Origin of the sequence: Paraburkholderia phenazinium (genome assembly GCF_900100735.1) — a bacterium.
Taxonomy (GTDB): domain Bacteria; phylum Pseudomonadota; class Gammaproteobacteria; order Burkholderiales; family Burkholderiaceae; genus Paraburkholderia; species Paraburkholderia phenazinia.
The window spans coordinates 1-57,671 of sequence record NZ_FNCJ01000019.1; the positions used below are offsets into that span (position 1 = coordinate 1).

General features: G+C 60.8%; 47 protein-coding genes (1 of these 47 running past the window's edge). 25 read left to right on the forward strand and 22 right to left on the reverse strand.

The window, feature by feature from the left end; all coding sequences use genetic code 11:
• A partial coding sequence (locus BLQ92_RS30885) for a PAS domain-containing sensor histidine kinase (RefSeq protein ID WP_143016704.1) occupies positions 1-1,154 on the forward strand: 1,154 nt, incomplete at its 5' end.
• Positions 1,155-1,328: 174 nt separating this feature from the next.
• Here BLQ92_RS30885 and mreB read toward each other — a convergent pair.
• The gene (gene mreB, locus BLQ92_RS30890) at positions 1,329-2,369 is read right to left on the reverse strand and encodes a rod shape-determining protein (RefSeq protein ID WP_090691212.1); all 1,041 of its coding nucleotides are present in this window, start codon (positions 2,367-2,369) and stop codon (positions 1,329-1,331) included.
• A 640-nt stretch (positions 2,370-3,009) separates the two neighbouring features.
• On the opposite strand from mreB, the gene BLQ92_RS30895 reads away from it, so the two are divergent.
• Both BLQ92_RS30895 and BLQ92_RS30900 read left to right on the forward strand, forming a co-directional pair.
• Positions 3,010-4,443: an APC family permease gene (locus tag BLQ92_RS30895; RefSeq protein WP_090691215.1), complete on the forward strand. Its 1,434-nt coding sequence runs from the start codon at positions 3,010-3,012 to the stop codon at positions 4,441-4,443.
• Positions 4,440-6,260: a bifunctional protein-serine/threonine kinase/phosphatase gene (locus BLQ92_RS30900; RefSeq protein ID WP_090691218.1), complete on the forward strand. Its 1,821-nt coding sequence runs from the start codon at positions 4,440-4,442 to the stop codon at positions 6,258-6,260. Before BLQ92_RS30895 ends, BLQ92_RS30900 begins: the two co-directional genes overlap by 4 nt.
• A 95-nt stretch (positions 6,261-6,355) precedes the next feature.
• Here BLQ92_RS30900 and BLQ92_RS30905 read toward each other — a convergent pair whose 3' ends face one another.
• Complete coding sequence (locus BLQ92_RS30905) at positions 6,356-6,664, reverse strand: hypothetical protein (RefSeq protein ID WP_090691221.1); 309 nt, start codon at positions 6,662-6,664, stop codon at positions 6,356-6,358.
• Positions 6,665-7,027: 363 nt separating this feature from the next.
• Between BLQ92_RS30905 and BLQ92_RS30910 the strand changes: the two genes are divergently transcribed.
• Positions 7,028-7,330, forward strand: a complete 303-nt coding sequence (locus BLQ92_RS30910; RefSeq protein ID WP_090691224.1) for a flagellar transcriptional regulator FlhD — start codon at positions 7,028-7,030, stop codon at positions 7,328-7,330.
• A gap of 260 nt (positions 7,331-7,590) precedes the next feature.
• Here BLQ92_RS30910 and BLQ92_RS30915 read toward each other — a convergent pair whose 3' ends face one another.
• Genes BLQ92_RS30915 through BLQ92_RS40855 form a run of 3 tightly spaced genes read right to left on the reverse strand, consistent with a single transcriptional unit; the run spans position 7,591 to position 9,081 of the window.
• Positions 7,591-8,028 carry an EAL domain-containing protein gene (locus tag BLQ92_RS30915; protein WP_090691227.1) on the reverse strand — a complete coding sequence of 146 codons (438 nt, stop codon included), beginning with the start codon at positions 8,026-8,028 and terminating at the stop codon, positions 7,591-7,593.
• Complete coding sequence (locus BLQ92_RS40850; protein ID WP_244896690.1) at positions 7,983-8,222, reverse strand: hypothetical protein; 240 nt, start codon at positions 8,220-8,222, stop codon at positions 7,983-7,985. The genes BLQ92_RS30915 and BLQ92_RS40850 overlap by 46 nt, the downstream gene beginning before the upstream one ends.
• A gap of 37 nt (positions 8,223-8,259) precedes the next feature.
• Complete coding sequence (locus BLQ92_RS40855) at positions 8,260-9,081, reverse strand: hypothetical protein (RefSeq protein WP_244896691.1); 822 nt, start codon at positions 9,079-9,081, stop codon at positions 8,260-8,262.
• Between the two features lie 491 nt (positions 9,082-9,572).
• Between BLQ92_RS40855 and BLQ92_RS30930 the strand changes: the two genes are divergently transcribed.
• From BLQ92_RS30930 to BLQ92_RS30965, 9 genes are all read left to right on the forward strand, one after another.
• A complete protein-coding gene (locus BLQ92_RS30930; RefSeq protein ID WP_090691237.1) occupies positions 9,573-12,659 on the forward strand; it encodes a ligand-binding sensor domain-containing diguanylate cyclase in 3,087 nt (1,028 codons plus the stop codon).
• 260 nt (positions 12,660-12,919) lie between these two features.
• Positions 12,920-15,283 carry a UDP-forming cellulose synthase catalytic subunit gene (bcsA, locus tag BLQ92_RS30935; RefSeq protein WP_090691239.1) on the forward strand — a complete coding sequence of 788 codons (2,364 nt, stop codon included), beginning with the start codon at positions 12,920-12,922 and terminating at the stop codon, positions 15,281-15,283.
• On the forward strand, positions 15,280-17,577 hold the full coding sequence (locus BLQ92_RS30940) for a cellulose biosynthesis cyclic di-GMP-binding regulatory protein BcsB (protein ID WP_090691242.1): 2,298 nt from the start codon (positions 15,280-15,282) through the stop codon (positions 17,575-17,577). Before bcsA ends, BLQ92_RS30940 begins: the two co-directional genes overlap by 4 nt.
• Before the next feature lie 40 nt (positions 17,578-17,617).
• On the forward strand, positions 17,618-20,359 hold the full coding sequence (locus BLQ92_RS30945) for a cellulose synthase subunit BcsC-related outer membrane protein (protein ID WP_244896692.1): 2,742 nt from the start codon (positions 17,618-17,620) through the stop codon (positions 20,357-20,359).
• Positions 20,360-20,641: 282 nt separating this feature from the next.
• The gene (locus BLQ92_RS30950) at positions 20,642-22,846 is read left to right on the forward strand and encodes a putative bifunctional diguanylate cyclase/phosphodiesterase (protein ID WP_208449357.1); all 2,205 of its coding nucleotides are present in this window, start codon (positions 20,642-20,644) and stop codon (positions 22,844-22,846) included.
• Between the two features lie 197 nt (positions 22,847-23,043).
• The gene (locus BLQ92_RS30955) at positions 23,044-23,340 is read left to right on the forward strand and encodes a hypothetical protein (RefSeq protein WP_090691251.1); all 297 of its coding nucleotides are present in this window, start codon (positions 23,044-23,046) and stop codon (positions 23,338-23,340) included.
• Positions 23,341-23,645: 305 nt separating this feature from the next.
• Positions 23,646-23,942, forward strand: a complete 297-nt coding sequence (locus BLQ92_RS30960) for an H-NS histone family protein (RefSeq protein WP_090691254.1) — start codon at positions 23,646-23,648, stop codon at positions 23,940-23,942.
• A 43-nt stretch (positions 23,943-23,985) separates the two neighbouring features.
• Entirely contained in the window at positions 23,986-24,114 is a 129-nt protein-coding gene (locus BLQ92_RS41185; RefSeq protein WP_279607921.1) for a hypothetical protein, read from the forward strand.
• 21 nt (positions 24,115-24,135) lie between these two features.
• Positions 24,136-24,561, forward strand: coding sequence for a sensor histidine kinase (locus tag BLQ92_RS30965; RefSeq protein WP_176072122.1), 426 nt, complete (start codon positions 24,136-24,138; stop codon positions 24,559-24,561).
• Between the two features lie 32 nt (positions 24,562-24,593).
• Here the strand turns inward: BLQ92_RS30965 and BLQ92_RS30970 are convergent, their stop codons facing one another.
• Positions 24,594-25,886 carry an MFS transporter gene (locus BLQ92_RS30970; RefSeq protein WP_090691260.1) on the reverse strand — a complete coding sequence of 431 codons (1,293 nt, stop codon included), beginning with the start codon at positions 25,884-25,886 and terminating at the stop codon, positions 24,594-24,596.
• Between the two features lie 86 nt (positions 25,887-25,972).
• Positions 25,973-27,163, reverse strand: a complete 1,191-nt coding sequence (locus BLQ92_RS30975) for a M20 aminoacylase family protein (protein WP_090691263.1) — start codon at positions 27,161-27,163, stop codon at positions 25,973-25,975.
• Positions 27,164-27,274: 111 nt separating this feature from the next.
• Here BLQ92_RS30975 and BLQ92_RS30980 point away from each other — a divergent pair, with 111 nt between their 5' ends.
• Positions 27,275-28,228, forward strand: coding sequence for a LysR family transcriptional regulator (locus BLQ92_RS30980; protein ID WP_090691265.1), 954 nt, complete (start codon positions 27,275-27,277; stop codon positions 28,226-28,228).
• A 55-nt stretch (positions 28,229-28,283) separates the two neighbouring features.
• Here BLQ92_RS30980 and hydA read toward each other — a convergent pair whose 3' ends face one another.
• The 5 genes from hydA to BLQ92_RS31005 are packed head-to-tail and all read right to left on the reverse strand — an operon-like array spanning position 28,284 to position 33,547.
• Complete coding sequence (gene hydA, locus BLQ92_RS30985) at positions 28,284-29,711, reverse strand: dihydropyrimidinase (protein ID WP_090691269.1); 1,428 nt, start codon at positions 29,709-29,711, stop codon at positions 28,284-28,286.
• The gene (locus BLQ92_RS30990; protein ID WP_090691272.1) at positions 29,708-30,664 is read right to left on the reverse strand and encodes a dihydrodipicolinate synthase family protein; all 957 of its coding nucleotides are present in this window, start codon (positions 30,662-30,664) and stop codon (positions 29,708-29,710) included. The genes hydA and BLQ92_RS30990 overlap by 4 nt, the downstream gene beginning before the upstream one ends.
• The gene (locus BLQ92_RS30995) at positions 30,661-31,833 is read right to left on the reverse strand and encodes an NAD(P)/FAD-dependent oxidoreductase (RefSeq protein ID WP_090691276.1); all 1,173 of its coding nucleotides are present in this window, start codon (positions 31,831-31,833) and stop codon (positions 30,661-30,663) included. The genes BLQ92_RS30990 and BLQ92_RS30995 overlap by 4 nt, the downstream gene beginning before the upstream one ends.
• Positions 31,830-33,218, reverse strand: a complete 1,389-nt coding sequence (locus tag BLQ92_RS31000) for a (2Fe-2S)-binding protein (RefSeq protein ID WP_143016706.1) — start codon at positions 33,216-33,218, stop codon at positions 31,830-31,832. Before BLQ92_RS31000 ends, BLQ92_RS30995 begins: the two co-directional genes overlap by 4 nt.
• Before the next feature lie 41 nt (positions 33,219-33,259).
• Complete coding sequence (locus BLQ92_RS31005; protein WP_090691280.1) at positions 33,260-33,547, reverse strand: (2Fe-2S)-binding protein; 288 nt, start codon at positions 33,545-33,547, stop codon at positions 33,260-33,262.
• 314 nt (positions 33,548-33,861) lie between these two features.
• Here BLQ92_RS31005 and BLQ92_RS31010 point away from each other — a divergent pair, with 314 nt between their 5' ends.
• The 6 genes from BLQ92_RS31010 to BLQ92_RS31035 all read left to right on the forward strand — a co-directional run bounded on the left by BLQ92_RS31010 (position 33,862) and on the right by BLQ92_RS31035 (position 44,496).
• A complete protein-coding gene (locus BLQ92_RS31010) occupies positions 33,862-34,641 on the forward strand; it encodes a hypothetical protein (RefSeq protein WP_090691283.1) in 780 nt (259 codons plus the stop codon).
• A 146-nt stretch (positions 34,642-34,787) separates the two neighbouring features.
• The gene (locus BLQ92_RS31015) at positions 34,788-35,633 is read left to right on the forward strand and encodes a hypothetical protein (RefSeq protein ID WP_244106230.1); all 846 of its coding nucleotides are present in this window, start codon (positions 34,788-34,790) and stop codon (positions 35,631-35,633) included.
• An 86-nt stretch (positions 35,634-35,719) separates the two neighbouring features.
• Positions 35,720-39,280, forward strand: a complete 3,561-nt coding sequence (locus tag BLQ92_RS31020; RefSeq protein WP_090691291.1) for a calcium-binding protein — start codon at positions 35,720-35,722, stop codon at positions 39,278-39,280.
• A 155-nt stretch (positions 39,281-39,435) separates the two neighbouring features.
• The gene (locus BLQ92_RS31025) at positions 39,436-41,586 is read left to right on the forward strand and encodes a type I secretion system permease/ATPase (RefSeq protein ID WP_090691686.1); all 2,151 of its coding nucleotides are present in this window, start codon (positions 39,436-39,438) and stop codon (positions 41,584-41,586) included.
• A gap of 2 nt (positions 41,587-41,588) precedes the next feature.
• A complete protein-coding gene (locus tag BLQ92_RS31030; RefSeq protein WP_425194927.1) occupies positions 41,589-43,013 on the forward strand; it encodes an HlyD family type I secretion periplasmic adaptor subunit in 1,425 nt (474 codons plus the stop codon).
• Positions 43,014-43,113: 100 nt separating this feature from the next.
• Complete coding sequence (locus BLQ92_RS31035; RefSeq protein WP_244896694.1) at positions 43,114-44,496, forward strand: TolC family protein; 1,383 nt, start codon at positions 43,114-43,116, stop codon at positions 44,494-44,496.
• 131 nt (positions 44,497-44,627) lie between these two features.
• Here the strand turns inward: BLQ92_RS31035 and BLQ92_RS31040 are convergent, their stop codons facing one another.
• Positions 44,628-44,894, reverse strand: coding sequence for a cupin domain-containing protein (locus BLQ92_RS31040; protein WP_090691298.1), 267 nt, complete (start codon positions 44,892-44,894; stop codon positions 44,628-44,630).
• On the opposite strand from BLQ92_RS31040, the gene BLQ92_RS31045 reads away from it, so the two are divergent.
• Positions 44,893-45,396: an amino acid ABC transporter ATP-binding protein gene (locus BLQ92_RS31045; RefSeq protein ID WP_244106232.1), complete on the forward strand. Its 504-nt coding sequence runs from the start codon at positions 44,893-44,895 to the stop codon at positions 45,394-45,396. The genes BLQ92_RS31040 and BLQ92_RS31045 overlap by 2 nt on opposite strands.
• Before the next feature lie 55 nt (positions 45,397-45,451).
• Here the strand turns inward: BLQ92_RS31045 and BLQ92_RS31050 are convergent, their stop codons facing one another.
• Entirely contained in the window at positions 45,452-46,108 is a 657-nt protein-coding gene (locus tag BLQ92_RS31050) for a GntR family transcriptional regulator (protein ID WP_244106233.1), read from the reverse strand.
• A gap of 209 nt (positions 46,109-46,317) precedes the next feature.
• Positions 46,318-47,550, reverse strand: coding sequence for an MFS transporter (locus BLQ92_RS31055; RefSeq protein ID WP_090691302.1), 1,233 nt, complete (start codon positions 47,548-47,550; stop codon positions 46,318-46,320).
• Between the two features lie 277 nt (positions 47,551-47,827).
• On the opposite strand from BLQ92_RS31055, the gene BLQ92_RS31060 reads away from it, so the two are divergent.
• Both BLQ92_RS31060 and cynS read left to right on the forward strand, forming a co-directional pair.
• The gene (locus tag BLQ92_RS31060) at positions 47,828-48,487 is read left to right on the forward strand and encodes a carbonic anhydrase (RefSeq protein ID WP_090691306.1); all 660 of its coding nucleotides are present in this window, start codon (positions 47,828-47,830) and stop codon (positions 48,485-48,487) included.
• Positions 48,488-48,512: 25 nt separating this feature from the next.
• Positions 48,513-48,983, forward strand: coding sequence for a cyanase (gene cynS / locus BLQ92_RS31065; RefSeq protein WP_090691309.1), 471 nt, complete (start codon positions 48,513-48,515; stop codon positions 48,981-48,983).
• A 190-nt stretch (positions 48,984-49,173) separates the two neighbouring features.
• Here cynS and BLQ92_RS31070 read toward each other — a convergent pair whose 3' ends face one another.
• The 3 genes from BLQ92_RS31070 to BLQ92_RS31080 all read right to left on the reverse strand — a co-directional run bounded on the left by BLQ92_RS31070 (position 49,174) and on the right by BLQ92_RS31080 (position 52,920).
• Positions 49,174-50,328 (reverse strand): porin, encoded by a 1,155-nt coding sequence (locus BLQ92_RS31070; RefSeq protein ID WP_090691312.1) that lies wholly within the window; start codon positions 50,326-50,328, stop codon positions 49,174-49,176.
• 449 nt (positions 50,329-50,777) lie between these two features.
• Complete coding sequence (locus tag BLQ92_RS31075) at positions 50,778-51,893, reverse strand: succinylglutamate desuccinylase/aspartoacylase family protein (RefSeq protein WP_090691315.1); 1,116 nt, start codon at positions 51,891-51,893, stop codon at positions 50,778-50,780.
• A 244-nt stretch (positions 51,894-52,137) separates the two neighbouring features.
• A complete protein-coding gene (locus tag BLQ92_RS31080) occupies positions 52,138-52,920 on the reverse strand; it encodes an ABC transporter substrate-binding protein (RefSeq protein WP_090691318.1) in 783 nt (260 codons plus the stop codon).
• 359 nt (positions 52,921-53,279) lie between these two features.
• Here BLQ92_RS31080 and BLQ92_RS31085 point away from each other — a divergent pair, with 359 nt between their 5' ends.
• A complete protein-coding gene (locus BLQ92_RS31085) occupies positions 53,280-53,840 on the forward strand; it encodes a hypothetical protein (RefSeq protein WP_090691321.1) in 561 nt (186 codons plus the stop codon).
• Positions 53,841-53,876: 36 nt separating this feature from the next.
• Positions 53,877-54,464, forward strand: a complete 588-nt coding sequence (locus tag BLQ92_RS31090) for a hypothetical protein (RefSeq protein ID WP_090691324.1) — start codon at positions 53,877-53,879, stop codon at positions 54,462-54,464.
• 97 nt (positions 54,465-54,561) lie between these two features.
• Here BLQ92_RS31090 and BLQ92_RS31095 read toward each other — a convergent pair whose 3' ends face one another.
• The 4 genes in view from BLQ92_RS31095 to BLQ92_RS31110 are tightly spaced (at most 35 nt apart) and all read right to left on the reverse strand, a layout consistent with a single transcriptional unit that may run on beyond the window.
• The gene (locus tag BLQ92_RS31095; protein ID WP_090691327.1) at positions 54,562-55,695 is read right to left on the reverse strand and encodes an alpha-D-ribose 1-methylphosphonate 5-triphosphate diphosphatase; all 1,134 of its coding nucleotides are present in this window, start codon (positions 55,693-55,695) and stop codon (positions 54,562-54,564) included.
• A gap of 35 nt (positions 55,696-55,730) precedes the next feature.
• Positions 55,731-56,498: a phosphonate C-P lyase system protein PhnL gene (gene phnL / locus BLQ92_RS31100; RefSeq protein WP_090691330.1), complete on the reverse strand. Its 768-nt coding sequence runs from the start codon at positions 56,496-56,498 to the stop codon at positions 55,731-55,733.
• A gap of 8 nt (positions 56,499-56,506) precedes the next feature.
• On the reverse strand, positions 56,507-57,277 hold the full coding sequence (gene phnK / locus BLQ92_RS31105; RefSeq protein ID WP_090691694.1) for a phosphonate C-P lyase system protein PhnK: 771 nt from the start codon (positions 57,275-57,277) through the stop codon (positions 56,507-56,509).
• Between the two features lie 8 nt (positions 57,278-57,285).
• Positions 57,286-57,671 carry the final stretch of an alpha-D-ribose 1-methylphosphonate 5-phosphate C-P-lyase PhnJ gene (locus BLQ92_RS31110; RefSeq protein WP_090691335.1) on the reverse strand. It continues 523 nt past the right edge of the window, so 386 of the gene's 909 nt are visible here — the last part of the coding sequence; the start codon falls outside the window, past its right edge — the gene reads right to left on this strand; the stop codon is at positions 57,286-57,288.

A 57,671-nucleotide genomic window follows, 5' to 3' on the forward strand; every position in this document is an offset into this window, starting at 1 on the left:
CAGTCGGTATTGCCCGCGACGTCACCGACCGCAGGAAGGTGGAAGAGGAACTCGCGCGAGCGAATGCAGGCCTGCGCTCCGAGGTCGAGCAGCGTAGGGAGATCGAAGCACGACTGCAGTCCAGCGAGGTGCGCTTTCGAGCGATTGTTGAAGCGAGCCCAGTGCCGCTGTGCATTATCTCGATGCCATACGGCGAGACTTTCTACACGAATGAGCCTTTGCGTGCGCTGTTTGGGCTCGATCCTCGCAACGGCGTAATCAACAACGTCTTCGACCTCTATTTGGACACCGCTGAGCGCGACAGGCTGGTAGAGCATTTGCGACAAGAGGGGAGTTTTCGCAACACTGAGGTCCACTTCCGCAAACCTGACGGCACCACGTTCTGGGCAATGGCGACGGCGCGCGTCGCCAGGTACGACGATGCGCCGGCAATCTACCTCGGCCTGAACGACATCACTGAGCGCAAGCGTATCGAGCAGGAGCTATTCGAATCGCGCGAACAGTTGCGCGAGGTGTCCGCCTATATGGAGGCGATCCGGGAGCAGGAAAGAAAGCGCATTGCCATGGAAATTCACGACGAACTGGGCCAGTTGCTCACCGCACTGAAGATGGATGTGTCATTGCTGAAGATGCGGCTTTCCGGCGATCCGGACGTCGTGAAAAAAACCGACGATATGCGCGAGCTCGTTGAAAAGACTATCTGGATGGTGCGCAATGTGGCGAATCATCTGCGACCCGCGGCGCTGAACTTCGGGATCGTGTCGGCGCTCGAGTGGCTAGTCGAAGATTTCGGCCGGCGCAATAGCATTCCTTGCCAGTTGCGGATCAATGGCCGTGAACCCGTTTTGCCGGATGCGCACGCGACGGCCGTGTTCCGTATCGTGCAGGCGTCGCTGACGAATGTTGCGCGTCATGCCGGCGCGACACGGGCCGATGTGACGCTGACCCACACTGAGACGGCGCTGGACTTGCACGTCAGCGACGACGGCCGCGGGTTCGATCAGGAGGCAGTGCGAAAGAGCCATTCATACGGCGTGCTTGGCATGAGCGAGCGGGCCCGCCTGATCGGCGGTTCGCTGCTCATAGATAGTGCGCCCGGAATGGGTACCTCGGTTTCGATTCACATTCCGCTCGAGAGCGAGTCGCTCTCATGAGTCAGTTTCTCCTTACGCGAAATTCAATACAGAGGTTGCCGCAGTGACGCCGCTGATGCAGGGTTCGTAACGTAGGCGACCAATCGGCTCGCGGTATAGAGCAGACTGGGCTCATGACTTTTAAGCCCAGTCCTGTCAACAGGCAGTCGCGAATCTCTATGACCGGCGCAAGCGTTACGCAAAGAAGTGAGAATCCATGGTCTCGATGGCGATCCCAGTGCCACGAACAACAGACGTCGCCGGTTGATCGGCAACCACGACCGGAAGCCCCGTCTCCTCACGCAGACGCTGATCAAGGCCGTGCAACAACGCGGTCCCGCCGGTCAGCACGAAGCCGCGATCGGCGATATCCGCGGCAAGTTCGGGTGGCGTGCTTTCCAGCACACGCCGCACCAGCGTGACAAGGTGATCGAGCGGTTCAGACAACGCTCCGTACACCTCAAGGCTCGATAGGATCCTGGAACGGGGAATGCCCTCTGAAAGACTACGTCCCGTGATCTCCGTGAACCGTTCATCCGTGTGCGCGATTGCGCATCCAATCTCCAGTTTCACTTTTTGTGCGGTGTACTCACCAATCAGTAAGCCGTGCGTGCGTCGAACGTAGTTAAGAATGGCCTGATCAAACGTGTCGCCTCCCATCCGCGCGGATACTCCGCGCACAACGTTGCCGAGCGCGATCACGGCTATTTCGGCAGTCCCCGCGCCGATCTCGACGATCATGCAACCCCTCGCTTCGGAGATGACCAGTCCTGCGCCAAGGGCTGCGGCCAGCGGTCTTTCGAAAAGCGCAACGTGGGACGCGCCGGCTCCGTGCACTGCTTCCTTAAAGGCACGACGTTCCACCTGATTTGCTCCACGAGGCACGGTAACTGTAATGCGTGGAGCGCCTATCAGGCGGCGACCCTCGCGGGCGAGATGCACAAATTGACGGATCATTTGCTCGCTCGCGGCGAAGTTCGAGATCACGCCTCCCTTGATGGGTTTGATAGCCTCGATGTGCTGCGGCAGCCTGCCAAGCATCTTCCTCGCCTCGTCGCCCACCAACTGCGTGGGGCGAGCGCCGGTATTTCGCGCATCGTGTTGATGAATGCACAGAACGGATGCCTGATTCAGAACTACGCCTGCGCCGCAGATGTGGATCCTTGTGTTTGCGGTTCCTGCGTCGAGCGCGAACTTGGAGGATGACAGGCCTAACAGGCGACCTACTAGCGACATACGCGTTGTGGCATTGAGAGCGATTGATTCGTTCTCGACACCCGCATATCAGTGTTAAGGGATGGTGCTGCAAGCATCTTCGAAATACCCGGGAAAGTTGCGGCGACATTTCACATCTCGACCAAAGACTGTCAACCCTCAGCGATAGACGGATTCACACTGCGCATTAACGGTAGAGACGGGATGCAACTGAAGAGTGAACTTTGTAGGGATTTGCTGAAATTTGAGTAAGGAGATTTATTTCGATTGCACAGGCTTGACTCGATCCGGGCACACGAGTCGCGCGACGAATCAAAAAGGAGCAATTGGAAATTTGATTCGGAAATTTGATCTGTTAGCCTGAAAACGCTTAGGCGGCTAGTAATGTTTATCGCACCATGATGGGGATGTCGATGCACCTGTGGCAGACGAGCATGCCCCAATTGGGATCGTTGCCCCGCCGAATTGGATCAGCGCATTTGGGCTGATTTTTGTCTTTGACTCATGCAATCACCACCTTATTCATCTGCGGCAAGTTCAGCAGGTGCAGCGTGTATCAACGGGTGCGCTGGCAGCGGTTGTGCGGCGTACCGAAGAGGCGGCGGTTTCCTGGTTTCCAGATTGCGTCGTTATGTTCACTTCCTCGACAGGAGAATCCAGCATGAGTTCGGTGCAGCAAGACACACCTATTTCGGCACAATCCGCCAACCTGCGACCGTCGAGTCTCGGCTTCATGGAGACGATTGGCCAGTCGCTCGCGAATATTTCGCCGACCATGACGCCGTCCATCAACGTCGTTTCACTGGTGGCATTGGCGGGTTTTGGTAGCTGGTTAATCTACGGCATCTCGACGATCGCTCTCTTGTTCGTAGGTCTGAATATTGTCGTATTGGCCAGCCGCTTTGCGGCGGCGGGGTCGTTTTTTATTTTCATCTCCCGCTCGCTCGGTCCAGTCGCAGGCGGTTTCGCCGGTTGGGGACTGATTGCAGCCTATACGGGCACCGCGATGGGCGTGCTCGCCGGAGAGGCCATCTTCGTGCAGAACGCGTTCTCGCCGTGGGGCATCAATGTGCCGACCTGGGTGGTCTATGTGGTCAGTGCTGCGCTCGTGTGGTTCCTGGCTGCGCGCGACGTCAAGCTATCCTCGCGTCTGAGCCTTGCCATCGAAGGGGCCTCGATCGTCATCGTTGGCGGCGTACTGTTCTTCGCCTTTCGCCAGCATCCCGAACGTATTGTCGACCATGCACAACTCTCGCTGCAGGGTACGACGACGAAGGGTATGGCTGAAGCCATGGTGATGGGTATCTTCTCGTTTGTCGGCTTCGAGAGCGCCGCTTCGCTTGGCAAGGAGACCAAGGACCCACTGCGCGCCATTCCGCGTGCAGTCATCTGGAGCATGATACTGGCGGGCGTCTTCTTCATGTTTGTGGCCTATGCGATGGTGGTGGCATACGGCGGCAATGTGAACAAGCTCGGCAACGACACGGCTCCGCTGCAAACGCTGCTGACGGGCTTCGGCGTGCCTATGCTGGCGCCGCTGTTCTACCTGATCGCCTCGCTTAGCGCGTTCGCCTGCGTGCTGGCCTCGATCAACGCGTCGAGCCGTCTGCTGTTTTCGATGGGCCGCTATCAGTTCGTGCACCGCTCGATGGGCATGGTTCACACCACGCATCAAACGCCGCACTACGCTGTCGCCTTCTCGTCGATTCTCTCGCTGGTGGTGGTGATCGCATTGCTCGGTACCGGGGCACTGAACACCTTTGGTTATACCAGCACGTTCGCAACCTTCGGCTTCATTGTGGTGTACTTCCTGATCTCGCTGTCCGCACCGATCTACCTGAAAAAGCAGGGGCAGCTCAAACTGGCCAATGTCATCATCGGCATCCTCGGGGCCGTGTCGATGATCGGCGTGTTTGTGGGCAGTGTCTATCCGGTTCCCGAATGGCCCTATAACCTCCTGCCGTATCTCTTCGTCGTCTATATGGCCTTCGGTCTCCTCTGGCTGTTGATGCTGAAGAAGCGTTCGCCCCAGCTTCTCGACAAGATCGAGCACGACCTGGAAGCGAACGAGTCGGAGATTTTCGGCCGCAAATGACGCAAGCCGCTCCCACGCAGGGCATGCCCGATCAGCCGGCGCAGCCGTCGGCTGGTCACGACGAAGCGGTTGGACTCGACGCCCCTGCTGCCGCTGGTTTTGACGCGAGGGTCTCCGGTTGCATACGCTTGCAGCCCGAGCGCGGCGAGTGCCCGGAACTCGAGATCGCTTTCATTTCGGAGGGCGGGCGCCAGCCGGCCAACGAGGACTACGTGGGTGTCATGCTCGGCGAAGTCGGACAGCGTTCGACACGCGGGAGCGTGATCGTCCTCGCCGACGGCATGAGCGGGGGCAGGGGCGGGCGCGTGGCCGCCGAGCTGGCGGTGCGCAGTTTTATCGACGGCTATTATTCGTTGCCCGACACGCTCGCACCCGAGGTGGCCGCATCGCGGGCGCTGGATGCGATTCACCGTTGGCTGTATCAGATCGGCTGCGCGGACCCCGATCTGAACCAGATGGCGGCGTGCTTTGCTGCGCTTATCGTTCGCGGTGGAGAAGCCTGGTTGATTGCTGCGGGAGACGTGCGCCTTTACCTGCAGCGCGATGGACAGCTTTCGCAGCTCGGTGAGGACGACGCGGTGCATGTCGCTTTCGGCGCCTACGTCGATCATGCCGTCGGCCTCCGTGCGACGCTCGCGACGCGCGTTGAGCATTGGGCCTTGAAGCAAGGCGACCGCCTGCTTCTGTGTTCCGATGGGCTATATCGCCGCCTGCCTGGACGTGAGCTGCGGGCAGTCCTGTCGTCCGGGACGAATCCCGCAACAGGGGCGAGCAGACTGGTGCAGCTGGCCCGCGAGCGCGGCTCGCGGGACGACGCTTCAGCCGTTGTGGTCGACGTTTTCAGCATTCCTGCGCTCGACTTTGGCTATCTTGAGCGCGTGATCGGCGAATTGCCGATTCCGGCCATTCCGAGCAGTGGCGACGTGGTCGATGACTACGCGCTGACCTCGGTACTGAGTGACGGCTATTACTCGCGTCTGTTCGTCGGTCACGATCTTGCCGATCCGCACACGCCACTCGTCCTGAAGTTCCCCAAGCCGCGCGTCGAGCAGGACGCCAACGTTCGGCTGTCGATCGTGCGCGAGCGCTGGCTTGCCGGCAAGATCGGCGACAAAGGCATCCTGATGCCGCTTCCGGTCGATGCGGCGCGTCAAACCCGGCTCTACGTTGTCATGCCATTCTGCGACGGCACGACACTCGAGACGCTGATTACGCGAGCGCCGCTCTCGCTTACCCGGTGTCTTGCCATTGCCGAACAACTGGGCCAGGCCATTGATGCGCTGAATCGCCGCAGCATTTTCCACCGCGATATCAAGCCTGAAAACGTCCTTGTCACGAGCGACGGCAGTATCCGGCTGCTGGATCTCGGCTTTGCGTATATGCCGGGTGTGCTTGCGCCAGCTCCGGACACGGCACCCGGGACGCCGTCCTATATGGCCCCTGAGTTGATGAAAGGTGCGCTGGGAGATGCCTGCTCGGAGGTGTTTGCGTTCGGTGTCACGCTATACCGCACCTTTAGCGCCGGTCCGTTGCCCTACGGCTTCAATGGGCGCGTACCGCTGCACCATTACCGGCCCGATCTTCCCGAATGGCTCGACGTCGTACTCGAGAAGGCGCTCCAGACTGATCCGAAACGACGCTACCAGGACGTACTCGAAATATGCGCCGACCTTCGACGCTTCGCGTCGGCTCCTGGTGAGGTAAAGCCACGGCGTCAGCGGCTCATCGAGCGCAACCCCCTGGCGTTCTGGCAGACGGTTTCCTTCGTCCTGCTGGTACTGCTGCTCGCCTCGCTGGCAGGGCGGCATGGTGGATAGGTAAGAGCGCGATCAATGGTTCGATCGGTTACGCGCAGAGACGCAGAGAGTCGCGGATGAACGGACCATGTCAACGTGCCTCGATGGCCGCGTGCTCATTCGAGCCAGGGTAGCGACCGTGGGGAAACAACAAACGTCGTAAGCGCTTCGTCGGGCTGGGTCCACACCAAACCGAACTGCATGGCGTCCGCATTCGGTAGCGTGAAGACGTGCGGTCCTTCGAGGAACTGGCCGTCCCACCCACACGCCCTCGCGGCTTCGGTCGCAGCCTCGTATTCCGCGTCGACGAGCTGGAGCGAAAACTGGCCGCCGTCCGCCTCCACCAGCTCCCGTATGCGGGCGAGCGTGGGCATCCAGTTGAAGGCGCTGGCCGGCCGGGGCATTGTGTACACGCGCCATGTCATCGTGGCTTTCCTCACGTCTGATGTTTGGGGCCGACCTGGAGTCCGCCAAGCGGGGCTGTTCATGTTTGTCGGCAAAAACGCGGGATTCTTGACGGTTGGTTCGACTGCTGAGGACATGGGGGCGTAGTGCAGTACGCGGCTAGGGAGTTCCTTACAAAAAATTCCGCGTCGGCCTAACCCAATTTCTGGGAGTCCTGACGGCGAGGCGCAAACAGCGCGTCTAGTATTGACTGACGGCGACGCTCGTTACGTTCGTTCGCTACGCCGTGCCTTTACAGCAACCATGTTGCATGGGACCAGGGTAAGCGCCAACTCTGGCCGACAGCAAAAACGATCCGGCCGGTATCACGGGAGGTGGTTGAGATGGGACGCGACACGCACCGCTTGATACGCGAGATGAACCTCTCCTATCTTCTGCTGATCCAGCGCCTGCTTATAGAAGACAAAGCCACGGGGATGAGCAGTATCGGTGTGTCGTCGGAGGTGGCCGACCTTCTGGTGGGGCTTTCGCTCAAAGAGATCGCGAGGCTCGCCTCTGTGTCGCAGATACTTAGCTCGTTTCGCTTTCATGATCACACAGTGCTGTCCGCGCTGACGCACAGTCAGGTTGGGAGCGCTGTCACGGCGCGGGCGTCGACGTACGAGCCGGTCGTGCAATCCGCTTGAGCCGAAGCGATTTCTTCCCGGTCTTCTCGGCCCACCAATCTTCTGGCGTGATCAAATCATAAAAAACCGGCCAGGCGGTTTGGTATGGTGGCAACCCTTCGGCATCGAGCTGACCCAGGTATTCGACGAGGGAGATATGGCATGAAAGTACAGCTTCCTTGGGCTTCGCCCGGTAATGCACCGGCAGCCGTAGGCACACCGCAAGGTTGGGCCGAGCGGCACGCTCAGTGATCGTGCCGAGCGTCGTAGTCAAACCATCCTTAGCAGTGAAGGGCGGCTTGCTGCCCGTGCTGCCTGAAGTGATCCAGACAAGCCTGCTCGGACAGCGGCGTGCTATGGAAGTAGCCCTGGAAGATGTCGCAACCCAGCTCGACGAGCGCGCCGCGTTGCGCAGCGGTTTCCACGAATTCAGCCACGACCTTCACGTTCCGCGAGCGGCCCAAGGCCGTAATCGTGCGGATGACATTCGCGGTGATGCTGTTGGTCAGCACCGCGCGCGTGAGAGAGCCGTCCAGCTTGATCGACGACACCGGAAAGCGCTGCATGTACAGCAGGGACGAGTGTCCCATGCCAAAATCATCCATCGAAAGACGCACGCCGGCCGTTGCGAGTTGTCTCAACGTCTCTTCGACAACGCTGTCTTCGGCCAAGGTCACCGCGACAAGCGGCGAAGGGCGCCGTACCGTGCATGATGCCATCGCAACAGCGCCTCCACGCCCGCGACGCGGCCTTCACGATCATGCATGGGCTGGTAGACCAGGCTCAATGCCTGGCAGCCGTGGTTCAAGCCGTCCCGAAGGCCCGAGAGCAGCCCGCGCGCCATGTGACCGACTTCGTCGTGGCGCCGGATCAGAGGCGCGCGTGCCGGTGGATTGCAGAGAATCGTCTGCATGATCACGTGAGCCGCTTCGGCCTCGCGTTTCTTGCGTTCAGCCTCCGCCCTGCGAACGAACGGTAGATACAGCGCCGTGCTCAGGCAGATCTCGCGCAGTTGCAGGAACACGCCCCGCCACGAGTCCGTGAGCATCCACCCGGAGAGTAGCGGCGGAGTCGTCCACATCAGGGCCACGGGGTGAAGCGTCAGCCAGCCGCTCTCCACCGCAGCGAGCGTAAGCAGGCAGAGCACCAGCGGCACGCAGATGAAAGGGATCAGGTAGAGCGAATTCAGCACGATCGGCAGGCCGTACATGAGCAATTCGTTGATGTTGAAAACGGCCGGCACGCATGACCAGGCCTGACGCCATGACAGGCAGAGTGAGCCGGATTCCGAAGTAGAAGCTGGACTCGACGTCATAAGGCACGCGCGCCGGTGCGAACCAGCGTACGCGCATCATCTGCCGCAGCAGCTCGGCCGACGCGATGCCCACCACGATGCCGCGGAGCATGGCGTTGCGCCCAAAGCTATCGCTGGAGACCGGCTGGGCAAACACGAAAAGCATGAAGTTGATGAGCGCCGACAGTGCCGCTGTGACTGGGGACACGTCCATGCCATCGGCTGACATCGAGGGCAGGCGGCGCACGAGGTGAGCGGCAATGAGCGGGGCCAACGCCCGCCCCATGACGCCGTGCGTGGCCAGTACGATCAGGTTCAGGCGCTCGTGCCAGCTCTTTGCCCCGAGCGCGGCCATTGCATGCTGATAGGCATCCCAAGGCAGGGTCTGCAGCAGCACGGCGCCCAGGCCGAAGAAGGTCAGGGGCATCAAGGTCACGAACGCATCCCTGACGACCCCGAGCCAAAGCACCAATCGCATGGCCGGTCGACTGGATCGAAGGCGAGGCCACGCATCCCGACGCTTCATATGTACAAAGTTGCCCATGTTGTCTCTATGGAAGATCCGTGATCCCGTAGGGCCAAAAGACCGAAGGTCAATATACAGATTACAGATCAGCTACATGGGTATGCGGCAATACGCTTCGATGTTTGAGGCGGGAATTGTGTAGGGATTTGCTGAATTTTTCGTGGGGATATTCTCTATATATAAATCTAAGGAAGTCTAACTCATGGCGTGATGAGAGACCCGAACGCCCGCCCGCAGGTCGTGAGCCAGCGGGAATGTCCTTAATAATTTATCGGGAAGACCTCAATGGGTGGCTGTAAATGAACGATCGCATTACTTCATACGTTTATGAGGAAACCTAAAGTAGTTATTCTGCTTGCCGATATTCACTCTGGATAGCTTGGTATGAATGCGACGCACTCGGACGTCGCTGCGAACGAACGACCTACCGGGAACAGAGTGCAATGGCGAAATGGAAGTCCTGGTGGCGGCAGATCCTACGCTGCTTTCTCGTGCCTCTGGTGTTTCTGGCGGTGGCCATGCCGACCGCCGATGCCGCCGATGCCTGGTACGTCGGCGCGACGCCCATTTTTCGCCACGTTGAGCTGCCCGGCGACATCGTGCCCACAGCAATGCTGCAGGATCGGGAAGGCCTGATCTGGATCGCATCGCAGACCGGTCTCGCCAGTTGGGACGGCTATCACTTCCACGGCTACGTTGCCAACCCCGGCGTGCCCGGCAGCTTGCCCTCGTCTTGCGTCAACGCGCTGCATGAGGACCGCGAAGGCCGCCTCTGGGTAGGGACCGATAGCGGCGGCCTGGCGCGGCTCGACAAGGCAACCGGGATCTTCTGGACGCTCGGCGCGGGTCCCCAGGGCTTGAGCAGCCCAAGCGTGTTTGCGCTCGCCGCCGACGGTGCGGACGGCCTGTGGGTAGGCACAGCCGCCGGATTAGACCGGCTGAACTTCGCTACCGGCAAGGTGCGGCATCAAGCCGAGGGGGGCATCCCGCCAGGCCTGCCGGCTCGCCGCGTCAACGCCCTCCTCGTCGATCGCTACGGCAACCTATGGGTTGGCACGGCGGAAGGAGTCTACGTGCTACGCACCGTTGCCCAGGCCTTTCAGCCGGTGCCGACGGCCGGCATCACCCAGGGCGCCGTCGAGGTGTGGAAACTGGCAGAGGATGGAGCAGGGCGTGTCTGGGTCGGGACGCAAGCGAACGGCGCCTTCGTGATCGAGCCCGGCACGACGACGGCCCGACAGGTACGCGACAGCGAGCGCACCGACGGAAAGGGAGTCGAGACCTACTGGGTATCTGCGATCATCGACGCCGGCGACGCTCAGGTGTGGCTCGGCACGTGGTCTCAAGGCATCGTGCAGGTCGATACCCAAACCTGGACGACGCGGCGCCTACGCCATGATCCTGGGTTGCTCGGCAGCCTGGCCAAGGACGATGTGCCAGCGCTGCTGCGCGACCGCAGTGGTCTCGTCTGGGCCGTTGGACCGAATCTGTTCGACTCGATCGATCCTACGCAGCGGGCGATATCCACCTGGTACGGCAACGATGGTTACCTGCTCGGCGGCACGCAAGCGGGGGTTACCGCGATGCTGGTGCGGCCTGACGACAGCGTCTGGCTCGGTGGTAGCAACGGCGGTGTCGAGATCGTTCTGCCAAACCGCGAGCGCGGCCGGCTCCTGGCGGCCCAGGATGGCGTTTCGCGCATGACGCTTCCCAAGGCCGCCGTGTATTCGATGGCAGAAGGGCCGAACGGCAGCGTCTATATCGGCACCGCAAAGGGTCTGTACCGGACGCGCGACGGCGCCCGCAGCGTCGAGCGGATGGAGTTTCCCGGCCGGCCGCCGACTGCATTGGTCAGGGCCATACGTTTGATCGGCGACAGGCTCTGGATTGGGGGGACGAACGGACTGAGCTACGTCGACCTGTCCGCACAAGGCGCCGCGGCGCAAAGCGTTCCAGGTCTGGAAAGCGCGGACATCATGACGGTTAGCGGCCTCGAAGACGGATCGCTTTGGGTGGGAACGTCGACAGGTCTGGTGCGTTACTGGCCAGCAACCCGCCGCCTCGAGCGACCTTGGCCGGAAGACCCGGAGCGGGTCGGCTTGCCAGGCAGCCGGGTTACCTCTGTAGTTCAGGACAGGCGTGGCCGGCTGTGGGTCGCGTTCTACGGTGCCGGGGTGCGCGTGGTCGAACCGGGCGCGCGGGGAGCGGCTGTGCGAGTGCATCGCGTCGGTCACGAGCAGGGTCTGCGGAACAACGCCGCGAACGCCCTGTTGCTCGACGCGCAGGGCAACGCATGGGTGAGCACCGACAGCGGCATCCTGCGCATCGACAGCAACACGCTGACCACCACGCTGCTGCAAGAGGCCGATGGGGTCGGGCTGCTCCCGTACTGGACTTTGTCGGCCGGCGCCACGCCGGAAGGCGATCTGCTGTTTGGCGGCAGCGGGTTGACGGTCGTGCACCCCGGCGAATTCCACCCCTCGCCCTACAAGGCCCCCATCGTGCTCACGGATCAGGATGGGCGGCCGATATCGCCGTCCGGAATCACGCTCGGCGCTTCGCAACGCACGGTGCAGGTCACCTTTGCTCTGCTCGACTACACCTCCCCCGAACGCACGCGCTACGCCTACCGCCTGGCCGGGCTGGAGGACGCATGGACTGACTCACCCGCCGACCTGCGCATCGCCCACTACACGAACGTGCCGCCCGGCAACTACACGCTGCAGGTGCGGGCGTCGAACCGTGCAGGCGAGTGGTCGGCGTCGGCGAATCTGCCGATCCGCGTCGTGCCGGCCTGGTACGAGACGATTTTCTTTCGCGTGATCATGGCAGCGCTGCTGCTGGCGCTCTTCGGCATGCTGATGCAAGTGCGCACGCGGCTACTACGTGGCCGTGCCGCGGCGTTGGAGACCCTGATCGCGCAGCGGACCCAGGAACTCCAGCAGCGGTCAGATGAACTTGTGCGCCGCACGGCGGAATTGCAGGCTAGCGAACAGCGGCTTGAGCAGTTGGCTTACTTCGACGGATTGACGGGCCTCGCGAATCGGCGGCATTTCAATGACGATCTGCAGCACCTGGTGGAGCAGGCGCGTCGAGGCACGGACTTCGCGCTTGTGCTGGTCGACCTCGACCGCTTCAAGCCGATCAACGACGCCTATGGTCATGACGCCGGCGACGCGGTACTGAAGGCTGTGGGCTCGCGCCTGCGCCTGACGACGCGCGAGGTCGATCTCGTCTCGCGTCTTGGCGGCGACGAGTTCGCGGTGCTGCTCAGCCAGCCGGGCGACCGCGAGGCCGTGGCCGCAGTGTGCGAACGAATCATCGCCATGTTTGCCCAGCCGATTCCATACCGCAGCCTATCGTTAGAGGTTAGGGCGAGCATTGGTGTCGCGCAGTGCCCGCAGGACGCACGGGATGCCACGGCGCTGTACAAGGCCGCGGACGTGGCGCTCTACGCGGCAAAAGAGGCAGGCCGCGGCGCCTGGCGCTGGGCCGGAGCGCCTTTTGAAGTGGATGGGTCTTCACGATGACATGGTTGAGTCCGCCATATGTGCCGATATCCTTATAGATAGATAAGGATATCCTTATATTGCGTTAGGAATATACTCAATATTCATAACAAATTGATTCGAAAGCCTGGTCTTAAGAATGTAAAAAATAGTTAAGGCAGGCTAAATATTCTCATCACAACGCCGATATCCCTTTAGTCGAAAGTCTTTCAATTTATTTTCGAGCCGCTTCACGACGCATCGCCGTTCGCGCGTTTGGCGTCACACGACAAAGTTCAGATATGAGTGAAGTCACTGACGCGCCGGTTGTCGACGAGGTGCTGTCTCCCACTGCTGCCAAAGAAAAGCGCGAAAACGCAATCGCGCGGCTAGTCGACGCGTTGCCACTCGCAGCGTTACCCGGGGGCGCGATTGCAGGCGTCTGGGCTGGCTCACTGGCAGCGCTCGCCGTGCTGGCTACCGTCAAGTTTGACTTGAGCGCTCAATTCTGTCTCTCTTTCGCCGTGCTCGGCGCTATGCTCCTGCTTCGGCACGCGGCCAAACTGGAGCGCACCCGGTTGTTCTTTCTCGCCTGCTCGGCGTTCCTGACCTTCCGTTATCTCTTCTGGCGCACGACCGAGACGCTAGGCTACAACGGGCTAGCCGACTTCATCTTCGCGCTGCTCCTGTACGTCGCCGAGCTGTATGGAATCGTGGTGGCCATGCTTGGCCTCTTCGTCAACAGCCACCCGTTGCAACGCGCGCCCGTGCCGCTGATCCGCACGCCAGGTGCGTTGCCGCGTGTCGACGTATTCATCCCGACCTACAACGAACCCCCCGACATGCTGGAAATCACGCTACGGGCGGCGCTCGACATGCGCTATCCCCGTGATCTTCTGAGCGTTTATCTGCTCGACGACGGCGGCACGCAGCAGAAGCTGAACCAGACGGACGCGGGGAAAGCCGCCGACGCTCACGCGCGGGTGCAGGCATTGAAACAGATGGTTGAATGCCATGGCGGCCTTTACCTCTCGCGCGAGCGCAACGAGCACGCGAAAGCGGGCAACATCAACGCCGCATTGACCCGCACGAACGGTGACCTGATTGTGATCTTCGACGCGGACCACGTGCCTACCGCCGATTTTCTCGAGAAAACAGTCGGTCATTTTCAGCGGGACGAGAAACTGTATCTCGTGCAGACGCCTCACTTTTTCATCAATCCCGATCCGCTCGAAAAGAATCTCGGCATGTTCGGCAAGATGCCGCCGGAAAACGAAATGTTCTACTCCGTCGTGCAACGCGGTCTCGATTTCTGGAATGCCTCGTTTTTCTGCGGCTCCGCGGCGGTGCTGAGGCGCTGCTACCTCGAGGAGATCGGCGGCATCGCCGGCACCTCGATTACGGAAGACGCCGAAACGGCCCTGACACTGCACGCACGCGGCTACAGCAGCACTTACGTGAACGAGGCGCTGATTTCCGGTCTGCAGCCCGAAACATTTTCGAGCTTCATTGTGCAGCGGGTGCGCTGGGCGCAGGGCATGATCCAGCTATTCCTGTTGCGCAATCCGTTACGTCTCAAAGGACTCACGCTCGCGCAGCGGATTTGCTACTTTTCGAATGCATTTTTCTGGTTCTTCTGTTACGCGCGCCTTGTATTCGTATTCGCACCGGTAATGTACCTGGTGTTCGGACTGCAGTTCTATAACGCCACCATTCCCCAGTTCTTCGCGTATGGCTTGCCACAAATGATCGCGGCGATTCTCGCCTCCGATTTCCTGTTTGGCCGCTATCGCTGGACGCTGATCTCCGAGGTATACGAACTGCTGCAGTCGATGTTCTCGCTGCGCGCGGTGGTGTCGGTCATGGTCAATCCGCGCGCGCCCGCCTTCAAGGTAACGCCCAAGGGCGAGCGGATCGAGGAAGACACCATCTCCGAACTGGCCGGCCCGTTCTATCTGGTCTACCTGCTCGTCCTGCTCGGCACCGTTGCCGGAATCTGGAAACTTCTGCACGGTAGCCCTCACCGTGACGTGATCGTGGCGTCGCTCGGTTGGAGCGCGCTGAATCTGGTCCTGCTCAACGCGTGCATCGGCGTGCTGTACGAGCGCAAGCAACGGCGTGCCGTGCCGCGTGTGCCGGCCGATCTCGAAGCAGCACTGCATGTGCCGTCTACCATTGCCGAAGCTGGGGCACTGACAACATTCGCGTGCCGCGTTGTCGACATGTCCGCGGGCGGCCTGAGACTCGTGATCCCGGCGAGCGCACAAGCAAGTGTTCCGCGCAACTGCGCGGCGACGCTCGAAATTTTCAACGTCGCATTGGGGCGCGTCAGCCATGTGCCGCTCATGGTCCGCAACGCGTTTCCGGGGCTCGACGGCGCGCTGACGGTGGGCGCCCAATTCGCTGACGAAAGCGTGTCCGGCCGATCGGAACAGGTTGCGCTCGTATTCGGCGACAGCGGCCGCTGGCGTGACTTCCGCGAGAGCCGCAACCGGCGCGTGGGCATTGTCCGTAGCCTCGGGATCGTCGCGAGTCTTGGCACCGTGCACGCGTTCAGCCATTACCGCGGTTTCTTCCGCGGCATGTTGCGCTATGCAGCGCTGCCACGGCGCATGGCATCACGCGCGATCGCTTCATTCGGTTTTTTCTCCAAAGCAGACTCATGAGTACTTCGTCGACTTCCCGTGCCATCGTCCGTGCGGTGTATTGCGCACTGGCCTTGCTTGTCCCCGGCGCCGCCTTCGCCGCTGCCCACCCAACGAACCAGACTGTCGCCGGGCCCGCAGACGCCCAGGTGGTTGCCGCGAAAGCCGCGCCAGTCTCGCTTGCTACGCTGGCCAATCTTTCCGGCGTGCTGCGTCTTGCCGGCGCTGCAGCGTCCAGTTCCATGAGCGTGCCGGTCTCCGCTCGCGAACAGGTGCTGGCGGCCACACTGCATCTGGTCGTAACGAATTCGATTTCGCTGCTTACCGATCGCTCGCAGCTTGCCGTGCGTATCAACGGCCGCACCGTTGCGCAGTTGCAACTATCGTCGCGGCAGCCCGAGGCGACCGCCGATATCCGCATCCCGGCTGACCTGCTGCGCCCCGGATACAACACGTTGACCTTTGCGGTGGCCCAGCACACGACAGAAAACTGTGAAGACCCGGATTCACCCGAACTGTGGACCGAGATTGACACCAGCGCATCGACGCTGCAGTTGCAGACGGAACTCAAACCTCTCACACCGACCCTCGCCGATCTCGACGAGCTGATCGATCCCAAGCAGTGGTCCGCGCGTCCGCTGGACATCGTGAACGCAGCGCATCCGGATAGCGATCCGCAGCTTGCTAGTGGCGGTCTGCTCGCGCAAGGGATCGCACTGCGCTTGCGCTATCTGGATCCGGCATTGCGCGTACTCGACGCACAGCGCGGCGCGGGCGAGGGCATGTTGCCCGGCTTCACGCTCGCCTCGCTCGCGGGTGCGGACGTCCTGCTCATCGGCACACGCGACGCCTTGCGCGGCGAACTCGATCCGCAGATTGCGGAGCGCATCCAGAGCGGCTTTCTCGGCATCTACCCGAAGCCGGGGGACGCACGGCACTTCGTGCTCGTCGTCAGCGGCCGTGACGACAGCGAGGTCAACCGTGCGGCGCGGGCGTTCGCCCATCGCGAGCTGCGCTTGCCCCATCGTGATGAGATGTTGATCCGCGAGCTCGACGAATCGGCCATGCCTGCGTGGTCGGCAAACCGGACGGTGTCGGGAACGGCGCCGCATACCTTCCGTCAACTCGGTCTCACTAGCCGCACGTTGGGTCCCGGCGAGCACGCCGACATGGAGATACGGCTGCCGGCCGACATCTATGCGCCCGAAGACGCACGCGTGAACCTGGACATGAACTTTACCGAGGGCGCGAAGATGCGCGAGGACTCGGTACTCAACATCTTCCTGAACGGACGATTCGAACAGGTGATCGCGCTTGATCAGCAACAGGGTGCGGTCATGCGGCGCTATCGCGTCACCATTCCCTTGCGCGACTTCAAGCCAGGCGCCAATACGCTATCTTTGCGGCCGGTGCTTGTACCGCTGGTCACCGACCGGTGCGCACTGCGTTCAGCGGGGAATCTCGTACTCACCGTGTTCGACGATTCAACTCTGACGCTACCGCCCGCGTCGCACTTCACCACCTTGCCGGACCTCAAGCGCCTTGCCGACAGCGGCTTTCCGTACACCGTACAGCCTGACGGTGCAGTGCTCGCCGTGCGGGTGGCATCGCATGACAACGACACCATCGCGGCCGCATGGACGCTGCTGGCCCGGCTTGCACAAACCCAAATGGCACCGCTCACGGATGCTCAGGTCACCTACGGCGAACCCGCGCCAGGCCGGGACACGATTCTGATCGGCGCCGCGGCGGCGTTGCCGCCGCCGGAACTCCAGGATGCGCCGTGGTCGCCGGGACACGCCATCCGTATTGCGGACGGCGGGCTCGCCCCTGAACAGCCGGGCGGAAACTGGTTCGTGCAACACTGGGACAGTTGGTTCGGAACCCCCGCTGATACCGCACCGGCAAGCGTTACGCTGCGTGGCGACGCGCGTCTGTCGGACCGCTTGCTCGTCATGCAGTATCGCGGTAAAGGCGCGGGCAAACTCTCCGGCACGGTCACTGTGCTCACCTCCCGCACCACGCCCGAATTGCTGCTGGGTGTTACGCGACTGGTCGCGTCGGAGTACTGGACCGACCTCGACGGCGATGTCGCGCTGCTGAGCTTCGAGCACGCTGGGCTATGGACGAGCCGGGTAGGCGACACCTACGAAACGGGTACGCTCCGCACTTGGGACCATCTTGGTTTCGTGCTGTCCCAGCATCCGTGGTTTGGCTACGCAGTGCTGATCCTGCTGCTTGCGGTGTTCGCGACATCGACCGCATTGCTGCTGCAACGCCACCACCGGAACCGGCACCGTGACGCGGATCAATAACGCGGCCCGGTTGTGTTGCGCGCTGTGCTGGTGCATGACGATGTCGGGCCCATTGTGGGCTGCGCAGGACAATCTGCTCGACGTCGAAAGGAGCGGCACGGCGAACACGAATCCAGCCGGTGCAGACACGATGACCGTGCGGCGGGACGCGCAACGAAGTCTGGGCAGTGCGGCCGATGCGCCCGTGCAGGCGCGTGTTGCCCGTACGGAGCAGCAGAATCTGCTGGTTCCCCCCGCGCCTTCCGTTAAACCGGCGGCTGCGCATACAGGCACGGATGCCGCCGATGACGCGGACAGTGTAAATGTGGCAAGCGTGCCCGATGAACGTCCTCTGTGGCGTCTGCTGCACGAGAACCGGCTCGCCGAATATGATCGCAACCTCGTCTCGATCACGCATGATTTTCCCGCGTGGACGCCGCCGCTGGCGCTCGCGGCCGAGCGTGCGCGCCGCCAGCAGGAAGCGGATATCGCCGCGGCGCTGAACGGCGAACCAGCAGCGCTGAGTTTGCTGATTGCGCGCCTGCCGGAAGCATTCGGTTGCGCGCACATCGATCGTGTCTGGAAGGCGGCAGATGTGTTTGCGCGCACTGGTTACGTGGATGAGATTTACCCGCTCTACCGCAGCTTGATTCCTGCATGCGAGCCCAGCAAGAACCGTATCGCGACGCTCTACCGTGCCGAGCACGAATTGCCGTCTGCGCAAGCCGACGCACTGATCGAGCTGGAAGCGTCGCAAGGCCGACGCGACGAAGAGGGCGAGAGCGCCTTTCAGCGCCTGCGTTACCTGCGCGACATCGCGGCGCTCGGCGCGCTGCCACCCGACTCGGCTGACGCCGCAAAGCAACTCGCGGCGCTCGCGCCATCGATTCACGCGTATCGCGACGCGTCGGCGGCCGCGCTGGCCGGATGGATCGAGCTTGCGCATCATCATGTGGATGACGCGGACGACTGGTTCAGCCTCGCGCTCGGCTTCGCGCCGGCGGACACGGACGCGACGCTCGGCCTCGCTCAGGTGCGAATCGAACAACGCGACCTCGATGGTGCCCAGGCATTGCTCGACGAGCAGTCATTGCAGGACGAGCCGCGTGCCCGAAAAGCGCGTGCGCAGATCGCGCTTGCGTGCGCGTCGGCAGCTTACGAACGACGCCATTACCGCGAAAGCTTGCAACTGCTCGATACCGCGGCAAGCGAAGGTCTGCCGGCCGCAGCGAGCGACATGCTGCGTGGCTGGGATCTTTATGCGCTGGGCCGGTATGCAGAGGCGGCTGCGCTGTTTCGCGCCCAATACAACCGGGATCACAGCGACGACAGCGCTGAGGGCCTGGCGCTCGCCTTGCGGGCGACGCATCGCGGTGCGGTACCGCGTCGCGGCGCTGCTTCGGGAGACGATCGGCTGGTCAATTCTTACCTGTATGCACTGGATGCGCAGCAGCTCTACTATCGCAAGGAGTTTGTCGCCTCGCGGGTAACCTTGCGCGAGGCGCTCGCCGAGGCCGATGACAGCCAGAGAGTCATGCGTTACGTTCCCGCCGACCTGAGCGGCATCGACGCGGCGTCAGTCTCCGGCGGGCTCACCCGGGCGCATCACATCGGGACATCCGGCCAGGGAGGGCTCGATACGATTGCGCCTGAGATGCGGGGCGAGTGGATCGATAACACCGCGCAGTTTGAGCTGCGGTATCGGCAGTTGTATATGGATGCCGGAACGACTTCTCTTGATCAGACGGTGCCGGGATTGGCGGGGCTTCTCAATAGCAGTAACTTCGCTGCGCTCCGGAACGACCCAGTCTTCCAGAAATGGGAAGCGGCCGCGCAAAGTCAATCGCTGGGAGGCTCTGCGCGCGCCGAGGAGCTCCAGTTCATGGTCGCCAACACTTTTCGCGTGGGTACCTTGTCGCCATTCGACTGGAGTCTATCGCTCGGCGCGACGCAAGGCTGGCCAACTGGATTCCAGCCCAATGTCCTGGGGAACATCGGACAACGAGCGCCATGGGGCACGTGGTCAATCTATGCTGGACTCATGCCTGTGCGGGATTCGCTATTGTCGTGGCGAGGCATGGAATTGGACGATGTGAAATGGGGCGCTGTGCGTCGGGAAGAGCAGGGTGCGCAGATACACTGGCAGGTTGCGCCTCGCTGGAGCATCAATACGGCGGCGGAAGCGCAGTGGCTGACGGGCCCGAACGTCATAGGTAACGAAGGTATGTCCGCCGATATTTCGGGTGGTTACGACTGGCGCGTGCCAGGCTTCGACTACTTCACTACAGGGCCGACGTTGCACTACCTCTCGTATCGACGGAACGAGAACTTCTATAGTTTTGGCCAAGGTGGTTACTACAGTCCCCAATCGTCGCTGAGCATGGGCGTCGCGCTGCAATGGCTATCTGAAGAAGGCCGCACGTGGCAATGGCTGGGAAGTCTCGAAGCGGGCTGGAACACCACCCTTCAAGATACGGAGAGCTGCTTCCCGCTCGGCTTGCCGACCGACATCGCCAATGAGGTGGGCAGCGAAAACGCCACCGCAGCAGCAGGACTCACCTGTGCTGGCAGTCACGACCGGGGTCCATACGGGCACGCACAGCTTGCAGCAACAATAAAGCTCGCGCCGCACTGGCAGGTTGGCGCACTCGCGGATGCGAACGTCACACCGGGCCGCGACAAGCAGTTTGCTGCACTTGCGTTTCTACGGTATTTCTTCGAGCCGCGCGGGGCCGTCTTCAGCCGCGACCTGCCGCACAACACGCGCGACTTTTACCTGCAGCTCGACGACAACCATAACTAGGGCTAAGGATGCCCCTACACAAAAATCAGATCCCGCTTACTGGGTTTTTGCTCCAGTCATCCTTTCCAATTGCCGTATACAACCTATAGAAGGTGAGTGGGATTTTGACTCTCAGCTCGCGAATACCAAGAACATCGACATCGATTCTTCGAAGGGCACGACGTGAGCCGCTATGTACGCACAATCAGGTTCAAGATCGTTGTCACGCTAAGCGTGTGCTTAACGCTCATGACCATCATCGGATTGTCGGGAATGACGTGGCTGTCCAGATTAGGCTCAAACATGAGCGCGATCTATGCCACGAACGTGTTTTCGCTCGCCCTGGAGGGTCTTGGCTTTCTGGTTGTGGTGGGCATGTCGATCTACCTGTTGCGCGCGATCTCGAATCCTCATGACGAGGTGGACATCTCCGAATGCAAGTACCTGCAGCACCGGATGGCGTTGCTCGATCGCGCCGTCAACCTGTCGCATGAGGCGATCTACGTTATCGACGAGCAACTGACGTTCATTTACGTCAATGACGCCGCTTGCCGGTTGCTCGGATACAGCCGGGACGAGCTACTGGGCATGACTCCATTTGACATCGATCCGGACATTACGCCCGAGATGATGATGGAAATGAAGGGCGGGTCTGCGGACGGTATGCAGACCATCTTTGAGACGCGCCATCGGGCAAGCGACGGGCGCATTTTTCCGGTTGAGATCAGCTCATCCCAATTCGAACTATCAGGTGCAAAGTTCAGCACCTGCATGGTCCGCGACATCACTGATCGTAAGCAGGCACAAGAGGCACTGTATAAGCGGGAGCAGGAGTTCCGTACCTTGGTGGAGAACTCGCCGGACACCATTGCCCGATACGATCGCAACTGCCGCCGTGTATACGTCAACCCGCGAATGGTGAGCGCCCTAGGCGGGGACATGGCACGTATTCTTGGCACAACACCCGTCCAGTTCCCGGGCGGCGATACCGCACCGGAATACGAAAACGTCCTTCGTCAGGTGTTCGATCAAGGGGTGGAGCGGGACTTCGAGCTGCACTGGCAGCAAGACGACGCGGAGTTCTGCTCGCATATCCGCGTGACGCCGGAATTCGATCGCGCGGGTTGTGTGGCACATGTGCTGTCGGTGGGCCGCGACATTACTGAAATCGACCAGTATCGTCAGAAGATCCGGCATCACGCTTTTTTCGACAGCCTTACCGGACTGCCGAACCGGGAATTGTTCTCCGATCGTATAGCCAAGACAATCGCCGATACCACACGTCATGGAATCCGCTTCGGCGTGATGCTGCTGGATCTCGACAACTTCAAGGAGGTCAACGATACGCTGGGGCACGGTGCAGGTGACCGCCTGCTATGCGAGGCGGCCGCACGTATGCAGGATTGCGTGTCCGTGTACTGCACGGTGGCGCGCCTGGGCGGCGATGAATTCGCCGTATTGCTGCCGGATGCGCGAACGGTCGACGAACTGGGAAACACTGCGAGAAAGATCATGGATGAGTTCGCGAGGCAGTTCGTCGTAGGCGGCCGGGAGTTGTTCGTGACAGTCAGCATTGGTATTGCACTGTATCCAGACGATAGCAACGAGGGTGACGTTCTGTACAGGTATGCTGACTCTGCCATGTACCGCGCCAAGAGACTCGGGCGTAACAATTTCCAGTTCTACACACGAGAATTGACCGAGCACTCCCAGGAGCGCATGGAGATTGGGTCCGCCTTGCGCGGAGCCCAAAAGAACGGCGAACTGGTGCTGTATTACCAGCCACAAGTCGAGTTGGCATCGGGGCGCGTGACCGGAGCGGAAGCGCTGATACGCTGGGTTCGTTCCGGTCACGGGATGATGATGCCGGACCAGTTCATTCGGATCGCCGAAGACTCCGGGCTCATCGTGGATATCGGCCAGTGGGTATTGCGAACTGCCTGCGCGACGGTGGCGCAGTGGAATAGCACGCAGGAGATTCCGCTGCGTATGGCGGTGAATCTTTCTACACGCCAGTTCATCCGCAACGACCTTGCCGGATCGCTACGCTGCATCCTGGCGGAAACCGGCTGCAAGGCGGAATGGCTGGAATTGGAGATCACCGAAAGCCTGCTGCTCGAAGACAGTCATGAAGTGAACGCCATGCTGTCCGAGTTGCGCGGCATGGGGCTTTCCATCTCTATCGATGACTTCGGCACCGGTTACTCGGCATTGAGCTATCTGCACCGCTTCCCCGTAGGGCAAGTCAAGATCGACCGCTCATTCGTCAAGGATATTTCAGAGCGACGCGAAAAGCGCGAACTCGTGAAGGCGATACTTTCCATCGCAGGAGCCCTGCACCTGGAATCAGTGGCGGAAGGGGTGGAAACGTCAGAACAGGCAAACTTCCTGGTGACACAGGGGTGCCAGTTGGCACAAGGTTACCTGTTTGGAAAGCCGATGCCGCGTGAGACGTTTGATGTCCTGCTTGCGTCAGGCCGTAGCCATCTCGCGGGCGCGTCGACGTGAAATTACGACCTGGCACACAGTTTTTTGCGTCGCTGCCGTGACCGATTGCAGGATCGAATGAGCACGCATTTCCCGACAAAAAATTCAGGAAAAGCCTACATCAATCGGCCTTTAGAAGACTTGGAGCGTTGTCGTAAACTCGTATTGCACATCGTGCGTACAGTGTCGGCAGGGAAACATTCTAAGGAGTCTCGATTTTGAACAACACCGACGCACTGCTGAAATCACTCAATACCTTCCTCACGTCGAATGGCGACACCCTTGCCCGTTTCGGTGCAAGGGTTGCGGTCATGAGCGTACTCCTTGATGTCACGCTGCCAAAGCTCACGTTGGCTCAATGCGTCGAGATCACAAAGCTGTTTCGAGACGGAATTGAAGATACGCTGTCGCTCATGGACGACATACCCGTTCCTGGCGAATATCGCTCAACGCTGCTGGAACAGACCAATCTGTTCCTTGCCATATTGAACGCTAGCGGTGAGATTCATTCATAGCGGCTCTTCGTCAATGAATCCTGAACCGGCATAAATAGGCATGCCAAATCAAATCCGTTTTCGATGCAATCGTTGCAGAAGAGATGTCGCTCCGAGACTCGAGTTGAACAGAAAGGGCACCAAGCCGGAGAGGCTGGTCTGCCCGGCCTGTGGGAAAACGATAAAGGACTTCTACAACGCCTGGCCAGGAGCAATCGCGATTTTTATTGCGCTCGCGGTTCTCGTGTACCTGAGGTTCGGACATCCTTAAATACCTCCGCGTCGACCTATCGCATCATTACTATCAACCTGAACGCAAAGGCACCATGGCAACCTACAAAGCTCTTCGAGAGCAGCTTGCACTGCTCACCCAGAAAGCTGAAGCTGCTCGAGCGCTCGAACTTCAAGGCGTTATTTCCGAAATTCGAGTGAAGGTAATGGAATACGGTCTTACAGAGAAGGACCTTTTTCCCCGCAAGCGCGGTCGCCCCGTTAATGCCGCAAAGCCCGCTGCCGCACCGAAGTATCAAGATCCGAAAACAGGCCGGACATGGTCTGGACACGGCCGGATACCGGACTGGATCAAGGGCAAGGACCGCGACCGGTTTCTTATCAATGGTTAGACGGCGATGTTCGTTGACCTCGACGGATTCAAGGCGGTCAACGATGCGCCAGGCCATCACGTTGCTGGACATCCGGTTTGCCGACGAAGGAGGCCAGTTGGGCGAGGCGACGGCCCACATGCTCGCGCTTGTCGACACGCTCATCCAGAGTACGCGCGACGTGTCTGCTTAGTTGCGGCCTACGATGCTCGACATGGGCCTGATTCCGGCGCTCGAAAGGCTGACGGCGAATTTCACGCGGCACACCGGAATGCGCTGCAATCTTCAGGTGCCACAGAGCGAAGTCGAGATGACCGACGAGCAGGCTGTCGTGATCTTCCGGATTGTCCAGGAATCGCTGACGAATGCCGCGCGGCATTCGAACGCCAAACGCGTCGACGCGGTGTTTCGCTGTGAACCGGAAGCATTCGCTCTCGAGATCAAGGACAATGGTATCGGGTTCGATGTGCAGAACATGCGCAAACCGAATACGTTTGGCCTTGTCGGCACGCGTGAGCGCACCCTGAGGGCCGGCGGTGAGATGGACGTCGTGAGCAAACGGGGACGCGGTGCATTGGTGCGGGTGCGTATCCCGATTCCGGGAGGCATGCAGCCCCCCGAAGACGTAGATTCCGCTTAGAACTTGTGGCGCGGACCCAGACGAACTGCCAGTCACCTCAACTCGTGGCCACCGGTTTCTTCGAGCATCGACACTGCGATCAGTGAAACGATGACGCAGACGATCATGTACCAGGCTGGGGCCATGGTATTACCCGTTGCCTTGATGAGCCAGGCAACGACAAGTTGCGCCGTGCCACCAAAGACTGACACTGCGACTGCATAAGCGCTCGCCAGATAGCCGGCGCGCACGTGTTTCGGGAAATTCTCGGGCATCAATGAGTACGCCGGCGCCGATCCCATCGTGTAGAAAATCATCAGCAGAACGATCAGGCCGAAAACAACCGGCAGCTCCGGAAAATGGTTCATTAGCCAGAAGGCCGGGTACAGCAAAGCAATCAACACGACGCGGCCAATGATGGTGAGCGGCTTGCGCCTCTGCATCTTGTCCGAGAGGGCGCCCCAGACCGGACACAAGACCAGCGAGACACACGCCGCACCGATCGACACCAGCATTGAAAGCTTCGCCGGCAGCTTCAGATACTGGATGGAGTAGGTCGGGATGTAGTACATCAGCACGTAAGTCGCGACCGTCATGCCCATGATCGCGAATACAGTCAGAAACCATTTCCGCAGGAGGGCTGGCTCAAGGCTCGAACCCTTCGTCTTGCTGGCCGTAGGTGGCTCTTCAACGATATGCCGGCGCAGATACACACCGACCGGCATAATCAGGACTCCGGCCAGAAACGGCACGCGCCATCCCCAGTCGAGGAGTTGCGTGTTGGTGAGCTGGTAGTTGAGCAGCGCGGCCATACCGGACCCGAGCAGCGCGGCGGCACCCTGGCTCGCGAGTTGCCAGCTCGCCCGAAAGCCGCGGCCCCTGGCCGAACCCGTCTCCAGCAAGGTAGCAGTCGCGGCGCCAAACTCCCCGCCCTGCGCGAAACCTTGCAGCAGGCGTGCGAACACGATCAACGCGGGTGCGGCGAGGCCGATTGTCGCGTAGCCGGGCGCGAGACCAATCATCGCGGAACCCACTGCCATCAGAAAGATCGTCAGCGTGAGCGCCGCGCGGCGGCCGTGCTTGTCCGCGTAATGCCCGAGCACGAAACCGCCCACGGGGCGCGCGACGAACCCGATCGCGAAGGCGGACAGCGCGAGCAGGGTAGAGACCACGGGATCGTGCGCAGGGAAGAACAGCTTCGCGATCGTCAGTGCAAAGAAGCTGTAGACGGTGAAGTCGAAGAACTCGAGCAGATTGCCGAAGACCGCGGCCACGACGATCCTGGTTTGGGACGCCGGCGTGGCAACGGGCGATACGGCGGATTGCACTATGGGCTCGGCTGACATGGGGGTTCCCTTGGGCTCAGGTTTCGCGTGACGGTTCGGGTCACGCGAGGCTTGTGCTAGATCGATGGCAATGATGCCGGCTATGTCTAAGGTTTTTCGGCGAGGAAGCGCTCGACGAGACGCGTCCAGTACGCCGCGCCTACCGTGAGGTTGTCGTCGTTGAAGTCGTACGACGCGTTGTGCAGCATCGGTGCGCCTTCGCCGTTGCCAAGGCGCAGGAAGCAGCCCGGCTTTTGCTGGAGGTAATAGGCGAAGTCCTCGCTGCCCGCAATCGGGCCAAAGCCGTCGATCACCCGTTCCTCGCCCACCAGTTCGCGCGCCACCTGCAACGCCAGTGCGGTCTCCGGCGCGCTATTGACGACGACCGGGTAGCCCGGCACATAGTCGACGTCGATCCGCGCGCCGTAAGCATCCGCATGCGCCTGTGCAAGGGCGCGGATGCGCGTCTCGAGCAGTTTGCGAACCTCGGCATCGAACGAGCGCACGCTGATCTGCAGGCGCGCTGTTTCGGGGATGACGTTCGCCGCATGTCCGGCATTGAAGGCGCCGACGGTCACCACCGCGGCTTGCATCGGGTCGACGCTGCGTGACACGACGGTCTGCAGCGCGGTCACCAAGGCGGCGCCGATTACGACCGGGTCGACGGCCAGATGGGGCCGCGCCGCATGGCCGCCGCGACCGTGAATCACCAGTTCGACCGTATCGCAGGCCGCCATGAACGGCCCGCTGCGGAACATGAAAGTGCCGCTCGGGTAGCCGGGATGGTTGTGCAGCCCGAAGATCGCCTCGCACGGAAAGCGCTCGAACAGGCCGTCTTCGATCATGCGTTTGGCGCCGCTGTCCGAGCCGATTTCCTCGGCGGGTTGGAATACCAGGTGCACCGTGCCGTCGAACCGGCGTGTGCGGGCCAGATGGCGGGCGGCGCCGAGCACCATGGTCGTATGGCCGTCGTGGCCGCACGCGTGCATCAGACCCGGCTGGATGCTGGCGTAGGGCAGACCGGTGGCCTCATTGATGGGCAAAGCGTCCATGTCGGCACGTACCGCCACCGCTCGCGAGCCCGTCCCCGCCTTGAGCGTGGCCACCATGCCGGTACCGCCCAAACCACGCGTCACCGCATAGCCCCAGCTTTCCAGGTTCTGCGCAACGAAATCGGAGGTCTTGAACTCCTGATAGGCCAGTTCCGGGTGGCGATGGAGATGATGACGAATGCCGCTCAACTCGTCGCGCAGATCCCGCGTGTCGTCGAGGGAGCAGAAGTCCAGAGTACTTGACATGATCGAGCTTGCAAAGGAGTAAGGAATGAGGCCAGTATTTCGCCGCAAAAAACGCCGATCAATGACGTTTTGCGGGCGATAATGTTGACTTTGATGTCAACGGATGCAGCCATGTCGAGCGACGCTGAAACCCCGCGTGATACCGTATTCAGCACCCGCAGCCTGCGCTATCTGCATGAAATCGAGGTGTACGGCGGCGTACGCGCGGCGGCGGACGCGTTGTCTATCAACGCTTCGGTCATCAGCCGCCAGGTGGCGCAACTCGAACGCGTGCACGGTGTCGCGCTGCTCGAGCGGCGTGGCCGGCGCGTGACGCTGACGGAAATTGGCATGAACCTCGTCGAGCATTTCCGCGAAAGCGCGCGGCGCGACGCCGAGATGCTGGTGCAACTGGAGGACTACCGGGGCCTGCGTCGGGGGCGGCTCGAGATTGGCATTGGCGAGGGCTTCGTCGAGAAGCTGCTCGCCACCGTGCTGGAGGCGTTCAGCCTGCAGTTCCCGGACATCGTGGTGGAACTGCGCAGCGGGGCGACCTCCGAAATCATTGCCATGGTCCGTAATGACGAGGTCGATCTCGGCCTGTGTGCCGGCGGCAGCAGTGACCCCGCTATTCGGGCGCGAACCTATCGCGCGGCGCCGTTGTGCGCGCTCGTCAGTCCGCAGCACGCGCTGGCGGGGGAACGGCGGATCCGGGGCGAACAACTGGTGAACCACCGGTTGATCTTCATGCCGGCGCGCTTTGGCGTTCAACAGTATCTCGACTCGCTCATCCGAGCGGAACGGCTGAATCTGACGCCGGCGTATCGCTGCGACCTGTTTTCAGCGGCGCAGGCGATAGCCGCTGCGGGGCTAGGCGTCGCGTTCATGTCGACCGATGCCGCGCGCCAGTATCTGGACGCCGGAAAACTGGTCCCACTCGAAATCGACCACCCGATCGCCCGGGAATTCGGCAGCCAGGTGATACGCCGGGTCGGGCGCCGCCTGTCGCCCGCCGCCGAATTCCTCTGGACGCAACTTAACAGGGCGATGCAAAAGCACGGGTCGGCAACGGGCGGGCGAAGGTAGGGGTAAGAGGGGGCCGCACTCGGCGCAGCAGTATTCGTAGATCGGCATGATGCTGCTACCAGTGCGCGCCCAGTTCACCGCGCGGCACGAATCGCCCGCGCCCGGTTTGGCCCACCCACTCGCCGTCGTCGATCAACAACTCGCCGCGCAGCAACACCTTCTTCACCCGTCCGGTGACCTGATGGCCTTCGAATAGTGTGAAGTCGCAATCGCTGTGTTGCGTGTCTGCGCTAATCGTATGCGCTTCACCCGGATCGAACAGCACGATATCGGCATCACTGCCGATCGCCAGCGTACCTTTCTTCGGGAACAGTCCAAACAGTTTCGCGGGTGCCGTCGACGTCAGTTCGACGAACCGGTTCAGCGAGATCCGGCCGGTCCGGACACCACCGTCGTATACCACCGTCATGCGTGTTTCGACTCCCGGCACGCCATTGGGAATCTTCGAGAAGTCGTCGCGTCCGAGCGGTTTCTGGTTCACATTGCCGTGATGACCCTCTTTCATGCAGTAGGGGCAATGGTCGGTCGAGATCAGTTGCAGGTCGTCGGTTTTCAGCGCGGTCCATAACGCGTTCTGTGCATCCTTCGAGCGCAGCGGTGGACTCATCACATACCGCGCGATATCGAAGCTTTCGTCGGCATACGCCGATTCGTCGAAGAACAGATAGTGCGGGCAGGTTTCCGCGAACACCGGAATGCCGAGGTCGCGCGCTTCGATCACATGTTTCAGCGCTTCTTTTGCCGAAAGATGGACGAAATACACCGGTGCCTCGGCGAGCTCAGCGAGCTTGATGCCGCGGTGGGTCGCTTCGCCCTCCATGATGGCCGGGCGCGTGAGCGCGTGATAGCGTGGCGACGTGTGACCTTGTGCGATTGCTTCGCGAATCAGCAGGTCGATCACGGTGCCGTTCTCGGCGTGCAGCGCAATCATGCCGCCGTGCTGGCCGACCATCCGCATGGCCCGGAAAATCGCCGCGTCGTCCGACATCACCGTGCCGGGGTATGCCATGAACATCTTGAAGCTCGACACCCCTTCATGACGGATCGCGTACTGCATATCGCCAAGCACGGCGTCGTCGACCTGCGTGACGATCACGTGGAAGCTGTAGTCGATGCTGGCGACGGACGCGGCTTTCGACTGCGCGCGGGCAATTGCATCGAGCGGGCTGGTGCCGGCGTTTTGCAGCGCGAAGTCGATGATGGTGGTGGTGCCGCCAAAGGCGGCCGAGCGCGTACCGGAATCGAAGTTGTCGCAGGTCACCGAGGGCCCGAAGGTATTCTCCATGTGCGTGTGCGCGTCGACGCCACCGGGAAACACCAGCAAGCCGCTCGCGTCGATCACGTGGGTATCGGGTCCGGCTTCGAGTTGCTGGCCGATACAGACAATACGTCCGCCTTCGATCACGATATCGGCAACGTAGTCGTCGACGGCGGTAATCAGGCGTCCGCCGCGGATCAGGGTGCGGGTCGGGTTGTGCGTCATGAATCACTCCGTTCATGGTCAATGGCAAGCGCAAAGGAGAGGGCGTCTTCGAGGCGGCTGATCTCCGCGGCGGACAGGCGCGGGATCGGCGGACGCATCGTTGCATGCGGAAATTTGCCGAGTAGATGCAGACAGGCCTTCAGCCGCGCGTTCGCATGCGAGCCTGGGGCCGTGCCGTAGATGGCCTTGGCCAGCGGATACACACGCGCATGGCATTGTTGAGCCTCGCTGAGGTTGCCGCGCAACACCGCTCGATACAGCGACACGATCAGCTCCGGCACGACGGCTGCGAGACTGACGAGGCTGCCTTCGGTGCCGATCGCGAAGCACGGGAACAGGTGCTCGTCGCCCGATGCCATGACCGCCACATGCGGCGCCACGGATTTCGAAAGCCTGCGATTCGCCTCGTACGCACCGGTTTCCCAGCTCCCTTCCTTGATTGCCACGACCTCGGGCAAGCTGACCAGTGCCGTCAGCATCTCAGGGGTGTAGGCCATCGCACCGGTGTTGACGCCCGCCTGATACAGCATCATCGGCAAGCGGGCATTCGCGTTGGCGAGTCGGTGATGTGTCACGACGGTTTCCAGATCGGTGGAGAGCGCCCATGAATACGGCGGGAAGAGTAACAACGCATCGGCGCCCGCGCGTTGGGCGTCATCGGTATGCGCCTGGGCTTCGTAGCTGTCCTCCGCGTTCACCCCTGCGACGATGATCGAGCGCTCGCCGCACACGCTGTGTGCGATCTCGACGACGCGCCGCTTTTCGTCGCGCGACAACGCGGCGTTTTCACCAGCATGGCCGTTGATCAGCACACCGACAATCCCGTCGACCGCCGCCACATCCTCGAGATGGCGCGCGAGCGCAGCTTCGTCCAGATGGCGGCCGTGTGCATCGAGCGGACACAGCGTGGCGGCATAAACACCATTGAAGGGGGCGTCGTGCGAGGGAATCATTGGGTCTGTTCTCGATGAGGGGATTCGGGTGCGGCAGCGATGAGTCGCGCGGGATCGAACAACGGCAGCTCGGGCGTCACGCCGAGCATCGTTTGAGCGAGCAGTTTTCCCATGTAGGGGCCGCTCGTATAACCGGAGTGCACGCAGCCGATCACCCACGCATCGGTAAGCCCAGGCAGCGGGCCGATCATCGGCATGGCGTCGGCTGTTTCGGCCTCGAGGCCCAGCCAGATGCGTGCAACGCGCGCTTTCGCTAGCGCGGGAATCACATGTTGCGCAAGCCGTAAGTTGCCGGTCAGGTTTTGCGGAATGGTTTCGACGGGGCCGCGCGTGCGATCGCCGATACCCTGCCAGCCGCCGCCGATCAGCACCGTGCCGTTGGCAAACTGCTTCATCGACAGCAGTCCATTCGCGATGCTCAGCACCGAGCGCATGACGGGCGGCATCCGCTCGGTTACGATCAACTGATTCACCAGTGTCTTCACGGGAATGCGGATATCTAGCATCGCCAGCAACGGTTCCAGCCAGACGCCGCCGGCTATCACGAGACGCCTCGCGTCGACGCGAATCGAGGCGCCGTCGTGATTGGGGCCGTGTACCCGGTAGTGTCCATTTGTCTGATCGATGCGGACAGCGGCCGTCTGCTCGAAGATCTGCACGCCGGCCGCACGCAGCGCCGCGTGATAGGCGCGACCGGTCTGATAGGCGCTGGCGAAACCGTCTGTCTGGCAGAACGCGGCTTCGAGCATCGCAGGGTTGAGGCCGGGTTCGATCGCTAGTGCTGCGTCGCGCTCGAGGAGGTCGATCTGTGCACCGTATTCGCGCCGGGCCGCGGCACGAGCACGCAGCAGTTCACGCTCGGCTTCGGTAAACGCGAGCGAAAGTCCTGGCGCAGCGGTTGCAAGTACGCTCGAGCCGAGCCACTGGTCGGTTTCCATCCACATTTGCCAGCCGCGCATCGCGTAGGGAATCAGCGCTGCACGTGTCATATGCAGCGTCAGCGTGCCGGCGTTCACCCCGGAGGCGGCGCGACATAGCGCGTCACGTTCGATGAGCGCCACACGCATGCCGCCGCTTGCGAGGAACAGCGCGGTGGTGCAACCCATCACACCCCCGCCGACCACGGCGGCATCGAAGGGCCCATGCACCGTTTGACCCGGTGTATTCATAGCGGGGCCGCCTGTGGAATGGGAATATCGTCATACGTGAAGTCGCCAGTCAGCGCCTCGAGCGTCACGGGGCGCAACGGCGTGCGCGCAGAAAAGCAACCCACGGTTTCGCGCGAGTTTGCGCCCACACGCCGCATCAGCAGTTCGCCGGCGACGTCGCCGCACGTGCGCCCCTGGCACGGGCCCATGCCGCAGCGCGTCCATGCCTTGAGTTGGTTGACGTCACGCGCACCGTCATCACATGCGGCGTCGATCTCTGCACGGGTCACGTCTTCGCAGCGGCAGATAATCGTTTCCGCTGCGATGCTGTCGACGTGGCCGGGGCGCAGTGCCATCAGATTCGCCATGGCATGGCCGAAGCGCGCGGCGTGCCGGTGCGCGCGCCGCGCAGGCTCGATGCGGCGCTTCAGGCGCGAGGGGTTCGAGGCGCCGAGGTCGAGCGCGCACGCGAGGCCGGCTAGGGTGCCGTGTGTGGCCGCGGCTGCCGCACCGGCAATACCGGCACCGTCGCCGGCGACATAGAGCAGCGGACGCGAGGTACGCCCGTCCTGATCGGCGATGGCGATCCAGCCTCCCGCCTCCCGCGAGTAGCCATGCTTCGCACGCAACAGACGGGTGATCTCGGTAGCGGGCGTGAGTCCGTGACCGACAGCGATGCAATCGACCAGCACGGTTGCTCGCTGTCCGCCGACCGGCCGTCCCGCTGCGTCACATGGGGCGAGCGTGGCGCGTAGGCGCTGTTCGACAGGCTCGACGCGGACGATCGTGTGGCGCGCATAGCGGGGCGTACCGGCGCGGCTGATCGTGCGCCACCAGTTGAAGCCTTGCCTTAGCAGATCGGGGCGTGTGAGGATCGCAGGCAGGGTGCGCGCCCAGTCGGACGTGCCGGCCAGATCCGCAATCGCCTCGACCTTGCCGCCACCCTCGATGGTTTTCGCGGCCACGGCTGCGAGCAGTGGTCCACATCCGGCGACGAGCGTCGAGCGGCCCGGCAGTACGCCCTGTGACTTCAGCAGGATCGTCGCGGCAGCCAGGCCGATTACGCCTGGCGTGGTCCATCCTTCGAACGGCACGACCCGCTCGGTCGTGCCGGATGCCACGATCAATGCGCGCGCCGTGCAATGCAAAGGGCCATTCGGACCGGTCGCGTCGACGCGGTAGTCACCGGTCACGGCCCATACCGGATGCGCAAAGAAGGTGGTCACTTTACTGGCGGCCAGTTCGCACCGCAGTGCGTCGCCGGCCTGCTGATCGGCGTTGTTGCTAGCACCGATGCCGTCTATGGGGTCGCGATAGACCGGGTCTCGATAGACCTGTCCGCCCGCGCTGGGGTTTTCATCGAACAGCGCAACCGTCAGCCCAGCCGAAACGAGCCAGCGCTGCATGCACGCCGGCCGGCCCGGCGCCGAGCACTACCACGTCGAACTCAGACATCGGCGCCGGTCTCCGCAACGGTTTCGACATGTAAGCCGTCGGTGACGGGCGTCTGGCAAGCCAGCACGCGGCGGCCGCCGACCATCACCAGACACTCCTGGCACGATCCCATCAGACAGAACATGCCGCGCGGTTGATGCAGGTGCGCACTGGTGCGCAATGCCTTCACGCCAGAGGCGAACAGCGCGGCCGCGACGCTTTCGCCGGTGCGTGCCGTGAAGCGCTGGCCATCGAGAAACAGCTCGACCGTGACGGCATGGTTCGTCTCATGAATACGCATTACGTCCTCTCCAGACATCGGTGCCAACCTCGCTTGACAAGTAATTTAGGCGATGCTTTGATGGTAACGTATACGATACGTATACGCAAAATCGTCAAAAACAAGCGGCGCTGCGAACGCCTCGACCGAGCACTTCCACACCCCTATGATTTCCGGGTTGACTAGCTTGAAGACAGAAATTTCCGCATGGCAACGCGCAGCGTTTCTTCGAATATTGCGGCCACGCTAAAAGGTTCCCGAGCGACAGAAGGCTGCCACGCCAGCGCCTGCTCACCGCTCCGATACATGGTTAGGACCGCACTGGAGTGACACAAATGAGCTACAAAAAGAGATGCTTGGCCATTTCCGCTTTAATCGTCACTTTGCTGGCGGCGTTTTTCCTTGGATGCCTATTTACGAAGAAGCACGATGCCGGCAAGACTACGATCGGCGATGACAAGATAAGCAATCTAATCTTGAATGACCCCAATGCATGGATAAATCCGTATTCGGCGTCATCACCAATACATCGCGAGTTCGATGAATTTAAAAAATGGATGCTGAATAACAAGAAACTGGCAGGCCTCAACGATTCAGCGAGTCCCGGCCATCTGTTGCGGTTATCCGACCAACTGCAGACAAAGGGAGTGCCCAGGTTACCGACTAACCTGCTGGAGCAACGTTTGTCCTCTGTTAGCAAGATATTGCCGTCGCTGGATACCCATCTGTGTAGCACGCTTCTAAAAGGCGGATTTAGCACCACAGAGTTCATGGTCCAAGCTTCTTCGGTCTTGGAATCATTTAGCGACGAGGAAGCGAAGGCATGGTTCCTTGTCAACAAAGCTGCCATCGAGGCACAACTGGATGGATCACCGCTCATCGTTCTGTCTGCTGAAGACGCGGCGCGGGGCATTCTGGAAATCGCAAAGTCAATGTATGGACCGCAATCCAGGGCCTTCATTTCCGGGCTAACTGGCCTGAAGACAGCGAACGATGAAGATACGTGCACGACGGTACGAATCCTTTATGCCAAAGGCAATTCTCTGCCTGAACCTTATCGCGGATACATGGCGAGGTGGCTTCTCACAGGAACAGAGGGGAACGAAAAGCTTTGATAGAGACTATTTCCTAATGAGGAATGCGAGCCGGTTTGATGCTGCCTTTCAGGTTTCGATCCATCTGACCATTCCCGGCACCGATGCAGAAATTTCCGATAGATGGTCGCGCAATCTTTCATTGATGATTGCGGGACAGGCTAAAAGTGCTTGAACGAGAGAAGCCCGTCGCGCCAGCGCCTGTTCAGCGTTCTGAGGCGCGGGTACAAAGCATTGAAATGGCACAAATGAAATTAACGACGAGATTATTACTCAGTGCGATTGTGGTTATCTGCGTTGCAACGGCATTTTTCCACGGCTGTCATCAGAAGCCGAAAAAGGGCGTAAACGAGACTGCGGTTAGGGATGTCATGGTCAGTGATGCTACGGTATGGACAAATCCCTTTTCGAAGACGTCTCCTATATACCGCGAGGCTGAAGAATTTCACCAATGGCTGCTAGATAACAGGACGCTGGCCGATGAGGTTGACGCGGCCGGGTCGGTTGATAAATTAATGCTAGCGGGTCAGTTGGCAACAAAAGGATTGGCCCGATTGCCGACTGATTTGCTGGAGCAACGCCTGCCTCTTGTTGGCAGGATGCTCGCTTCATTGGATACACATACGTGCAGCAGGTTTATACGGGGCGAGATACCCGACTCAGAGTTCATCAGCTATGCAGCCCCGATCATGGAGTCCTTCAGCGCCGCTGAAGCGAAAGCATGGTTCACTGTGAATGGGTCTGCCATCAAGGCTCAGTTGGGTAACGCTCCGATTCTCGTTCTGTCGACTGAAAATGCAAAGCAAGCGATTTTTCAAATCGCAAAATCGATGCAAGAGCCGGAACACAGTGCGTTTGGTTCCGGATTGGCGGGCTTGCAAACTGAGAGCGACGAGGATGCGTGCGCGACTGCGCGAACTCTCTATCTCAAAGGAAATTCTTTGGCTGAACCGTATCGGGGATACATGGCGAGATTGCTTCTTACTGGAAAAGATGGACATCAAAAGCCTTGAGCCGATCGCTCTCAGCTGGAAATTCGGGCTGACTTGATGGTTTTTTTATCCGCTTTTTTCCCAACATAAAATTGGACTACTACACAATGAATATCAGTATAGTTGACGGTCTTCTTGGCCCAATAACCGATACCGTTTCATCGATTGTTACCACTATCGAGTCCGTGGCAGGTAAGGATATGGTAGGGGCTGCTGCCAATGCCGGTACGGTACTTATCAATGGTGCAGCAATCCTCACTGACAGTGGCTACCTATCGACGCTCAATTCGGCCGTCGGCACCACCAGCACGGCAGCGATGACTATCAAACGCTTCCCAGACCAGATGGAAGCATTGAATACTTCACTGTCCAACTATAACAGCGCTATAGCGTCTGGCGATCACGGAGCGATAAGCGCTACCGGCCTGAACCTGACAGGCTCTGTCGCAACGGTCATTAGTACCATCGGGTCGATAGTCGCGAGCGTTGCTGACGCGATGGCAACCACGGGTTTGATCGGAGCGACAGCGGCGGCCCCTATAACGAGCCTTGGTCTGGCGATTTCGGCGACGGCGGGATTGTTTGCGCTGGCCGCAACTAACGCGGTCGTGGACGCGGTAAAAGCAGCCGCGGACAATATCAGTAATCTGCTCAATGACATCGAGGCACAGTTGGGTACAGGCTCGTCGGATTCCGGTCAGACGGGTGCGCCTGGCGCTGGCGGGACTGGACCCGAATCCGGCGCTGGCGGCGCCGCAATGGGTAAATATCAGGAAACGTATCCCCTAATCAGCCCACTTGTCCTCGACCTGACTGGTTCGGGAATCAACCTGACTCCGCTGAACACAAGTTCTCCGTACTTCGACTTAACCAACAATGGTTTCGCCCGCCAAACCGGCTGGGTTGGTGCCGGTATGGGATTGCTTTGTTTCGATCCGAACGACCAGAACATCACGAATATCACCCAGCTATTCGGCAACGAAACGACTGACGGATTCGATATCCTGCGTAGGCTCGACGCCAATCATGACAATGTTATCGACGCATCCGATCCCGAATTCGCAAGCCTGCGGGTGTGGGTCGATGCCAACGGGAATGGCGCTTCGGATTCAGGCGAACTCTACACACTCAGTCAGCTCGGCATCGTTTCTATCAACCTGAATGCCACTGCGGTAACTGAGACCATCGCAGGCAATAAAATAAGTTCGATTAGCAGTTATACGCTGGCAGACGGCACCACTCGCGAAATTGTCGATGCATGGTTCGCCAACAGCACGATGAACACCAAACCGCTTACGCCAGTCGATGTGACGGCAGCTGCAGCGGCGCTCCCTCAATTGGCAGGCGCGGGAACATTGCGGGACCTGCGCTCGGCCATGACGCTCGATCAGGATTTGCAGAATCTCGTGCAGATCTTTGTGAAGCAACCGCCTGGCACCAGCCCCTCCAGCTTGGAGTCGGCTGCGCAAGCGATTCTTTTCCAGTGGGCGAGGGTTACTCAAGTGGCGCCCACGTCGCGTGGTGGCTCGATTGACGCACGGCAACTTAGCTTCGTAGAACAGTACTTGGGCCGGCCGTTCAATACAACCGGTGACGGTGCCAACCCGGGAATCAGGGCGGCTGCCTACTTGCAACAATCCTGGAATGATCTGTACGACGCGGCGTTGGCACGCCTCGTCTTGCAATCGCCTCTGGGTGCGAGCATGGCGCCCGAATTCAGGTACGACGCCGCCACCGATACGGTCCAGGCGACTGCTACGTTCGCACCGGCACTAGCCGCAGCCTTCCAGCGTCTCGGCACGATTAACGCCACAAATCTTGCTTCGTGGGATCTGCTGTTACGCGTCGCAGACGCAGCGCGATTTGACATGGGGATGTCCAACTCGGTGTTCGAGAAATACGTTGCCGCTGCGACGAACGACACCGTCGCATCGATTGCGAACGCCATTGCCTCGGGCCTCCAGATCAGCATCGACGGATCGGGGCGCATCCAGGAAACCGGTAGCACGATCTATCACGATTTCTATGCTGGTCCGGGAGTTAGTGTGCTGATCGGTGAGCGCGCTGGCAACGACCCAAGCATCCAGTTGCCGGGTCACGATGTATTCCACTACTCCGCCGGTGATGGCGTCGTGGAAATTCGCGAAAGTGACCCAAACTCCAGCGCGCCTGCCAACACACTGAGCTTCGGTTCGGGGATCGACCCGTCATCGATCAAAGCCAGGGTCCTGAGCAACGGCGACATGGTGCTGACCGACGGCGTCACAGGCGACCAGATTACGCTGGTAGGGGAACTACGCGACAGCGGCGGGGGCGTCCAGTTTGTGCAGTTTGCAGATGGCACAACATGGACGAGGTATCAGTTGATTCAGGTTGCCGCACTCTGTGGAACATCGGGTAATGACAAGCTCTACGGGACTGCCAGCGCGGAAGTATTCGATGGCAAAGGCGGCAACGATTATGTCCAGGGCGGTGGCGGTGGCGGTGGAGATACGTTCATCTTCAACGCGGGGTACGGAAAACTGGAAATTTACGAATCGGACAAGAGCAACAGTCCCTACAACGTTCTTCAGCTTGGCCCTGGAATCAACAAATCGTCGGTCACGGTACGGGGGACAAGCAGTGGCAATCTGGTGCTAACGGACGGTATCGCGGGGGATCAGATCACCCTGGACTCGGCAATGCTCTTTGATTCAATGGGAGTGCAGGCGGTACGGTTCTCTGACAACACAATCTGGACGCGTCAGCAGCTAATTCAGATGGCCACTACGGGCACGGCGGGTAATGACACGCTCTATGGAACTGGCAACGCCGAGGTATTCGACGGAAAGGGCGGCAATGATTACGTCGTGGGTGGCGGCGGTGGCGATACGTTCATCTTTAATGCGGGCTACGGAAAACTTGAGATTAGTGAATATGATTCCGCCAGCGCGCCGCATAACGTGCTCCAACTGGGTACGGGAATCAGTGCGTCATCAGTCGCGGTGAGGAGCACGAGCAATTCCGGCATTGTGCTGACGGACGGCATCGCGGGCGACCAGATCACGCTGGATTCGTTTATGAGCGGCAGATCCTGGGGAGTGCAAGAGGTGCAATTCGCCGATGGGACGACATGGAACAGACAGCAACTGCTCCAGATGGCGGCAACCGGTACGGCGGGCGACGACAAAATCTATGGAGCATCCAACGGGCTAGTATTCGACGGCAAGGGCGGCAATGACTATATCCAGAGTCAAGGCGGTGGCGACACGTTCATCTTCAATGCGGGCTACGGGAAACTGGAGATTTCGGAACTGGACTCAAGCAAGACGCCCCATAACGTGCTGCAACTGGGTGCGGGAATCAGCGCGTCATCAGTCACGGTGAAGGCCACGAGCAATTCCGGTATTGTGCTGACGGATGGCATCGCGGGTGACCAGATCACGCTGGATTCGTTTATGAACGGCAGCGCTTGGGGGGTGCAAGAGGTGCAGTTTGCCGATGGCACGACATGGAACAGGCAGCAACTGCTCCAAATGGCGACTGGCACGGTGAGCCTCGCCGATCGGCAAGTCAACAACCTGATTGCGGGCATGGCATTTTACGGCGCGCAATCGGCTGCTAATTCGCAGACGCTGGCTGCGATCCAGCAGCAACCGCAAGCGATGCTCGCGGCCAACCTGTACTAACACTTCCTTCATCTGCTGTTCAGGCATCCGCGGTGCTTTGCGTCACGGATGCCCGCGTGTCTATCCGCGGCATAGTTCTCCATGCTGTAACTGACTCGCAAGTGCCGTACCGAAAAAGTCAATAACCCTTGAACGCTCCTGAATTCAACCAGTCGGTGCCTTCCGCGTCCGACCCAGCTTCTGATACTGCTCCCCACGACAAGCCCGTTCACGATCCGGCACTAGCATGCCTTGTCGTCATCGCGCGATTTCATGGCGTTGCCGCAGACGCCGCGCAGTTACGTCATGCCGCGGCGCGCAGCAATGAGCGCTTCGACAGTGATGCGCTCGTTCTGGGCGCTCGCTCGATTGGTCTGAAGGCGTCGCCAGCGCCGCTGCGAATCGACCGGCTTGATCGCACGCCTTTGCCCGCACTTGCTTTTGACAAGGACGGCAAGCATTTCATCATTGCGCGCTGCGACGGCAAGACGGTCTTTGTTCTTGAAGCGGAGGCTCTCGCTCCTACTGTGATGCCACTCGACACGCTGGCGGTCCGTACGACTGGCCGGATGCTGCTATTCACATCGAGAGCCTCGCTGGCCGGTGAACTCGCGCGGTTCGATTTTTCGTGGTTCATTCCGGCGATCATCAAATACCGGCGACTATTGCTGGAAGTGCTCGGCGTGTCGCTGGTCCTGCAGATCTTCGGGCTCGTCTCGCCACTGATGTTTCAGGTAGTGATGGACAAGGTGCTCGTGAACCGCGCCTACAACACCCTTATCGTTGTTGGCATTGCGCTTTTCGTCAGCTCCACTTTCGAGGTGCTTCTCACGGGTCTGCGCAACTTCACTTTCTCGCACACCACCAACCGGATCGACGTGGAACTGGGCGCGCGTCTGTTCCGCCATCTGGTGGCACTGCCGTTACCCTATTTTGCGGCCCGGCGCGTGGGCGATACCGTAGCTCGCGTACGAGAACTGGAGAACATCCGAAACTTCCTGACAGGTCAGGCGCTGACTGCCGTTATCGATCTTGTGTTCTCGTTCGTTTTCATCGGAGTGATGTGCCTCTACAGCGTGTGGCTCACGCTCATCGTCGTCGCGTCGTTGCCGCTCTACGCCGTCATTTCAGCCACGCTTGTGCCCGCTTTGCGTCGGCGTCTGAACGAGAAATTCGCACGCGGCGCGGACAACCAGTCGTTTCTGGTCGAAACCGTTTCCAGCATCGAAACGGTCAAGGCAATGGCCGTCGAGCCGCAGTTCATCAAAAGATGGGAAACGCAACTCGCGGCCTACGTCGCATCGGGCTTCCGCGTGACGACGCTTGGAAATGTGGGCCAGCAGCTTATCCAGTTTGTCGGCAAGCTGGTCACGCTCGCGACGCTGCTGCTGGGCGCGAAGCTGGTCATTGACGGTCGGCTGAGTGTCGGGCAACTGATTGCGTTCAACATGATGTCGCAGCACGTCGCCTCGCCGATCCTGCGTCTTGCCCAGCTATGGCAGGATTTCCAGCAGATTGGCATCTCAATGGGACGACTGGGCGACATTCTCAACACGCGAAATGAATTGCCGCATAGCCGGCAGGCACTGCCTGCGGTGCATGGCGACATCCGGTTTGAGAATATCCGTTTCCGGTACCGGGCGGACGGCCCACCGATTCTCAATGACATATCCCTGGACGTGCGCGCGGGCGAAGTGATTGGCATTGTTGGCCGTTCAGGCTCTGGAAAGAGCACACTCACGAAGCTGCTGCAGAGACTTTACTTGCCTGAGCAGGGCACTGTACGCATCGACGGCATCGACCTTGCTCTCGCCGATCCTGCGTGGTTGCGCCGACAGGTGGGCGTTGTACTGCAGGAGAACGCGCTCTTTAACCGTACGGTCCGCGAGAACATTGCGCTAACCGATCCAGGCGCGCCACTTGAACTTGTGATGCGGGCCGCAAAACTGGCCGGCGCGCATGATTTCATCTGCGAACTGCCGCAGGCCTACGACACGCCTGTCGAAGAGCACGGCGGCAATCTGTCAGGCGGCCAGCGCCAGCGACTGGCGATTGCACGGGCGCTGCTCACCAATCCACGCATCCTGATCTTCGACGAGGCGACCAGCGCGCTCGACTTCGAAACCGAGCGCGTTATCCAGAACAACATGCGAGCCATCTGCGCGGGACGAACCGTGATCATCATCGCCCACCGCCTGAGCGCCGTGCGTCATGCGACGCAGATCATCGCGATGGACAAGGGGCGGATTGTGGAGCGTGGGACACACGACGCGCTGCTCGTGCATGGCGGCTATTACGCCCACCTTATTTCTCTGCAGAACAGTTGATGATGCGTTTCCATCTGCAGGCATTCGCTGATCTGATGCGTCGGTGCGCGAGTATATGGCGGGCCGGGTGGTCAATCCGCGACCAGCTTGATGCTCCCGAAAAGCTCAGTTACGAACTGGCTTTCCAGCCGGCCCAGCTCGAACTGGTTGAAACACCTGTTCATCCTGCGCCTCGGTGGGCAATGCGCATTCTGGTGATCCTGTCAGTGCTGATCCTGCTGATCGGCATCATTGGTCGGCTTGATATCGTCGTGACGGCAAAGGGCAAGTTTGTTCCCAACGAGCGCGTCAAGATCATCCAGCCGGCGATAACCGGCGTGGTGCGGCAGATTCTGGTTCGTGACAGTCAGCGCGTCAATGCGGGACAGGCATTGCTGGTCCTGGACGCGACACAGGCAGCGGCTGACGCGGACAAGGCCCGTTCATCGCGGATCGATGCAGCACTCGCGTCCGCCAGGGCGGCCGCACTGCTGGATGCGGTCAAAACCGGGCACGTCCCGCCACTGGTTGCCGTGGATGGCGCATCGTCCGAGCAACAGGTCCAGGCGCAGAATTTCGCCGAAGGGCTTTACCGAGAATACGCGGACAAGCTCGCCGCGTCGCAAGCCGAGCTTCTTAAGCGGGAAGCCGAACTCTCGACGACCCGACAGCAAGTGGCCAAACTGCGTGCAACTGCGCCACTGGCGCGTAGCGCAGCCGAGGATTACCGTGCGTTGGCACGCGACCAATACGTCGCGCAGCATGACTATCTCGGCAAGGAGCAGACCGCGCTTGAACAGGAGCATGAACTCGCCGCGCAGCAGAGTCACGCTCGCGAACTTGCCGCTTCTGTAGCGGAACAGCAGGCGGCGATCCAGGTGACAACCTCGCAATTCTCTCGGGAACAGCTTGATGCACTCGAGAAGGCAAAACAGCAGTTTGCACAGAACCGCGCTGACGAAACCAAGGCCGTGACGCGACAGGAACTGATGACACTTTACGCACCGGTTTCGGGAACGGTCGAGCAACTGGCCGTACATACGCTCGGCGGAGTTGTCACAACGGCACAATCGATCATGGAGATCGTGCCGGACGACGCGGTGGAAGTCGAAGCAAGCATTGAGAACAAGGACGTGGGCTTCGTCAATGTCGGGCAGGACGCCATCGTCAAGATCGAAGCGTTCCCGTATACCCGGTACGGTTACCTGATCGGCAAGATCACGTCAGTATCGAACGACGCAATGCAGGACAGGAACCGGAAGCTGGGCCTGACGTTTACGGCGCGCATTCGGCTGCCGACCAATCAGATGCAGATCAATAACAAATCAATCAATCTCACTCCGGGCATGGAGGTGACGGCGGAAATCAGGACCGGGCGGCGCAGTGTTGCCGGATATTTCCTTGATCCGCTGATGCAGACAACCGGGGAGAGCCTGCGTGAACGTTGAACGGGTCAATGGCAAGGGGCCCGGTTACGCTCGCACGCTGAGGACGGCGCTGTGGCTATCGGTATTGGGCGCCACTCCGGGTATCGCGGGAGCAGTCGATGTGTTCGGCACCGACGCCTTAGTCTCCCGAACACCTGCGAACGCGTTTTCAGATATTGACGCCGCGCATCCCTGTCAGTTCGGGCCGCTGGAGGTGCCGCTTCTTCTGGCGGAGGCGGTGAATCGCGCCTTGTGCGGAAACCCGAAAACGCGGGAAGCCTGGGCGAATGTAAAGGTGCAGGCCGCGGCGGTTGGCGTGGCAAAGTCAGCCTATCTGCCGAACTTGACGGCCAACCTGCAGGACGTGCGCGAAGACTCCGTGACGGACGTGAAAGGTTATCCGCGCCTGAGCTCAGCGAACCGCTCGACGGTTTTTTCCGGCTCGGTCTCGGCGAACTGGGTGCTGTACGACTTTGGTGGCAGGAAGGCTGCGCTTGCCAATGCACAGGCTTTGCTCGCGGCTGCGCGGGCCAACCAGGATGCCGCTCTGCAGACCGCCTTTTCCACTGTGGCAACAGACTACTACGCAGCGCAGGCGGCAACCGGCAAGCTGGCCCTGACGAAGGAAACGGAAAGTATCGCGCGTGACAGCTTTGTCGCGGCGTCGACACGCGTGACCCGCGGCGTCGCGGCGATTTCCGACCAGTTGCAGGCTCAGACTTCATATGCGCAGGCGACGTTCAACCGGGCGAAGGCCGAAGGCGACTTGCAGGCCGCTCTCGGCACGCTCGCCTTTGACATGAGCCTCAGCCCGGATCAACCAATCAAGATGCCGGACGCTGAAGATGGCGTGGTGCCAGACCAGGATTTCACAGCGTCGGTCGCCGGGATGATCGAGCAAGCGCAAAGCGCCAACCCGGTTATCGCTGCCGCCAGGGCGAAGCTTGACGCGGCAATGGCGAGCGAGCAGCAGACACGTGCCGAAGGGTTGCCCAACTTCAGTCTGATCGCGAAGTACAGCCAGAACAACCAGCCCGCCAGTCTGGGGCTGGGCCAGCCTCAATTGGCCGCGACAGGGCACGACTGGTATGTTGGCGTACAGGTGCAGATCCCGTTGTTCGAAGGGTTGAGCCGGACGTACAAGGTGCGCGGAGCACATGCTCAAGTGGAGGTCCAGGAGAACACGCTCGATGAAGCTCGCCAGCAGGTCGGGCTCGATGTCTGGAAAAGCTATCAGGTACTGCAGACGAACATACAGAATGTGGGGAACACGGCCACGTTGAAGCGGATTGCGCAGCGGTCATTTGACGTCGCAAACCATCGGTACACGGCGGGTGTGGGAAACATTCTGGAACTGCTGAACGCACAGAAGTCGCTTTCGGAGGCAAAGCAGCAACGCATCCAGGCGCTAACAGACTGGCGCGCGGCGCGGCTTCAGTTAGCCGCGAAGATGGGACGCCTGGATGCCGGAGATCTGCGTACGGAACAGGTTCCACAGCAATAGTCAGGTGCGTGCCACGGGGAGCGCGCGGTTTGCAGCCGCACTGAACTGGGGGGCTATCGTAACCGCATCGGGGGCCCCTTTGCTTGCGTAGGAGCATGCAGATCGAGGCACTCCGCCTACACGCGCGCCTCCTACTTCCTTCCCACCAGATACTTCACACCATTCGGACCGTAACGCTCTGCATGCGGTTTGTTCGCCGGTAAGTGGAAGACGTCGCCGACTTTATATACCTGCTCCGTGTCGCCCACGCGTATGTGCAACTCGCCGTCCAGAATCAACGCCTTCGCCTCGAAGGGATGCTCGTGTACGTCCATCGTGATGTTCGCCTCCCGCGTCACAACGACGGCCTCGGGGAAGCCTTCTTTCGTCAGGCTTTCAGTGAATGCTTTGCGGTCCATGGCGCCCTCAGCGGCTAGCAGTTGCGAAGATTTACTGTTCGAGAACATGACCGTGATCGACAACGTGATGATCACACCGACCAAAATCAAGCGGTGGCCGCGCGCCGAGGTCGAGCAGAACGCGATCAATATTCTTACCCGCGTCGGCTTGGCGCACCGCTTGCATGCCTACCCTGACCAATTGTCTGGCGGCCAGCAGCAGCGTGTCGCGATCGCACGCGCGCTCGCGTTGAAACCTAAAGTGCTGTTTCTCGATGAAGTCACGGCCGCGCTCGACCCGGAGCTCGTCAATGAAGTGCTCGATACGATTCGCGAACTCGCGTCCGATGGCATCACGATGTTCATCGTGTCACACGAAATGAGCTTCGTGCGCGAAGTGTCGTCGAAGGTCGTGTTCATGGCCGGTGGTCACGTAGTCGAGACTGGGACCCCCCAGCAGGTATTCGATGCGCCTCAGGAAGCGCGCACGCGTGAGTTCGTCGGCAAGATACTGCGGCACTGATGGCGGCGTTTGCGGCGGCGCGCAGCGCTGTGCACCGCCCGCGCTGCTTGAGCGCTCAGCTATAGGTTCCCTCAGCGAGCCGGTCGAGCACGAAACGGCGCAGGTTCTGCAGATGGGTGCGGACGGCGGCGCGGGCCGCGTTCGCGTCGTCCGCCAGATACGCTTCAAGAATTGCCAGATGTTCCACGCGATCGTCTTCGATACGGTTGAACGGCGTGACCAGCTCGAACAGGCGGCTGTTCGTGCGCACCAGATCGATCATGTGGGCGAGCACATCGTTGCCGCTCGCGCGAGCCATCATCGTGTGAACCTGATCGTCGATCTGCCAGTGGGCCTGTTCCTGCTGGCCGCTGCTCAATGCCTTGATCTTCTTGATTAACTGCTGAACCAGCTTCTTGTCGATCTTTCCAATAGCGAGCCCAATAGCTTCTGCTTCGAGCAGTTCGCGCACTTTCATGGCCTGAAAGTATTCCTGTGCGCTAACAAAACGCACTGAATAGGAGCGTGCGCCGGCGCGTGCCAGCAGGCCTTCGCCTTCCAGCCGCAGCAAGGCCTCGCGCATCGGTGTGCGGGAGATATTGAGTTCCTCGGCAAGCCGTCCTTCGACGACCGGACCACCGCTGCGCAACGCCTTGTCCAGGATCATCCGGCGCAGCGTCTGATAAGCCAGTTCGCCGAGTTTCTCTGGACTGGTGGTGGAATGAGCGTTCACGCTGTCTCACAGAAGTTATATGTTGAGTATACGGACCGTATGCGAATGCGCAAGTTTAGCTCGCTTCGCTTCCGTTGGCATAGCGCTTGCGCTACGTCCTGCTGGTAGGAGCAGTGCACGAGCATGCCGGACCTGGTCGCGCAGATTCTGTAGCAGCGAATTCGCGCGGGAACTTATGCGTCGGGCGAATGCCTGCATGTACCCGGTGGTCACTGGAGCTGCCGTTCGCGAACTTGCTCATTGCAGACCAACGGACTGACCTCGCCGCTTGTCTGCCTGAAGCGCGAGATCAGCCAGACCGCGATCAATAAGGAGGCAGTCGCCGCACCGGCCAGACAGACACCACTCCAGCCATAACGTGCATAGGAGATGCTGGCCATGCTGGAGCCAAGTGCGCCACCGATGAAATAGCTGGTCAGATAAACGGTCGTGACACGACTTCGTGCGTCGTGAGCGAGTGCATAGATGACGCCTTGATTGGAAATGTGCAAACCTTGCACGCCAATATCGAGCAGCAATATGCCGACAACCAGCGCCACCAGCGAATGCGCTCCGGCAAAGATGAAAGCGAACGAGACGAGGATGGATGCGCTGAACAAGCCGGTAGCGAGGTTGCCATGTCCGCGATCAGCCATGCGTCCGGCGTAACTGGCTGCGAGCGTGCCGGCGGCGCCGGCCAGGCCGAAGGCTCCGATCTTGCTCTCAGAAAAGTTGTACGGGGGTTGACTGAGCAGGAAGGTCAATCCGGTCCAGAGGACGCTGAAACAGGCGAACGCCAAGGCGCCACACAGCGAACGCAAACGCAGCGACGGGTTCTCCCGGATAAGGGTCAGCAGCGACTTCATCAACGAGCCGTAGGCTAGCGGGATGTCGCGCTCGTCCTTCGGAAGTGCGCGCGCCAGCAATCCTGTTAGCAGCAGGCCGACCAGGGCTGCGATGACATACAGCGCTCTCCATCCGGCGAACTGAGCGATCAAGCCCGACACGGTGCGGGCCAGCAGAATGCCAAGCAGCAAGCCGCTCATCACCATGCCTACGACACGTCCGCGTTCCTTCTCGTCGGCTAGCGACGCCGCAAACGGTACCAGTAGCTGAGCGGAGCATGTGCTGACCCCGAGCAGCACGCTGGCGATTGCGAATAGCAGAAAGGTCGGGCTTGCAGCGACGGCGAACAGCGCCAGCACGCCGCATAGGAGCAGCGTGATGATCAAAGTACGGCGATTGAGCGCATCGCCGAGCGGCACGATCGTGAGCAGGCCGCAGGCGTAGCCAAGTTGGGTCATGGTGACGAGGAAGCCCAGGCTGGCGGCGGAGCGGCCGAAGGTCTGGGCGATCACTGCGAGCAGCGGCTGTGAATAGTAAATGTTCGCGATAACGATGCCGCATGCGGTGGCAAATAGCAGGGTCATCGAGCGGGTCAAGGCAGGTCTATTGGGCGGCATGTTTTCCTTTGGTCAGCGGGCGACGAATGGCGCGAGGGCGCTGACGGAAGGATGATTCTGCTTATCTATAGTGTCCAAGACCGATTTGGAATGCGGTCCATAAGCATTGCCTATAGTCGTCAGGTTCGCCGACCACGGTGAATCGCCTGCCCCTGCTGTGTGACATCCAAACTATTGGCTTTTTCTATGGAAAAAATAGGAAGCCGGTCTTGGACGCTATAGATCCGTCGGATCATGATTCGTCCATCGGTTCTCGATCAACAGCAAGGAGGAAGTCGTGCAAGAAGTCATTGATGGGTTTCTGAAGTTCCATCGGGATGCGTTTCCCGAGCGCTCGAAGCTGTTCAAGCAACTGGCGACCAGCCAGACTCCCCGCACCTTGTTTATTTCCTGTTCGGATAGTCGGCTCGTACCCGAACTCGTCACCCAGCGGGAGCCGGGCGATTTGTTCGTGATTCGCAACGCCGGCAACATCGTGCCGTCGTACGGCCCGGAGCCGGGCGGGGTGTCGGCCACGGTCGAGTACGCGGTCGCCGCACTAGGCGTCTCCGACGTCGTGATCTGTGGCCACTCCGATTGCGGCGCGATGACTGCGATTGCGACCTGCAAATGCATGGACCACATGCCCGCCGTCGGCAGCTGGTTGCGTTACGCGGATTCCGCGAAAGTCGTCAACGAGGCGCGCGAGCACAAGAGCGAGCGCGACCGCGTTGATTCGATGGTCCGCGAAAACGTGATCGCCCAACTTGCCAACATCAAGACTCACCCGTCCGTCCGGCTTGCGCTGGACCAAGGGCGCTTGAATCTGCATGGCTGGGTCTACGACATCGAAACCGGTTCAATCGAAACGCTCGACGGCACGACCAACCGATTTGTATCCCTTGCGGACCACCCGCAAGTCTGTGCAACCCCGGCACGGCTCAAGACCGCTGCCTGAACGCTTATCAACTGAAGGAAACATCATGAATCAATCTCAGTACAGCCAGACTAGCCGCCTGAATCTCACCGACGCCATCATGGATGCCAAGGTCCGCAAAAACCTGACGTTTGAGCAGCTCACCGAGGGTACGGGCCTGAGTCTGGCGTTCGTCACTGCGGCGCTGCTCGGCCAGCACCCCTTGCCGGCCAGCGCCGCGAAGGTGGTGGCCGACAAGCTCGATCTCGACGAAGACGCCGTGTGCCTGTTGCAAACCATCCCCTTGCGCGGCAGCATTCCGGGGGGCGTGCCGACTGACCCGACGATCTACCGCTTCTATGAAATGGTGCAGATCTATGGTTCGACGCTGAAGGCGCTGGTGCACGAGCAATTCGGCGATGGCATCATCAGCGCGATTAACTTCAAGCTCGACATCAAGAAGGTTGACGATCCCGACGGCGGCTCGCGCGCGGTGATCACCCTCGACGGAAAGTACCTGCCGACCAAGCCGTTCTAAAGCAGTTTGACCGGACTTTACGGTGGGGAACCCGGCCTTTATTTATAAGCAATCCGTATTTTATCGACGCGATTGATCAAGCAGAAACGCCCGAACGAAGTGCCCATGACAGGCGCCTTGGTTCGGGCGTTTTTCAATTCACGCGGTACGTTCCGGGAAGCGTCCAGCTCCCCGGAAACGCGGATTCCGCTTAGAACTTGTGACGCAGACCCACACGAACGGCCAGTTGCGTGTCTGCACCTGCCGTCGGCAGGTAGCTGCTCGTGCTCACGCCGATCTGCGATTGCAGGGCGGCGCCGCTCGCGGTCTTGCCCTTGGCGTCCTGGAACACGCCGAGCAGGTATACGTCGGTGCGCTTGCTCAGTGCGTAGTCGACGCTGGCGTCGATCTGGTTCCAGTGGCCGTTGGTCAGATCCTTAGCCTGCATGTACGTGTAGCCCAGCGCGCCCGTCAGTGCCGGCGTGATTGCGTACTTACCGCCTGCTTCATACGCATTGAACGTCGTCATATGGCCGGTGATCTGCTCGATGTTCGTGTGGGTCCACAGCGCCCACAGCGTAGCCGGGCCGATCGAGTACTTGGCGCCAACGCCGGCCGTAGCCAGGTCCTTCGCCACGCTCGTGCCCGTCAGCGACGAAGCATTGGCCAGCGTCGTCGAGAACGACGGCGAGGCCGAACCCGGGAAGCGGATGTCCGTGTACGCTGCGCCGATACCGAACGGGCCGTTCGCGTAGTTCAGGCCGAAGCTGTACGCAGCCGACGAGCCGCTCGAGCCAGGTGCGCCCGCAAACGAACCAGCCTGGTTCGAGAAGCCATACATTGCGCCGAACGTCAGGCCGTAGAAGTTCGCGCTGTTGAACTTGATCGAGTTGTTGATACGGCTCGACGTGAGCTGATCGATGTCGTTGATGTGGTAGCCGTAGTTACCCGCGACGGTCTGGCCGCCGTTGGCATACGAGCCGCCCAGATAGTCGGTCGAGAACGAATACTGACGGCCGAGCGTGAGCGAGCCGATGCCGTTCTGCGTCAGGCCGACGTAGGCCTGGCGGCCGAACTCCGCACCGCCCTGACCCAGCGTGCCGTTACCCGAGTTGAAACCGTTTTCCAACGTGAAGATTGCCTTCAGACCGCCACCGAGGTCTTCGGAACCGCGCAGGCCCCAACGGCTGCCTTGGGCGACGCCGTCACCGTATTGGTACAGGCTCTTCGGGCCGGCGCTGGTGTTGGCGTGGTTCACGTACGTGATACCTGCATCGACCAGACCGTACAGCGTGACGCTGCTTTGTGCGTGAGCGGCGCCGGCGAAAGCGGCGAGGATAGCGGTGGCTACAACTTTCTTGTTCAAGAGATTCTCCGGATTAAAAGAGGCGATCGTGTGCCTGGCTCTGTTGGCAGGTCACTCGATGACCGCAAATTTAAGGGGCGGGGGCGAAAGCAATGTGACAGGTATGTAATTTTTTAAAACTGTCGTACGAACGCGACATTTGCATCTCTGATCTGGGAATCTCGCGCCCCGGTCTGGCGCCTACGCGCCTTGAGCGACAACGTTTGCGTGCGGCAGCGCGGAGACGCAATAGGGCGGCGGCACCACGAATGTCGTGAATGCAAAGGTGTGGTATACGCAGCGAAACGGGGGCGCGTGCAGACGCCGCGACCCGGAACGACCAGTGGTTTAGCGACTGATGCGAAGTGCTTGCTGGCGAATCATGCTAAGCATGACTAACAGATTGGGCGGTGCCAGGGGCGATAATAAAACCGGTAGCGGCATCTCTGCCGCTACCATTACGCCCTCTATCAGTTGGACAGCAGTGAACCTGAGCGGAACGCCTTCGCGCCGGCAATGCGGGCGAACTCCAGACCTGCGGTGGCAAAGCGCGTCAGATGCCGCGCATACATCACGCCGGCCACGCTGCTGTTGAGCGTCACCACGCGGTCAGTCAGCGGGTCGACAATGTCGGCGATCGGGTGGCCGACGTCGACCCAGGTGCCGGGTTCGGTGCGGTACACCAGTACGCCGCTGAACGGTGCGACGATCGGCTCGGCGCCGGCGAGCGGCGTGGCGGCAAATTCGAGCGCGGGCATCGGCGCCGGAGTGCCGGTGATCACCCCGCGATGCGTCAGATACTCGATGATCGCCTGTGCGTCGTGCTCGGCGAACTCATAGGAAACGTCGCGCTGGCTGCGCAATTCGATCGTGACCGACACCGAGCCATTCGGAATCGGGAAGCGCTCGCCGAAACGGCCGCGCAGATCCGACCAGCAGAAGCTATGGATTTCGTCGAACGGGTTGCCCACCGAATTGAGCGCGAGCAGCGACGCCTTGGATTCCAGATAGCGCGCCAGCGGTTCGACCTCCGGCCACAGGTCCGGGTTGGTGTAGAGGTGCATCGCCGCTTCCCAGTCGCAGTGCAGGTCGAGCACGACGTCGGCGTCGTACGACAGCTTCTGCAGCGCGAGACGATGCGATTCCAGTTCCGTCTCCGGCTTGATTGCGTCGAGGCCTTCGCGCATCGCGGTGCGGATCGCCAGGCGGTTATGGTCGATGTTGCCAGTGAGGCGAGCTTCGATGACCGGCAGCACGAGGGCGGTCAGATCATGGAAGTTACGGTTGAAGTTCTGCGAGCTGTTGGTTTCGAAGCGGCCCGACAGATGGCCGAGAAAATGCTGGTTCAGGCCAATCGGGTTTGCGACCGGCACCACCACCACCTCGCCTTGAATCTTGCCGGCGGCTTCGAGGGCTTCGAGCTTGCGGCGCAGCGCCCACGACACCAGCATGCCGGGCAGTTCGTCGGCGTGCAGCGAAGACTGGATGTAGATTTTTTGCCCGCCGCCGGGACCATAGTGAAAACTCGTCAGGTTGCGCGCGGTGCCGAGTGTCGGGGAAATCAGCGGATGGGTTAAGGTTTGCATAGTCTCTGGAGCGCGCCATTCCCGTGGGGGCGGGGCGCTATGTCGTTGATTTCAGTTTGAAAATTGCAGGCTTGCGCGGCTCTCGGCACGACCAGCGTGATTCGCGCGGCGCAGCGTGCCCGTTCGATCTTAGCCCATCTGCCAATGAAATGGGCAGCGCCAAACGAAACGGGCCCCGCATCTGCTGCGGGGCCCGTCGGTAGAAGCCGTGGCTAGGTGGCGCGGCATGCCGCGCCAGTTGCCCTTAGCTGCCGTACACGTCGAAGTCGAAGTACTTCTTCTCGAGCTTCTTGTACGTGCCGTCCTTGATCATGTCGGCAATCGCCTTGTCGACCTTGGCCTTCAGATCGGTGTCTTCCTTGCGCATGCCGATGCCTGCGCCGTTGCCGAGCACCTTCTCGTCGATGATGTCCTTGCCGGCGAAGGCAAAGCCAGCACCGCGCGGCGTCTTCAGGAAGCCGATGTCCGCTTCAACCGCGTCTTGCAGCGATGCGTCCAGACGGCCCGACAGCAGGTCGGTGTAGACCTGGTCCTGGTTCTGGTACGACACTACCTTGGCGCCCTTCGGCTCCCAGTAGGTCTTCGCATACGTTTCCTGGATCGTGCCTTGCTCGACGCCAACCGTCTTGCCAGCCAGCGATTCCGGCGTCGGCAGGATCGTCGAACCCTTCTTCGCGACGAGGCGCGTCGGCGTGTTGAACAGCTTGTCCGAGAAGGCGATCTGTTCCGCGCGTTGCGGCGTCATCGACATGGACGACAGCACGCCGTCGAATTTCTTCGCCTTCAGTGCCGGGATCATGCCGTCGAAGTCGTTTTCGATCCAGACGCACTTCGCAGCCAGACGCTTGCAGATTTCATTGCCGAGGTCGATGTCGAAACCAACGAGCTTGCCGTCCGGGCCCTTCGATTCGAACGGGGGATAGCTGGCGTCTACGCCGAACCGGATGGTCGACCAGTCTTTCGCATGTGCGCCAATTGAGACGGTGGCAAGCAGAGCAACCGTCAAAGCCGCTAGCAGTTTTTTCACTGTTTTACTCCTCGGAGTGGTTCGTATTACACCCGCATGCGGTTGTGCCGCTGCGAGATAGTGCCCGGCGCGACTCACAACCGGGCAGGGTTGGACGGCTGCGGGCCCGGGCGGCCTGCAGCGCGGGCAAAGCTTATCAGGTCAAAAAGATTACGTACTCAGTAAAACACCGGATGGCGTCTTGCCGCGACGTCTAAAGTTTGCCTGCGACCCGCCGTTAAACCAGCTTGAATTGCCCCCGGTCAGGCCGGCCGGAGCGGCGTCCTGCCGGGCTTGCCGTCATGCTGTCTGCATACGGCGTCGCCCTGATGCACGCGGGATTGTACGAGTTTTGCAACGAAATCAACAATATTTGACCAATGAACAATCTGATGCGTGTGTTCGGTTGGCTCGCGCCGACTCTTCTTGTGACGGCATGCTCGGTCGTGGCGCCGCCGTATTCCCCCTCGGTCGACAACATTCAGGCGCTCAAAAATGCGCAGGCGGCACAAGCTCATCTTGGTACGTTCGATTCTCAGGCGAGCATGTCCAATGTGTACCCCGTGGCGGTGCGGGCCAACCTGATGCGTTCCCCGGTGGGCGACTCGTTCGGTCCTTACCTGGCCGACGCGATGACCCGCGAATTGACGATGGCTGGGCGCCTCGCGCCGCAAAGCGACATTGAAGTCAAAGCGACCTTGCTGAAGAACAGCGTGGATGCCGGCCTTGCCAAGGGCGAGGCCATCGTGTCGGCGCGCTTTGTGGTGACGCGTGCCGGCACGGTGCGCTATGACCAGGTGAAGACGGCGAGCGCGCAGTGGGATTCGTCGTTTGCTGCCGCTATCGCAGTGCCGAAGGCGGTAGAAGAGTATCCGAACGCAGTGCAGAACCTTCTGGCTCAACTGTATGCCGATCCTGCCTTCATCCAGGCAATCCAGTAACCACAACAACACAATTACCACAGGAAGACCTACACCATGGCTTTGATTCGCATGATTGCGGCGGCAAGCGTCGTCGCGGCGCTCTCGGGGTGCGCCCACCAGATTTCGCTGAGCAGCGACGCGTCGAAAGTACCGGCGCTGTCCACGCAGCCGCTCGACAAGAACGTCGCTATCGTCATTACTGACGAGCAGTCGACCCAGGAAGTCATCACGCCGGGCGGCGGTGGCGACAAGGTCAGCTATCGTCCGTATCATGATCTGGAACTGCCGATGTACGTGAGTCTCGGCCACGTCTTCAAGAACGTGACGAAGCTCAAGAGTGCGCCGGACGCGGCGACCATTCAGGCGCAGCATCTGGACTATGTGATTACGCCGACGATCAAGACGACGTCATCATCGCCGAGCCTGCTGACGTGGCCGCCCACCGATTTCTCGGTCACGCTCACGTGTACCGTGACCGATCCGAGCGGGCAGAAAGTAGTGACCGAAGATGTGACGGGCACGGGGCATGCCGAATTCTCCGACTTCAAGCGCAACTTCGGTCTCGCGGGTCAGCTCGCCACGACCGATGCGGTCACGAAGCTGCAGACGGCGCTGGAGAACGCGCCCGAACTGAAAAAGTAAGCACCCCAGCTTGCTCAAGCCGCGCACGCGGCGATCGCGCTGCGCGCGCCGTTGCCCAACACCTGCAACGCGTCGCGCAGCGCACTCCTCAAAAGCCTCAGACGATTCGCGCCCCTTCGCGATAGGTCGCACGCGGCACCGGCAGCGTATCGAGCATCGTCACCCGCACGAAGTCCGCCCGCAGCCCCGGCGCAATTGCGCCACGGTCATGCAGCCCAGCCGTGCGCGCCGGTTCGGCCGATACGGTCGCCATGGCGCGCGGCAGCGTCCAGCCCGCCTTGTCGACCAGTTCGAACACGGCGGTCAGCAAGCTCGACGGCACGTAATCCGATGACAGGATGTCGAGCAGATCCGCCTTGGCAAGTTCGAGCGCGGACACATTGCCCGAGTGCGAACCGCCGCGCACGATATTCGGTGCGCCCATGATGGTGGAAATGCGGTGCTCGCGGGCGGCCTCGGCGGCGATGCGGGTGGTCGGGAATTCGGCCAGCACGATACCCTCGGCGGCAGCCTGTTCGACGTGCTCGACGAGCGTGTCGTCATGGCTCGCCACCGGCAAGCCGAGCGTCTTGCAGCGTGCAATGATCTCGCGGCGGTGCGCATCTGCATACAGTTGCTGCTCGTCAGCCATGTGCGCAAGCGCGGTCGTCACATGCTCGTCAGTCAGTTTGCCGTTGCGTTCCTGAAAGCGGCGCCATTGCTCGCGATCGTGCCACTGCCGCTGCCCCGGCGTGTGATCCATCACCGAAGCGAGGCGCAGCAACGGGTGTTTGCACAACGAGTCGAACAGTTCGACCACATCGGCGGTGGCGATTTCGCAGCGCAAATGCAGAAAGTGCTCCGCGCGCAGCAGGTTGCGCTCGGAGAAACGGCTCAGTGCCTGCGCGCATTGCGTTTGCTGATCGCGGCCACGCAGGCCCGCATTCAGGCGCGAACCGATGGCGAGCGCGTCGAACACGGTGGTGATGCCGGCGGCCGCGACTTGCGCGTCGTGGATCACGAAGGCCGCATCCGTATTCCACTGCACACCGGGACGCGGCGCCAGGTGCTTCTCGAGATTGTCCGTATGCAGCTCGATCAGACCGGGCAGCAGATAATCGCCGTCCCAGTCTTCGGCCTCGCGTGCCGAGGTGGTGCCGCGTTCGACGTCATGGATCTTGCCGTCTTCGATGCGCACCACGCCGGTAAATACTTCGTCTCGCGTCACGATGCGAGCGTTCCTGATCAACATCGACATGCTCCGTAGTCAGTATCTGCTGTTATACGTCAGTGTAGCGCCGCTTGACGGCGCAGCGGCGGCTGGAGTTCGATGCGGCGTGTCGCCACTTTCGTGCGCGTGTCTTCGTCGTGGAAGATACCGACAATTGCCGCGCCGCGCTCGCGCGCTTCGACGATCAGATCGGCAACCACATCGCGATTCTCGGCATCGAGCGAGGCGGTGGGCTCGTCGAGCAGCAGCAGCGGATGGCCGGCAATCAGTCCGCGCGCAATGTTCACGCGCTGTTGTTCGCCGCCGGAGAAGGTGGCGGGCGCCAGCGACCATAGCCGCTCAGGCACGTTCAGGCGGGCCAGCAGCGCAGCGGCGCGCTCGCGTGCTTCGTCTTCGGCAATGCCGCGCGACACCAGCGGCTCGGCGACCAGCGTGAGCGTAGTAACGCGCGGAATCACGCGCAGGAACTGGCTCACATAGCCGACCACGTTGCGGCGCAGACGCAGCACATCGTGCGGCTCGGCGCCGGTAATGGTAACGTGCTGCGCCTCGTGGTCGTCCGAGCGGATCGCAATTGAACCGGAGCTTGCCAGATAGTTGCCGTACAGGCAGCGCAGCAGCGTGCTCTTGCCGGCGCCCGAAGGCCCAACCAGCACGACGCATTCGCCCTGTTCGACCTCGAGCGAGACGCCCGCCAGTGCGTCGATCTGTACGCCGCCTTGCGCGTGCAGCGTGAAGGTCTTGCCGATATTGACGGCGCGCAGCATCAGCGCGGCGTTGTCGATGAAAGCGCGCTCGTGCGCGTGTGTTTCGATGGAGGACATCGTGAACCTCAAACCGGCAGGACGGAAGAAACCAGCGTTTGCGTGTAGGGGTGCTGCGGATCGTCGAGTACCTGATCGGTCAGTCCCGCTTCGACTACCTCGCCGCCTTGCATCACCATCAAACGATGCGCGAGCAGGCGCGCTACGCCGATATCGTGCGTGACGATCAGCACCGACAGATGCAGCGTGGAGGTCAGCGTGCGCAACAGGTCGAGCAGGCGCGCCTGGACGGACACGTCGAGACCCGCGGTGGGCTCGTCCATGAACACGAGGCGCGGCCCGGTGACGAGATTGCGGGCAATCTGCAAACGCTGCTGCATGCCGCCGGAAAACGCTGCGGGGAATTCGTCGATCCGCGTCGGGTCCAGTTCCACCCGCTCCATCCACTGCGTCGCGGTGTGGCGAATCTGCCCGTAGTGGCGCGCGCCGACCGCCATCAGCGGCTCGCCGATATTGGCGCCGGCCGATACGCCGCTGCGCAGGCCGTCGCGCGGATTCTGCTGCACGAAACCCCACTCGGTGCGCATCAGCAAGCGCCGCCGCGGCTCGGAGAGCGCCCGCAGATCGAGCTGCTCGCCGTGCGTGGCGTGGTAGTGCAGTGTGCCGCTATCGGCCTCGGTGCGCAGTGCGAGTGTGTTAAGCAGCGTGGTCTTGCCCGAACCCGATTCGCCGACGATGCACAGCACCTCGCCCGGATACAGATCGAAGCTCACGTTGCGGCAGCCGTTACGGCCGCCGTATTGCTTCGTGAGGGCGCGGGTGCTCAGCAGCGGTGTCATGCGCGCGGTCATGCGGATTCTCCTTCGGCCTGGTCGCCTGCCGGCTGTTCGCGGCGGTCGTGGCAGTAGTCGCTATCCGAGCAGACGAACATGCGCTTGCCGGCATCGTCGACGATCATCTCGTCGAGGAAGCTCTCTTTCGAACCGCACAATGCACAGGCGTGTTCCCAGTGCTGGATTTCGAACGGGTGATCGTCGAAGTCGAGGCTGCGCACCTTGGTGTACGGCGGGATGGCGTGGATGCGCCGCTCGCGCCCGGCGCCGAACAACTGCAGCGCGGGGTTCATGTTCATCTTCGGGTTGTCGAACTTCGGGATCGGCGAGGGCGAGCTTAGATAGCGTTCGTTGACGATCACCGGATAGTCGTACGTCGTGGCAATGCTGCCGTGATGCA

What these genes read in the sequence shown, in the direction of transcription:
- mreB (WP_090691212.1), bottom strand. Translation starts at nt 2,369, where the DNA reads ATGTCGCTAGTAGGTCGCCTGTTAGGCCTGTCATCCTCCAAGTTCGCG.
- BLQ92_RS30895 (WP_090691215.1), top strand. Translation starts at nt 3,010, where the DNA reads ATGAGTTCGGTGCAGCAAGACACACCTATTTCGGCACAATCCGCCAAC.
- BLQ92_RS30900 (WP_090691218.1), top strand. Translation starts at nt 4,440, where the DNA reads ATGACGCAAGCCGCTCCCACGCAGGGCATGCCCGATCAGCCGGCGCAG.
- BLQ92_RS30905 (WP_090691221.1), bottom strand. Translation starts at nt 6,664, where the DNA reads ATGACATGGCGCGTGTACACAATGCCCCGGCCGGCCAGCGCCTTCAAC.
- BLQ92_RS30910 (WP_090691224.1), top strand. Translation starts at nt 7,028, where the DNA reads ATGGGACGCGACACGCACCGCTTGATACGCGAGATGAACCTCTCCTAT.
- BLQ92_RS30915 (WP_090691227.1), bottom strand. Translation starts at nt 8,028, where the DNA reads ATGGCATCATGCACGGTACGGCGCCCTTCGCCGCTTGTCGCGGTGACC.
- BLQ92_RS40850 (WP_244896690.1), bottom strand. Translation starts at nt 8,222, where the DNA reads ATGCAGACGATTCTCTGCAATCCACCGGCACGCGCGCCTCTGATCCGG.
- BLQ92_RS40855 (WP_244896691.1), bottom strand. Translation starts at nt 9,081, where the DNA reads ATGCGATTGGTGCTTTGGCTCGGGGTCGTCAGGGATGCGTTCGTGACC.
- BLQ92_RS30930 (WP_090691237.1), top strand. Translation starts at nt 9,573, where the DNA reads ATGGCGAAATGGAAGTCCTGGTGGCGGCAGATCCTACGCTGCTTTCTC.
- bcsA (WP_090691239.1), top strand. Translation starts at nt 12,920, where the DNA reads ATGAGTGAAGTCACTGACGCGCCGGTTGTCGACGAGGTGCTGTCTCCC.
- BLQ92_RS30940 (WP_090691242.1), top strand. Translation starts at nt 15,280, where the DNA reads ATGAGTACTTCGTCGACTTCCCGTGCCATCGTCCGTGCGGTGTATTGC.
- BLQ92_RS30945 (WP_244896692.1), top strand. Translation starts at nt 17,618, where the DNA reads ATGTCGGGCCCATTGTGGGCTGCGCAGGACAATCTGCTCGACGTCGAA.
- BLQ92_RS30950 (WP_208449357.1), top strand. Translation starts at nt 20,642, where the DNA reads ATGAGCGCGATCTATGCCACGAACGTGTTTTCGCTCGCCCTGGAGGGT.
- BLQ92_RS30960 (WP_090691254.1), top strand. Translation starts at nt 23,646, where the DNA reads ATGGCAACCTACAAAGCTCTTCGAGAGCAGCTTGCACTGCTCACCCAG.
- BLQ92_RS41185 (WP_279607921.1), top strand. Translation starts at nt 23,986, where the DNA reads ATGCGCCAGGCCATCACGTTGCTGGACATCCGGTTTGCCGACGAAGGA.
- BLQ92_RS30965 (WP_176072122.1), top strand. Translation starts at nt 24,136, where the DNA reads ATGGGCCTGATTCCGGCGCTCGAAAGGCTGACGGCGAATTTCACGCGG.
- BLQ92_RS30970 (WP_090691260.1), bottom strand. Translation starts at nt 25,886, where the DNA reads ATGTCAGCCGAGCCCATAGTGCAATCCGCCGTATCGCCCGTTGCCACG.
- BLQ92_RS30975 (WP_090691263.1), bottom strand. Translation starts at nt 27,163, where the DNA reads ATGTCAAGTACTCTGGACTTCTGCTCCCTCGACGACACGCGGGATCTG.
- BLQ92_RS30980 (WP_090691265.1), top strand. Translation starts at nt 27,275, where the DNA reads ATGTCGAGCGACGCTGAAACCCCGCGTGATACCGTATTCAGCACCCGC.
- hydA (WP_090691269.1), bottom strand. Translation starts at nt 29,711, where the DNA reads ATGACGCACAACCCGACCCGCACCCTGATCCGCGGCGGACGCCTGATT.
- BLQ92_RS30990 (WP_090691272.1), bottom strand. Translation starts at nt 30,664, where the DNA reads ATGATTCCCTCGCACGACGCCCCCTTCAATGGTGTTTATGCCGCCACG.
- BLQ92_RS30995 (WP_090691276.1), bottom strand. Translation starts at nt 31,833, where the DNA reads ATGAATACACCGGGTCAAACGGTGCATGGGCCCTTCGATGCCGCCGTG.
- BLQ92_RS31000 (WP_143016706.1), bottom strand. Translation starts at nt 33,218, where the DNA reads ATGCAGCGCTGGCTCGTTTCGGCTGGGCTGACGGTTGCGCTGTTCGAT.
- BLQ92_RS31005 (WP_090691280.1), bottom strand. Translation starts at nt 33,547, where the DNA reads ATGCGTATTCATGAGACGAACCATGCCGTCACGGTCGAGCTGTTTCTC.
- BLQ92_RS31010 (WP_090691283.1), top strand. Translation starts at nt 33,862, where the DNA reads ATGAGCTACAAAAAGAGATGCTTGGCCATTTCCGCTTTAATCGTCACT.
- BLQ92_RS31020 (WP_090691291.1), top strand. Translation starts at nt 35,720, where the DNA reads ATGAATATCAGTATAGTTGACGGTCTTCTTGGCCCAATAACCGATACC.
- BLQ92_RS31030 (WP_425194927.1), top strand. Translation starts at nt 41,589, where the DNA reads ATGCGTTTCCATCTGCAGGCATTCGCTGATCTGATGCGTCGGTGCGCG.
- BLQ92_RS31045 (WP_244106232.1), top strand. Translation starts at nt 44,893, where the DNA reads ATGGCGCCCTCAGCGGCTAGCAGTTGCGAAGATTTACTGTTCGAGAAC.
- BLQ92_RS31040 (WP_090691298.1), bottom strand. Translation starts at nt 44,894, where the DNA reads ATGGACCGCAAAGCATTCACTGAAAGCCTGACGAAAGAAGGCTTCCCC.
- BLQ92_RS31055 (WP_090691302.1), bottom strand. Translation starts at nt 47,550, where the DNA reads ATGCCGCCCAATAGACCTGCCTTGACCCGCTCGATGACCCTGCTATTT.
- cynS (WP_090691309.1), top strand. Translation starts at nt 48,513, where the DNA reads ATGAATCAATCTCAGTACAGCCAGACTAGCCGCCTGAATCTCACCGAC.
- BLQ92_RS31075 (WP_090691315.1), bottom strand. Translation starts at nt 51,893, where the DNA reads ATGCAAACCTTAACCCATCCGCTGATTTCCCCGACACTCGGCACCGCG.
- BLQ92_RS31085 (WP_090691321.1), top strand. Translation starts at nt 53,280, where the DNA reads ATGAACAATCTGATGCGTGTGTTCGGTTGGCTCGCGCCGACTCTTCTT.
- BLQ92_RS31090 (WP_090691324.1), top strand. Translation starts at nt 53,877, where the DNA reads ATGGCTTTGATTCGCATGATTGCGGCGGCAAGCGTCGTCGCGGCGCTC.
- BLQ92_RS31095 (WP_090691327.1), bottom strand. Translation starts at nt 55,695, where the DNA reads ATGTTGATCAGGAACGCTCGCATCGTGACGCGAGACGAAGTATTTACC.
- phnL (WP_090691330.1), bottom strand. Translation starts at nt 56,498, where the DNA reads ATGTCCTCCATCGAAACACACGCGCACGAGCGCGCTTTCATCGACAAC.
- phnK (WP_090691694.1), bottom strand. Translation starts at nt 57,277, where the DNA reads ATGACACCGCTGCTGAGCACCCGCGCCCTCACGAAGCAATACGGCGGC.